Source organism: Mesorhizobium sp. M8A.F.Ca.ET.181.01.1.1 (assembly GCF_004792025.1).
Taxonomy (GTDB): domain Bacteria; phylum Pseudomonadota; class Alphaproteobacteria; order Rhizobiales; family Rhizobiaceae; genus Mesorhizobium.
In genome coordinates this window covers 564,656-622,326 of the sequence record NZ_SRTV01000001.1, presented here as the reverse complement: position 1 = coordinate 622,326, position 57,671 = coordinate 564,656, and the positions used below count along the sequence as shown (strand labels likewise).

Genomic DNA, 57,671 nt, shown 5'->3' with positions numbered 1-57,671 from the left:
AGGTTGAGCCCCAGCACGAACGACATCAGCGCGATCGTCGGCGGCAGCGCCGGATGGATGAAGGAGCGCAGCAGCCGGCTGGCATCCTTGATCGCCGTGCCCCAGTCGGGGCTTTCCGGTGCCAGGCCGAGGCCGAAATAGCCCAGCGTGCCGAGCAGGATGGTGGTGTAGCCGATGCGCAGGCAGGCATCGACGATCAGCGGTCCGCGTGCATTGGGCAGGATCTCCCACAGCATGATGTACCAGGGCGATTCACCGCGCGTCTGCGCCGCGGCCACATAGTCGCGCGTCTTGATATCCATCACCAGGCCGCGCACGATGCGGAACACGCCCGGGCTGGAGGCAAACACCACCGCCACGAAGATGTTGAGCTGGTTGGGATCGATGTGGACGATGTGCAGCGGGTCCTTGTCGAACACGAGGCCAAGATAGATCCAGCCGCCGACGATGAGGGTGATGCCGAGCAGGATGTACAGCCGGTCCGGCCGGTTCTTGTAGCGTGTCCAGAACAACACGCTGAAGAAGATGATCGGAAACAGGAAGAACACGCCGGCCATGGCATAGGGGATCGGCGTGTCCATGATGCCCGGCGTCACCAGCAGGTAGAACAGCAGGATCACCGGGAAGGCCAGCACGAGGTTGGCCAGGAACGACAATACCGTGTCGATCTTGCCGCCGTAATAGCCGGCAGGCAGGCCAAGCGTGATACCGACCATCAGCGCGAAGCCGGTCGCCGCCGGCGCAATGATCAGCACGATCTGGCTGCCATAGACCATACGCGAAAACACGTCGCGTGCCAGCTTGTCGCCGCCGAAGAGATAGACAAGCCCCGATTGCGGTTCGATGGCGCCGGGCAGCGTGTCCTTCATGATCGGGATCTGGCCAAGCGGATCGAAGGGCGAGATGGTCGAGGCGAAGATCGCCGTGAACAGCCAGAACAGGCAGATGCCGACGCCGACGATGCCGACGCCGCTGTCGAACAGCTGGCCATAGAGCGCCAGCTTCTTCCTGTAGAGGAAGCTCGCTCCCATGACGATGAAAAGCGCGACCCAGACCGGCCAGAAGCGCCACAGCACTTCGAGGATGATGGTGGAGGCGCCGATATATTGAGCTTGCATGCGCCTTCTCCCTACTGAACCCGGATGCGCGGATTGAGGAATGCGTAGCCGACGTCGGAAATGAGCTGCGTGATCAAGACGATGAACACCGAGACCAGCGAACAGCCCAGCAGAAGATCGATGTCGTTGTTGCCGGCGGCCTCGACCAGCGTATAGCCGAAGCCCTGGTAGCGGAACATCACCTCGACGATGACGACGCCGGTGAGCAGCCAGGGAAATTGCAGCATGATGACGGTGAATGGTGCGATCAGCGCGTTGCGCAGCGCATGTTTCACCACCACGCCGCCGAAGGAAATACCCTTCAACCGGGCGGTGCGGATATATTGCTGCGTCATCACCTCGACCATTGAGGCACGAGTCATGCGGGCGATGTAGCCGATGCCGTAGATCGCCAGCGTCATCACCGGCAGGGTGAAATTGTAGAAGGTGATGCCCTGGCTGGCCGACGCGGCCGAGCCGTTCAACCAGCCGAGCCATGAGGCGAAGATGACGGTGAAGATGACCCCCGACACATATTCCGGCGTCGCCGTCGAGGCGATCGAGGCCACCGAAAGCACGCGGTCGGTTCGCGACCCCTCGCGCATGCCGGCCAGGATGCCGATCAAGAGCGATACCGGCACCATCACCGCCAACACACAGAACATCAGGATCCCGGTCGCGCCAAGTGCCGGGAACAGCTTGGAGGCGACGGTCGTCTTGAACTTGGTCGAGCAACCGAAATCCCCTTCGAGGACGCCGGAGAAAGTTGGTACGGCCGGATCGTTGCAGAAAGTGAAACGCTGCGTCGGCTTGCCGGTCGCCGGGTCGGTCACCGGCTGCTTGGGCAGCAGGCCCAGCCACTGTCCGTAGCGGACGAAGAAATTCTGCCGGTAGCCATGGTTGATCAGCCAGTCCTCCAGCTGTTCGGCCGAAGTGTGCATTTCCGTCTGGCTGATCGCCAGCTTCTTCAGATTGGGTTCGAGGTTGATCAGGAAGAAGACGATCATCGTCAGGCACAGCATCGTCAATGCCATGGTGCCGAGACGCCTGAGAACGAAAGAAAGCATGGCGGCCCCCTGCCGATGGGGTTGGGTTTTGAGCCGGCTTCAAAGCCTCGCCTGCCGTCACCGGCGGACTGGCCGTCAAACAGGCCCTCGAATGCGATCAACCCTGTTTTTATTGCATGGCCTTCCCGGGTGAGTCCGTATTTTTTGCGGACGAACCTGCAATGGCGACGCAGAGAGGGAGGGAAAGGGGCAATGCCCCTTTCCCCAGCCCGATCGATCAGGCCTGATCGAGCCAGACCTTGCCGTAGTCGCGCTCGAAGGTCGGATGCATCTTGTAGTTTTGCACCGCCTTGACCGAGTGGCTGTAGAGCTTGCGCCAGTAGGGCTGGATGATGATGCCGGAAGCCTGCAGGATCTCCTCGATGTCCTTCATCATTTCCTTGCGCTTGGCAGCGTCGGCGACGGCGAGTGCCGCATTGAGCTTGGCATCCCAGTCGGGGTTCGACCAGCCAGCCTCGTTCCAGGCCTCGCCGGTGCGATAGGCGATGGCCAGAACCTGGACGCCGAGCGGACGCATGTTCCAGTTGGTCATTGACAGCGGATACTTCGTCCAGTCGTTCCAGAACGTCGAGCCCGGCAGCACCGTGCGCTTCACCTTGATCCCGGCCTCCCGCAGCTGGGCGGCGATCGCGTCGCCGGTGTTCTTGTGCCAGTCTTCGTCGACGGTGATCAGCTCGTGTTCGAAGTCGGCTTGGCCGGCTTCCGCCATCAGCGCCTTCGCCTTGGCCGGATCACGGGCAACCTTAGGCAGTTCGTAATATTCCGGATGGATCGAGCAGACATGGTGGTTTTCGGCGACCGAGCCGGCATTGCCATAGCCGAGCTGCAGGACGACATTGTTGTCGACCGCGAGCTGCAACGCATTGCGCACCTTCTGGTCGCCATAGGGCTTGTTGTTGACGTTGGTGCGGCAGACGATGGTCGAAGCCGTGACGATCTCCGACTTGACCAGGTCCATCTTGTCGAGGATCGACACATAGTCGGCCGACGTTTCGAAATTGGTGTGCACTTCTCCAGCCTCGAAAGCGCTGACCATGGCCGCCGGATCGGTGCCGTAGTCGATGAATTCGATGCCGTCGAGGAACACTTCGCCGTCCCACCACTTGTTGTCTTCGCGGCGCTTGTAGACGACTTTCTGGCCGACGTCGTAGGAGACGAGCTCAAATGGACCGGTGCCGATCGGGCAGTTCTTGAAGTCGCCGCCCTTCTCGTCGAAAGTCTTGTGGACGATCAGGCCGGGATAGTCGCACATGTTGGGGATGAGCGCGATGTCAGGCTTGCCGAGCTTGAGCACGACCGTGTGGTCGTCCGGCATGGTCACGGCGCTTTCGTCGAGCTTGTCATCCTTGACCAGCGAGCCGAGACGGCCGGGCATCGAATTGCCTTCGGCCTTCTTGTCGGCCCAGCGCTTCAGGTTGAAGACGACGTCAGAGGCCGTGAAGGGGTCGCCGTTGGACCAGGTCACACCCTTGCGCACATGCAGCGTATACTGGGTGGCGTCGTCGTTGACGTCCCAGCTTTCCAGCAGATAAGGGCGGAACGTATATTCGCTCGTATACTTGACCAGCGGCTCGAGCGCCTGGCGCTCGGCATTGGCAATTTCCGACCAGTCGGCCTTGCGAGGATCCTTGGGATCCTTGATCCACTGCGCGACCTTCAGCGTGCCGCCTTTCTTGCCTTTTACCTCTTCTGCCCTTGCCGGCGTCGGATCGGCGAGACCGAGAAGGCCATAAGCCATCGCCGTCGAGGCGCCGAAGACGCTTGCCATGGCCAGGAATTCGCGGCGATCAACCTTACCTGCCTTGGCTTCTTCGGCCATGGCCAGGATATGATCCGGAACGCTGTCGCCGTTGCTCTTATAAATTGTCATGACTAACTCCCATTGTTGGCTTTCCGCCGATTAACATTCCGCATCCGGGCCATGATGTCAAAGACGGCATGGATTGGGAACATGTGAGCGAATGTGCAACTTTGAACGGGGGGCAGTTCGCGTGATAGCGACAGTCTTGGCGCAAAATTGCTAGTGCGCCCAGATTTCGCCAAAATCTCTTCGGGCGATTAAATTGAGACATTTGCACCGGTTACGACAGCGCCAGTCCAGGCCAAGGCAGGGGCCAGGCCGTCAATATTCCTTCTCGTAGAAGATGCCGCCCTTGGCTTCGCCGGCGTCCGTCGCCTCGCCGCGCAATTTGACGCCGCGCCCGACATTGAGGTCGATGGTCGCCTTCCCGGAACCTGGCTTGTCGCCCTTCTGGATGGTCACATAGGTGCGGTCGTTGAGATATTTGCCGGCCGAGACCGCCGTGCCGCCCTTGTCGTCGGTGGTGACATCGAGATCGTCGACGCCGATGGCGCTGCGCAGATTCTCCAGCAGCGACGTCGAGCCGCCGACCCCGGCCAGTTGCCCGGCCGCTTCTGCCAGCTGCGCGATCTGCAACGGCGAGAGGTTCGACATCGACCGCCCGAAGATCAGTTGCGCCAGCACTTCATCCTCCGGCAGCGCCGGCACCGAACTGAAGGTGAATTTCGGATTGGTCGCCTCGCCCGACACCACGATGGTGACGGTCGCGCCGGTCGTGGTCGTCGTCGCCGTCAGATTAAGGTAAGGCACCAGCGAGCCGGAGAACCCGACCGTGCCTTCGGTGAAGGTCAGCCGCTTGCCAAGGATCGACAGCCGGCCGCGCTGCAAGGTGAAGGTGCCGACGGCTTGCGGCGACGAGGCCGGGCCGGTCAGCCTGAGCGAGCCGCCGAGTTCGGCGTCGACACCCCTGCCCTGGATGAAGATCTGGTTCGGCGCATTGACCGTGACGTCGAGCGCAAGGCCGCTGCCGCCGCTCTTGCCGCTGGTCGTCGCCGGGCGCAGCGCCTTGTCCTGTGCCTTGACCGGACCCGGCGCATTCTTGTGCTTGACGTCAAGCGCCGAGAGCGAGCCCGGCAATTTGTCCGGAACCGTGATGACGGTCTTGGCCAGGTTGACGGTGCCGGCAATCGCCGGCGCCGAAGTCAGCGGCCCTTTGATCGTCAGGTCGCCGCCAAGGTTGGCGGTCACCACGCGTCCATCCGTGTAGCGGCCATCGGTGAGCTTGATCGACAGGTCGGCTGGGAAGCCTTGCGCCGGGTTGATGCCGACGGTACCGCTGGCCGACAGGCTGCCGCGCGTCGACAGGGTTCCGGTCAACCGATTGATCGTGGCGACGCCGTTGCCTATCGAGACATCGGCCGCGATATCGTTGACTGCAAGGCCCGAGCGTGCGTCGACCAGCCGCGCGCCGGAGGTTTTGACGCTGCCGCCGATCACCGGAGATGTCGCTGGACCGCGCACCTGGACATTCACGTTGGCGTTGCCGGTCAGCGACAAGCCCTGCGCGGCAAGTTTCTCACTGAGAAGGCCGAACGGCACGGCGCCATTGAAGTCGAGCACCAGCGCCGGAGTGCCCACCGTCGTCACCGTGCCGCCGCCCTTGAGGCCAAGCCCGGCGCCGTCGCTGACATTGGCGTCGAAGGTCAGCTTGTTGCCGGCAAAGGTAGCCGACGAGGCAACACTCACCGCACCGACGCCGGCGCTACGGGTCTGCGACGTCTGCACCCCGGCCGCGTCGATGTTGAAGGCAATGGCGGGGCTCGCCGGTGCGCCCGTCACCTTTACCGTGCCGGAGATGGAACCCGCTGCATCGAGCCCGGGGGAGAAACTGTTGGCGAGCGACATCGGCACGCGCGCCAGCACTGCATTGATGTCGAGCGCCTGCCCGACCTTGCCGGTTACCGTCGCGGTGCCGCCGCCAAGATTGAGCACCAGCCTGTCCAGCGTCGTCGTGCCATTGGCGATGCTGACGGTCGAGGCCTGGGCGATGGCTGCCTTGATGCCCTGGACGGTCGCCTGCCCTGACGCAAGCTCGATGGTGGTGGTGCCACCGGCTACCTTCACGCGTCCGGCTGCCCTGGCTGGAATGCCCTTCACCGTGGCGCCGCCGGAGAAGCCGGTCCAGTCGCCGTCGCGTTTCAAATCGACATCGATGCCGCGGATCACGGTGCCGCCCGATGTGACGGTATCGGCGCGGATCTTGCCCGAGATGACCGGAGCCGCGAGATAGTTGGCGATCAGCGCATCTATGGAAACGGCCTTCGCCTGGAGGTCGCCGCGCGTGATCGAGGCGGTAGCCGCCTTGATGGCGACCTGGGGCGCCGCCCCGGTCTTCGAGAAGGCGATCGTGCCGCGCACGTCGCCTTCCGCCTTTTCCAGCGCCAGCGCGGCGAGCGGCCCGATGTCGGGCAGGTCGAGCGAGATGGTGCCTTCGGGCACGAACTTGTCGTCCAGTGCCAGATCGCCTGAAATCCTGTTCTTGCCCAGCGACAGGAGCAGGCCATTGATGGCGCTCTTGCCGTTCGCCGTTGCCAGCACGGCGCTCCCCTGCAGCGCCTGGCCGGCGACATTGCCGGTAAGCTGGACATTGGCCGCCGGATTGGCGGCGTCCGCCTTGCCGGTGGCGGTGAGCTTCAATCCGGTTATCTCGCGAGATGCAACCGAGAGCTTGTCGCTGTTGATGGTAAGCGACAGGTCGGGCGCCATGGCCGGCCCTTGCGCGCTCAGCGCGAAAGCGATGGCGCCCGTGGCGTCCTTCGACAATCGCGAGATGTCGCTCAGCGCACCCCTGATGTCGGCGGCCACCTTGTTGTCGGCAAGGCTTGCCTGCCCCTCGGCGCTCAGCGGGCCCGAAGTGAGCTTCAATCCACCTATGTTGAGATTGCCGCTGGGCTCGCGCTTCAGCGTGGCGCTTATCTGGGCGCGGTCGCCAAGCAAGCCGCGTGCCGCCGCCGGCAAGGCCGACGATGGCGCATCCGCCTTCAGGTTGAGGTCGATGGCACCGTCACGCAGCGATACCTGGCCGGCGACCTGGCTGCTGAGCGCATCGCTTTTCAGCGTGCCGCTGTCGATGGCGACGGCGTCGGCGCTCAGCCGGGCGTTGAGCGCGGCCGTGACCTTGCCCGCGATGAGCGGCGCGATCGTTGGATTGTCGAGCCCAACCTTGTCCACCGACACCGTTCCGGAAACCGGCCCGGCGCGATTCCTGAGATCGAACGCATCCGAGTGCAGAGTGAGCGTAAGTCCGTCAACCTTCGCCGGGCTGGTGACGATCGAGGGCAGGATCGCGGAAAGGTCCAGCCGGGCATGCGTGCTTTCGCCCCCAATTTTGGCCGACACTGACCGGACCTCGATCTTGACCGGGCTCTCGTTGCTTCCAACCGTCAGCGGCAGGCTGGGGCCGGACGAGGTCAGATCGATCGCGAAATCGCTGGCCCCGTTCGGGTTGATGGTTCCGGCGGCCTGGCCGGAGACCTTGTCGCCGGAGAGGGTAGCATGGTCGAGGACGACGCCACCGGCAATCGTGTAGCTGCCGGCCGCATCGACGGCGAGTGGTCCGAGCCCTGCCTCTCGGGTCTGACTGGTCTCGGCGCCGGCCAGCTTCGCGTTGAACCGGATGTCGGGAGCGGCCGGCGCTCCGCTCACTTCAGCGATACCGTCAAGCGTGCCCGCGGCATCCAGGCCAGGCGAAAACGCATTGGCAAGGGCGGCAGGCAAAGCGGAGACCTGCGCCGCCAGATCGAGCGTCTCGCCGGCGCTGCCCGACAGCGCCACCCGGCCGCCGCCAACGTCGAGCGCCAGCCTGTCGATATTGGCCGTGCCGTTGGCGATGGACAGTGCCGACGGCTCGGCAATCGCCGCCTTGATGCCGCGAACGGTGGCTTGGCCCGAAGCAATCTCCACGCTGGTGGTGCCCTCGGCAATCTTAACCCGGCCGGCAGCGGTCGCAGGAATGCCCGCGATCGTGGCGCCGCCAGTGAAATTGGTCCAGTCGCCGTCGCGCTTGAGGTCGACGCCGATGGCGCCGATTTCGGTGCTTCCCGAAGTGACCGCATCAGCCTTGATGGTGCCCGACATCGCCGGCGCCTTGAGATAATTGGCGACCAGCGCATTGATGGCGATCGCCTTGGCAGTCACCTCGCCACGCGCGACCGATGTGCTCTTGGCATCTATGGCAATGGAGGGTGCGTCGCCGTCCTTGGCAAAGAGGAAGGTGCCGTTGATGTCGCCGGTCACCGCCTGGCCGGCGAGCGCGGCCAACTGGTCGATTGCCGGTGCGGCGAGCGTCAGCGTGCCCAGGGGCATGAACTTGTCGTCGAGCGCCAGGTCGCCCGAGACCTTGTTATCGCCCAGCGAGACCAGGAAGCCGTTGATCGAGCGCTTGCCCTCGCTGGTCACCAGGGCCGCCTTGATGTCGAGCGGCTGGTCGTTGACGGCGCCGGTCAGCGAGACGTTGGCGGAAGGGTTCGTTATGTCGGCCTTGCCGCTCGCGGTCAGCTTGATGGCCTTCACCGTGCGGCCCGAAGCGGTCAGGCTGTCGCTGTCGGCGCTAACGGTGAAATCCGGAGCGGTGATCGCGCCGGTTGCCGACAACGCGAAATCGACCCCGCCGGCAACCGGCACACCGACCGTCGGCGACAACACCGAAACGTCGCCCAATTTGCCCTTGATGTCGGCCTGGATGTCCGTGCCTTGCATGCTGGCCGTACCGCTGGCGCTGAGCGATCCGGAAGTGAGTTCGATCGAGTTCGCAGCGAAAGATCCCTGCGGATCGCGCGATGCAGCGGCCGAGAATTTCACCCTCCCGCCGAGCACCGAGGCGATCTGCTGCGGGAACGCGGTCGCCACCGCGTCGGCATTCAATTTGAGCTGCATCGACATGTCGGCCAGCGCCACCGTCGCCGTCAGCGACGCATTGAGCGCATCGGAGCGCAGCGTACCCTGATCGATGGCAATAATGGCGTCCTTGCTGATTGAGCCGGCCAGATCGACGTCGACCTTGCCGGTGATCAGCGGCGCCAGTGTCGCGACGTCGGTTTTCAGGCCGCCCGCCTCCAGCTTGACGGCAACCGGGCCGGCGCGATTCTGGATATCGAAACCATCGGAATGGATTTGCGCCGCCAGATCATCCAGCCGCGTGCCGCCGACGACGATCGAAACGAAGGAGGCGCCGATGTCGACGATCGGCGCCTTGCCGTCGCCGAAGGCGCGTGCGGTGGCGTTCTTGATCGCGAGCGTGATCGGCTGCGCCTTGCTGCCGACGCTGATCACCACGGGCGGGCCCTTGGCGGCGAGTTCGACCGAGAGATCGCTGGCACCGGCAGGATCGGCAATGCCGGCGGCGGTGCCATGTACCGCATCGCTCTCGATGCTGGCCCGGTCGATGCTGATGCCGCCCGCCGATGTGGCTGTGCCCGCGACATCGAAGCTGGTCTTGCCGGCAAACAGCGGCTTCAGGTTTTCCGGCAGGAAGCGCGCAAAATCGCCGTCGCCCTTGGCCTCGACATGATTGCCCTTGTCGGTGAGCTGGTGGCGGCCGGTAAGTTGGGTGACGATCCGATGGTCGACGAGGAAAGTGCCGACACCGCTCCAGTTGGCAAGCGGTCCGCTGCCCGAAACGACGATATCGACCGGCGGCGCATCCGGCAGCTTGAGCAGGTTGGCAATGATGCCGCCGGCCGGCTCCGACGCCTTGAGGTCGAGGTCCAGCTTGTTGTCGGCGGGTGCGAAATGGATATTGGCATCGACATTGCCCTGTTTGCCGTCGTGACGGGTGACGTTGAGCACCGTCTGGACCGCCAGTGGCGCGGCATCGGCCTTGAGCATTCCCTTGGCTGCGAGCTCGGCGATACCGCTGCCGGCCAGTTGCTCGCCGAGCGCGATTTCCGGCAGGTCGATCTGCTTGATGTCGATGGAGACAGGCAGAGTCGTCGTGCCGCCCTGCGCCGGCGGCTGCGAACCGGCCACCGGCAGGCGCGCCAGTTCGATGCGCCCGGCGGCGATCCGGTCGGCGCTGAAGCTTTTCGACAGCAGCGCCGTCGGCGACCAGTCGACGGCCACCTTGCGCGCCACCAGCCAGGCGCCCTCGCGATCCTCAAGCACGACATGGTCGACGCTGAGATTACCCGACCAGATGCCGTCGATGCCGCTGACGGTGACCTTGCGATCCTCGCTCGAGGCGAGCCGCGAGATGATGCCGGCGAGATTGTCGCGCCCACGCTCGGTCTTGGTCAGCACGACGAGCGCGCCGATCGCGCCCGCGACCATGATCAGCAGCGTGTAGAGGACAATGCGAAGGATGCGCCAGACCGTTTTCATCGTCAGAAGGCCTGGCCAATGCCGGCATAGATGCCGAAATGCGGGTCGCCGGGATCACGGTTGAGCGGCACGGCCGCGTCGATGCGCAACGGCCCGAACGGCGTGACATAGCGCAGGCCGACACCGGCGCCGACCTTGACGTCGGAGAAGTTGGGAACCGACTTGGTCGATACCGTGCCGGCATCGACGAAGGGCACGATGCCGATCGTGTCGGTGACGGCGATGCGCATCTCCACAGAGGTCTCGAAGAAGGACAGGCCGCCGATCGGCTGGCCGGTGAAATCCTTGGGGCCGATGCCCTGATAGGCATAGCCGCGCACCGAGCCGCCGCCACCCGAATAGAAGCGCCGGTCGGCCGGGACGTTCTGCAGCCCGGTACCGACGATCGAGCCGATGGCGACACGCTCAGCCAGCACGAATTTCGACGCGGTATCCAGCGACTGATAGGCCGATCCCTCGCCCTTCAGCTTGAGGAAGGCCGCACCACTCAATATGTCGTAGCTCGGCTCGGCATAGGCGAGCACCCTGAAGCCCCTGGTCGGGTTCAACCTGCTGTCCCTGTTGTCATAGACATATTGCAGCGGAATGCTGGCGATCAGGTAGGTGTGCTTGCCGAAGGCGTCATGGATGCGCGAATAATCGAGCGCTACCTCGGCCGACACGGTCTGCTTCTTGTCGAGTTCGTAGGACAGGCCGGTGCTGCCCTTGACCGAGAAATGGTCGTACGCATCCGGATGCTCGAGCACGGTCTTGACGCTGGCGAAGAACTTCGACGCCGGTCCGATCACGCCGGGTTTCTCGAACATGATGCCGGCATTGTAGTTCAGTTCGGACAGATTGTTGCTGCCGATGCCGCTGATGGCGCCGTCGATGCGCAGCTTTTCCGCGCGGCCAAACAGGTTGCGGTGCCCCCAGTAGCCCTCGAGGCCAAGCCCCTCGGTGTTCGAGAAGGTGCCGCCAAGGCCGAAAAAGCGCGGCTTGCGCTCGCTGACCTGGACGCCGATCGGCATGTTGCCGTCGGCGTCGAGCTTGTCGGCTTCCTTGAACGTCACGCTGTTGAAGACCTCGAGCGCCAGCAGCCTGTCGCGCGCGTCGCTGATCTCCTGTGGCGAGTATTGCCTGCCGCGCTTCAGCCCGGTCATGTATTCGGTGAAGTCCCTGTCGACCTTCTCGGTGCCTTCCACGGTGGTCGCGCCATAGCCGGCGACCGGCCCGGCTGCGACCGTCAGCGTCACATCGAGCGTCGATGTGGCATGGTCGGCGACGATATGCCGGTCGGTCACCTTGGCCAGCGGCCTGCCCTGCTCCTTCAGCGTCCGCACGATCAGCGCCTCGGCCTTGAGCACCGCGCCCGATCCGGCGTCGCCGCCGGATATCAGCCCATAATCGGCGCTCATCAGCCCCGCCGCGTCGCCCTCCAGCCGGATGTCGCCAAGGGTGAATTTGGGGCCTGTGGCGATATTGATCGCCACAGGGATAGGCTGCGGCCCCTTGAACTCGGCGTCCGGAGGCAGTTCGTCGAGCGGCTTGCCGTCGATGGTGATGGTGACGACGCCTTCATAGCGGGCATCGGCATAAAGTGCGGCGACCAGCTGTTCGCGGTCGCCGCGCGCCTTGGCCATCAGCCCGAGCGAACCCGAAACGGGCCGGTCCTCGTCGCCTTTCAGCGCCGAGGCGTTTTCGAGCTTCTTGACGAGGTCCTTGTCGGCGTCGGGCGCGGAGATGGTCACCGCGTAGCGCAGCGGATCGACAATGTCCGCGTCCTCGTCGCTGGACGATCCCCACAGCTTGATGCCGAAAAGCTCGAACGCGGCCACGGATCTTGATTCGGCGATCAGCGCGGTCCCGCACATCATGGCCAAAAGCAGGGCGCGCGGAAGCACGCGCCCTGGCGCGGTCCCTCCTGACATCTGCTCTTCATGCGCCGGCATTAAGACAACCTAGGTTACAAAACTAAAATTGGAATGAAGTTCTGAAGCGCTCGTAAAGGGGCCACAATCCAATTGTCTGAAATAGGGTGGGCTTGGAATTCACACCTTCTGCGTTTCCGCAAGAAAGCGTGATCCCCTTCCCGTGGAGGTTACTGTCCGCATACCGGTCCTTGGCCGGAAAATAAACCGTTGGCAGGCGGAGACCTGCCGCGTCCGCGCGTTGACAAGCCTGACTGAAGCTTGAACATGCCCGGACGTCTGCAATTGTCTGGAGGGTGTTATGGCAATGCGCGCGGCTCGTGGTCTGTCGATTCTCGTCCTTCTTTTCTTTGCCTGGGGTAGCGTCGCGCAAGCGGCGGAAGCGCGAAGAATCGCAACGACGGACAATTCCGATTATTTCGGCTTCGATCTCAGGTCCGACCAGAACGTCACGCTCGACCAGTGCAAGACGACATGCCTCGGCGATCCGACCTGCCGCGCCTTCACCTACAACACCAAGGCCAAATGGTGCTTTCTCAAATCCGACTATAACCAGTTGAAATCCTTCAACGGCGCGGTCGCCGGCAAGGTCGTCAACATCGACGGCGATCCAGATATCGGCGCGCCGCCGGAACTCGCCTTCTTCCCCAACTGGATGGCCGACCAAGCCCAGCAATACCGCAACAAGCTGCTTGGCCCTGCCTTTGACAAGCCGACGGAGGGCATGGCGGCGCTGATCAACTCGGCCGAACAAGCCGTACAGACCGGCGACCATCGCTCCGCCATGCAGAAATACGAGGCCGCTGTCTCGGTCATGCCGGATGACGGCCAGCTCTGGCTCAAGCTGGCGCGCGAAACGCTGGCCGTGCAGCCCGCCGCGAGCACCTCCGAAGCCTCAACTTTGCCGGCAAACGCCACGTCGGCCGCCTTCAACGCCTACAAGTTGCTGCGCACCACCAAGACGCGCGCCGAAGTGCTGGCGCTGCTCGGCAATGGTCTCGACAAGCGCGATCTCTACCGGCCGGCGCTGCAGGCCTATGAAGCCAGCCTTGCGCTGGAAAGCTCGCCCGCGGTCCAGGCCGACTATGCCGATCTGAAGGCCCGCAAGGGATTCCGCGTCATCGATCACTCTGTCGATGCCGACACCAGCGCGCCGCGCATCTGCGCGCAATTCTCCGAGGATCTGGTCAAGACCGGCGTCGACTACGCGCAGTTCGTCACCGTCGACAACGCCGCGCCCAAGGGCATCGAGGCCAAGGACAAGCAGATCTGCGTCGAAGGGCTCGAACACGGCCAGCACTATGACGTCACCTTCCGCGCCGGCCTGCCGGCCGCGATCGGCGAAGTGACCGCTGCCCCCGTGGTGCTGTCGATCTATGTGCAAGACCGCGCGCCATCCGCCCGTTTCACCGGCGACAGCTTCGTGCTGCCGGCCGGCGCGCGCCGCGGTATCCCGGTCGTCACCGTCAACATGAACGCCGCCGAGATGAAGCTCTACCGCATCGGCGACCGCTCGCTGGCGCAGCTGCTGTCGGGCTATCAATTCCTGCACCAACTCGACGGCTATGACATTTCCAACATTTCCGAGCAGATGGGCGCGCCGGTCTGGCAGGGCCAGCTCGACATCGTCAACGATCTCAACAAGGAGGTCACCACCTCCTTCCCGGTCGACGAAGCGCTGCCGCAGCGCAAGCCCGGCGTCTATGTGCTGACCGCCAAGGCCGTCAACGACAAGAGCGACGACTACGGCTCGCTGGCCACGCAGTGGTTCGTCGTCTCCGACATCGGCCTGTCGACCTATACCGGCCAGGACGGGCTCAACGTCTTTGCCCGTTCGCTGGGTAGCGCCAAGCCGATTGCCGGGGCCGAACTGACACTGGTTGCTCGTAACAACGAGGTTCTCGGAACCGCGACGTCGGATGCGAACGGCCATGCCGTCTTCAACCCCGGCCTGACGCGCGGTGACGGCGGCATGGTGCCGGCCGTGCTGATGGCCAAGCAGGGCGACAATGATTTCGTCTTCCTCGATATGTCAAAGGCCGGCTTCGACCTGTCCGACCGCGGCGTCACCGGACGCGCCGCACCGGGCGCGCTCGACGTTTATGCCTGGACCGAACGCGGCATCTATCGCGCCGGTGAGGACGTCCATGTCGCCGCGCTTGCCCGTGACGGCGCGGCCAAGGCGGTCGAGAACCTGCCGCTGACCTTCATCTTCTCGCGTCCCGATGGCGTCGAGGACCGCCGCATCGTCAGCGACGGCGCATCGGCCGGCGGTCACGCCGTCGACCTGCCGCTTGAACCCAACGCCATGCGCGGCACATGGTCGGTGTCGATCCACACCGACCCCAAGCAGCCGGCGGTTGCCAGCCAGATGTTCCTGGTCGAGGACTTCGTGCCGGATCGCATCGAGTTCGACATGAAGGCCGACAAGCAGGAGATTGCGCGGGGCGAAACCGCCAACATCAACATTGACGGCCGCTTCCTCTATGGCGCGCCGGCGGCGGGCCTGGCGCTGGAAGGCGAACTGACCCTGTCGACGTCCCGGGACTGGGACCGCTTCCCCGACTTTTCCTTCGGCCTCGCCGACGAGCAGTCGGCGGAGCCCACGGTCACGCCGCTCACCGATCTGCCGGTGGTCGGCGACGACGGCAAAGCGACCTTCCCGATCTCCGTCGACCAATTGCCCTCGACCACCAAGCTGGTCGACGGCAAGGTGACGGTGCGCATGCGCGAAACCGGTGGCCGCGCCATCGAGCGTTCGCTCAACATCGGCATCCGCCCGCAAGGCCATATGATCGGCATCCGCCCGGATTTCGCCGATGGTGAAGTGCCGCAGGGGGGCACGGCCAAGTTCAGCCTGATCGCCGTCGATCCCGATGGCAAGCGCGAGGCGCTGAAAGGCGCGCAGTGGTCGCTGGTCAAGGTCGAACGCAATTACCAGTGGTACCGCTCCAACAACTCCTGGAACTACGAGCCGGTGAGCTTCACCAAATCGATCGCCAACGGCCAGATCGATCTCAACGCCGATGGCGATGCCGCCGTCTCCGTACCTGTCGACTGGGGCCAGTACAGGCTCGAGGTCGAGACATCGGATCCCGAGGGGCCGGCGACCAGCTATGAATTCGACGCCGGCTGGTATGTCGCCTCGACCACCACCGAAACGCCTGACGGCCTGGAGATTGCCCTGGACAAGGACAATTATGCCGCGGGCGAAGTGGCAAAGCTGAAAATCTCGCCGCATTTTGCCGGCGAATTACTGATCAACATCGGCTCCGACAAGCTGCTGAAAACCATCACGGCGACCGTGCCGGCCGGCGGCAGCACCGTCGACATCCCGGTTGGCGACGACTGGGGCGCCGGCGCCTATGTCACGGCAACCCTTTTCCGGCCGGGCGACGCGCAGGAAACGCGCATGCCCGCCCGCGCCATCGGCGTGAAATGGCTGACCGTCGATCCGGGCGCCAAGAAGCTTGCCGTCACGCTCACGCCGCCGGACAAGACAATGCCGCGCCAGCAGCTGTCGATCCCGGTTTCCGTGGCCGGCGTGCAGCCGGGCACCAACGCCTATGTCACCGTTGCCGCCGTCGATGTCGGCATCCTCAACCTGACCAACTACAAGGCGCCGGATCCGGAGAACTGGTTCTTTGGCCAGCGCATGCTGGGCATGGAGATCCGCGACATCTACGGCCGCCTGATCGATGGCTCGCTGGGCACCACCGGCAAGCTCAGGACCGGCGGTGACGGCGCCAACATGCAGACGCAAGGCAGCCCGCCCACTGAAAAACTGGTCGCCTTCTTCTCCGGCATCGTCCAGCTCGACGCCGACGGCAAGGCGCGGATCGACTTCGACATCCCGCAGTTCAACGGCACCGTGCGCGTCATGGCTGTCGCCTGGACCAAGGAGGCGATCGGCCATGCCCAGTCGGACGTGATCGTGCGTGATCCCGTTGTGATCACCGCCGGCCTGCCGCGCTTCCTGGCGCCTGGCGACAACGCCGTCATGCGTCTCGACGTTGCCGACACCGACGGACCGGCCGGCGACTATGCGCTGTCGATCGATACGACGGGGGACCTGTCGACAGGTGACAAGCCCCTGCCCCAGAAGCTGACGCTCGCCCAGGGTAAGCGCCAGACCTTGACCGTGCCGCTGATCGCAAAGACGGCGGGCAATGCCTCGCTGACCATCAAGCTGGCGCATGCGGACGGCACCAAGGTCGAGCAGACGCTCTATGTCCCGGTGCGTCCGGCCCAATTGCCGGTCACCACGCGCCTCGTGGTCGACCTCAAGGGCAATGGCGGCGCGCTTCGCGTCGACAAGGAGCTGCTGGCTGCCAGCCTGCTCGAAGGCGCATCGGTCAGCGTCGGCGTTTCGCAGGCTGCGGCCTTCGACGTGCCGTCGCTCTTGATGACGCTCGATCGTTACCCCTATGGTTGCGCCGAGCAGACCACCAGCCGCGCCATGCCGCTTCTCTACGTCAACGAGATGGCATCAGGCGTCGGCATGGAAAGCGACCCTGAACTGCACGGGCGCATCCAGGATGCGATCTACAAGGTCCTGAGCTACCAGTCCTCGAGCGGCAGCTTCGGCCTGTGGGGTCCGGGCTCCGGCGATCTGTGGCTCGACGCCTATGTCAGCGAATTCCTGACCAGGGCGCGGGAGCAGAAATACGACGTGCCGGCTCTGGCGATGAACCAGGCCCTGAAAAACCTGCAGAACTCGCTCGGCTACGACCAGAGCGTACAGGACCGCGGTAGCGAGATCGCCTACGCCCTCTACGTGCTGGCCCGCAACAAGAAGGCCTCGATCGGCGATCTGCGCTACTACGCCGACACCCAGCTCGAAGCCTTCTCGAGCCCGATGGCCGTCGCCCAGTTGGCGGCGAGCCTTGCGCTCTATGGCGACACGCAGCGTTCGGAGGCGACGTTCAAGACCGCGCTGCAACTGGCCAAGTCGAGCACCGACTACGACTGGTACCGTTCCGACTACGGCTCGGCATTGCGTGACGGCGCGGCGATGCTGTCGCTGGCGGCGGAATCGAAGCCGGTATCGACGATCGTGCCCGAGCTGATCAAGCTGGTGACAAGGAAACGCGCCGAAGCCCGCTGGACCAGCACCCAGGACGATTCCTGGATGCTGCTGGCGGCGCGTGCGCTGAAGGAGGGCAATGACTCCATCGCACTGACCGTCAACGGCGCGCCGCATTCCGGCGGCTATTCCAACCAGGTCAACGGCTCCGACCTGGTCGACAGCCCGCTCGAAATCGCCAACACCGGCAAGACCCCGCTGCAGGCCGTCGTCACCACCGTGGCGTCGCCGATCCGGCCCTTGCCGGCCGGCGGCGACGGCTTCACCATCAGCCGCACCTACTACAAGCTCGACGGCACCGAAGCCAATGTGACTGAGGCCACCCAGAACGAACGCTATGTCGTCGTGCTCAAGGTCACCGAGCAGAACAGCTGGCCGTCGCGCCTGCTGGTTACCGACCTGTTGCCGGCCGGCTTCGAGATCGACAATCCGGGGCTGGTTTCCAGCGCCCAGTTGACGAACTTCTCCTGGCTGGCACAGACCGACGCCGCGCATCTGGAATTCCGCGACGACCGCTTCGTCGCGGCATTCAACCCGGCCGACGGCGACCACGACCACAATCTGACGCTTGCCTATGTCGTGCGCGCCGTCACGCCGGGCACCTATGCCCATCCGGCGGCAGCGGTGGAGGACATGTACCGGCCGCAATATTCGGCCCGCACCGCCACCGGCATGATGGAGATCAAGGCGCCGTAAGGTGCCTTGGCGGATATGAACGTGAGGCTTGCGCTGCCCCTCATTGCCCTGCCGGGCATTTCTCCCCGTATAGTGACGGGGAGAAAGGGGCTAGCGCCGACCGCCGCGACAGCTCCCTTCTCCCCGTCACTATTCGGGGAGGTGAGCCGTGGTCCGCGCAGCGGACGAAAAGCCAATTGCTTGGCTTTTCGAACGGCGAACGCCCGAAGGGCCGTCGTGCCGGCAGGCGGATGAGGGGCAGCGCCATGCTCTCCAAGAAATTCATTTGGCGGGCCGCCATTGCGGGAGCATCGCTAGCCGTCGTTGCGGCAATCGCCACCGCCGCCCTCTGGGAACTCGACCGCGCCTTCCCCCCACCATTGCCCGCAACTCTGACCGTCTCCGCCGAAGTCCAGGACCGCGACGGCCAGCTGTTGCGCGCCTTCGCGACGCCTGACGGCTACTGGCGGCTGGAGACCCGGCTGGACCAGGTCGACAAGCAGTTCGTCGACATGTTGGTCACCTATGAGGACAAGCGCTTCTGGGACCATGAGGGCGTCGATGTGCTGGCTCTCGCCCGCGCCGCCGGCCAATTCGCCACCAGCGGCCATATCGTTTCCGGCGGCTCGACCCTGTCGATGCAGCTTGCCCGGCTGATCGAGCCGCGCGAAAGCCGCAGCCTCGGCTCCAAGATCAAGCAGATGCTGCGCGCCATCCAGATCGAGCGGCGGCTGTCGAAGCGCGACATCCTCGAGCGCTATCTCACGCTGGCGCCCTATGGCGGCAACCTGGAAGGCGTGCGCGCCGCTTCGCTCGCCTATTTCGGCAAGGAACCGAAGCGGCTCACCGTTTCCGAGGCCGCCCTTCTCGTCGCCCTCCCCCAATTGCCGGAAAAGCGCCGGCCCGACCGCAACCTCCAGATCGCCCACGCCGCGCGCGATCGTGTGCTGAGCCGCATGGTCTCGTCAGGCCTGATCGGCGAACGCGAGGCGGCACGCGCCGCACTTGACGATGTCTCGGGCCTGCGCCGCACCTTGCCGGCGCTTGCCGCGCATGCCTCCTATGCGATGCTTCCCAAGGCCGTTCCGGGTCAGCCGCTCAAGCTGACGATCCGCAAAAGCGTCCAGCAAGGACTGGAACAGGTGGCGCGCGATGCCGCCACCAAGCTCGGGCCGCGTCTGTCCGTCGCCATGGTGCTGGCCGATGCCCGCACCGGCGACATTCTGGGCGAAGTCGGCTCGGCCAATTTCTTCGATTCCAGCCGTTCCGGCTGGATCGACATGACCAAGGTCGTGCGCTCGCCCGGCTCGACGCTGAAGCCGTTCATCTACGGCCTCGCCTTCGAGCAGGGACTGGTGGCGCAGGAAACGCTGATCGAGGACAGCCCGGTCGATTTCAGCGGCTACAGGCCGAAGAATTTCGACATGGGCTATCAGGGCGATGTCTCGATCCGCCAGGCTTTGCAACTATCGCTCAACGTGCCGGCGATCCGCGTGCTCGACGCGGTCGGCCCGGCACGGCTGACGGCGCGCTTCCGCCAGGCGGGCGTCAACCCGATCCTGCCGGTCAATGAAGCGCCCGGCCTGGCCATCGGCCTCGGCGGCGTCGGCGTCACGCTGCGCGACCTGGTCCAGCTCTACACAGGGCTCGCCAATGGCGGCAAGACGCATTCGCTGCATGACGGCACCGAGCCGGCCAACGCCGCGAGTTCGACCACCACCATCCTCAACGACCAGGCCAACTGGCAGATCGTCGACATTTTGTCGGGTGTGAAGCCACCCGAAGGCGCCCTGCAGCGCGGCATTGCCTACAAGACCGGCACCTCTTACGGCTACCGTGACGCCTGGTCGGTCGGCTTCGACGGCCGCTATGTGCTGGGTGTCTGGGTCGGCCGGCCCGATGCCGGCGCGGTGCCTGGTCTTTCCGGCTATGTCTCAGCCGCCCCGATCCTGTTCGAAGGCTTTGTCCGCTCGGGGCTGGCGACCGTACCGCTGCCGGGCAAACCGCCCGGCGCCTTCACCCCCAAGCGCGAGGACCTGCCGGTGACGCTTGCCCGCTTCGGCGCCGGCGCGGATGGCCTGGTGCAGGCGACCCCGACCGAACCCGCGCCGACCATCATCTTCCCGCCGGATGGCGCCCGCGTCGATCTCGCCACCAACTCGGCCGATGCGTCGCCACTGGTGCTGAAGCTCCAAGGCGGCCGGGCGCCGTTCCGCTGGCTGGCCAACGGCAAGCCGCTCATCGGCCTCGATCGCCGCCGCACCGCGACATGGCAGCCCGACGGCGCGGGTTATTCGACGCTGACCGTCATCGACGCGGCGGGACGGGCGGCCAGTGTGAAAGTGTTCGTTGAATAGGCTGCGTCAAGGGACTCAGGAGACTGGCCTTTCGAGGTCCGGGAATAAGGGATAAATTGCCTGATGTCCGGTGCGAGGCGCCCCCCTCCGGCCTGCCGGCCATCTCCCCCTCAAGGGGGGAGATCGGATGGCCAGGCCGCTTTCGGCAATGACCAACGGCGGCGCGCGACGCAAAAGCTGCCAATCTCCCCCCTCGAGGGGGAGATGCCCGGCAGGGCAGAGGGGGGCGTGCCACGCCATACCTTACGCAGTATAGCCGCCATTTTAGCGGCTTTCTTCGCAGTCACCCTTCCCGCCTCGGCCGATCCCCTGCCCACAGGCTTCGTCCGATTGGCCGCCATCGATGCCTCGATCCGCCAGGACATCCGCTATTCCGGCGCCGACAATTTTCTGCATCGCAAGGTAAGCGGCTATGATGCGCCGGTCTGCATCCTCGCCCGGCAGGCGGCCTTAGCCGTTGCCGGGGTCCAGAAGGCAATGGTCGCCAGGGGCATGACGCTGATCGTGTTCGACTGCTATCGCCCTGCCCGCTCCGTGGCCGACATGGGCGATTGGACGACCGCGGGCGGGCCGCCTGACCCGCAATGGTATCCGAAGGTCAAGCGCGGCGACCTCATCGCCGAGGGCTATGTCGCCCGCCAGTCGGCACATTCGCGCGGCTCGACCGTCGATATCGCCATCGCACCGGCCGACAGTATGTCCGTGCCGAAACCGGCCTGCGGCGCGGTCGATGCCAACACCCTCGATTTCGGCACCGGCTTCGACTGCTTCGACCGGACGAGTGAGACCGCGCATCGCCCGCTCGGCGCCGAAGCGGCGGCAAACCGCAAGCTCCTTGTCGATGCCATGCGTGCGGGAGGTTTCAGGAACTACGCGCGAGAATGGTGGCATTTTACGCTCGACCAAGAGCCATTTCAAAAGCAGCGCTTCGATTTCCCGGTGACCGCCGAGTAACCCGCCCAGAGCAGACTTGCCCGGCAACCGCGCGTCCCTAGATAGGCCACAGGGCGGAGCGACTCCGGCGCGGAGCAACCGCGAGGAAAATATTTCTCATAGCCGCGGCAGAACGCCGGAGATTTTCTCCAGGGAGGCAAAAAAGGCAACATTCAATGCATCTAATTTCTATAATTTCGGTAGATTTGGCGCGGGTTCAACGGAGGCAGAAATGACCAAACCTCATTTCAGGAAACTGCTCGGCGCACTGGTCGCCACATCTGTCCAGTTCGGCACGCTCGGTTTCGCGTTTGCCGACACCACCATTCTCAACGTGTCCTACGATCCGACGCGCGAGCTCTACAAGGCTTATGACGAGGCCTTCGCCGCGCATTGGAAGACAGAGACCGGCGAGACGGTGACGATCCAGCAGTCACATGGCGGATCGGGCGCCCAGGCCCGCGCCGTGATCGACGGCCTCGACGCCGATGTGGTGACGCTGGCTCTCGAAGGCGACATCAATGCCATCGTCTCCAAATCGAAAAAGATCAATCCCGATTGGCGCAAGAAATTCGAAAACAATTCAGCGCCTTACACCTCGACCATCATCTTCCTTGTCCGCAAGGGCAATCCCAAGGGCATCCACGACTGGAACGACCTCGTCAAGGACGGCGTCCAGGTGATCACGCCCAACCCCAAGACGTCGGGCGGCGCGCGTTGGAACTATCTCGCGGCCTGGGCCTATGCCAACGCCAATGATGGCGGCGACGAAGCCAAGACCAAGGAATTCGTCGGCAAGCTCTATGCCAATGCTCCCGTGCTCGACACCGGTGCGCGCGGCTCGACAGTAACCTTCGCGCAAAAAGGCCTTGGCGACGTGCTGATCGCCTGGGAAAACGATGCCTATCTGGCGCTCGACGAGTTTGGCGCCGACAATTTCGACATCGTCTATCCGCCGACCTCGATCCTGGCCGAGCCGCCGGTGGCCGTGGTCGATGCCAATGTCGACGCCAAGGGCACGCGCAAGGTGGCCGAGGCCTATCTGAGCTACCTCTATTCCAAGGAAGGCCAGACCATCATCGCCAAGAACCATTACCGGCCGTCCAAGCCCGAACTGGTTCCGCCCGAGGATCTCGCCAAGCTGCCGCCTATCAAGCTGATCACCATCGACGACCCGCTTTTCGGTGGTTGGAAGAAGGCACAGCCTTATCATTTCGGCGACGGTGGTATATTCGACCAGATCTACAAACCGGCCCAGTGAGCTAAAACCTAGATCAGGACGATATGACCACAGCACCCGCGCAGGCGGGGTGGCGGTTCAGACAGCCGAGCGTCATTCCGGGTTTCGGATTGACGCTCGGCTTCTCGCTTGCCTACCTCACCCTCATCATCCTCATACCGCTATCCGGGCTGATCTGGCGTTCGGCCGCTCTCGGCTGGATCGATTTCTGGGCCATCGCCACCGATCGCCGCACCCTCAACGCACTTGAAATCAGCTTCGGCACCGCCTTCATCGCGGCTGTCGTCAATGTCGTTTTCGGCACGCTCGTCGCCTGGGTGCTGGTGCGTTACCGCTTTCCCGGCCGCCGCATCGTCGATGCCATGGTCGACCTGCCATTCGCGCTGCCGACGGCGGTGGCCGGCATCGCGCTGACCACGCTCTACGCGCCGAACGGCTGGATCGGCAAATTGCTGATGCCGCTCGGCATCAAGGTCGCCTACACGCCGCTCGGCATCGTCATCGCGCTGGTCTTCATCGGCTTGCCCTTTGTCGTGCGCACCGTGCAGCCGATCATGGAGGAAATCGACAAGGAGGTGGAGGAAGCAGCCGCCACGCTTGGCGCCAGCCGCTTCCAGATCGTCACCCGCGTGCTCTTTCCGGGCCTGGCGCCGGCCATCATCACCGGCTTCTCGCTCGCCTTCGCGCGCGGCGTCGGCGAATACGGCTCGGTCATCTTCATCGCCGGCAACCTGCCCTACAAATCCGAGATCGCACCGCTTCTGATCGTCATCCGGCTGGAGGAATACAATTACCCAGCGGCGACCGCGATCGCGGCAATCATGCTGGCGCTGTCGTTCGTCATGCTGCTGGTCGTCAATCTGGTGCAGACATGGAGCCGCAAGCGCTATGGCTGATCCCGAGATCAAATCCTACGAACCGTATCACGAGAGCCGCTCGGCGGCGGTGACCGAAAGCCGCCCGGCGCAGGCCGTGCTGATGGCCATCGCTTTCGCTTTCCTCGGCATCTTCCTGCTTTTGCCGCTGATCATCGTCTTCCACGAGGCGCTGGCGAAAGGCGTCGGTGCCTATACGCAAGCACTGGGCGAACCGGACGCACGCTCGGCCATCCACCTGACACTGCTCGTCGCGGCGATCTCGGTGCCTCTCAATGTCGTCTTCGGCATCTCCGCCGCCTGGGCGATCGCCAAGTTCGAATTCAAGGGCAAGGCGTTTCTCACCACGCTGATCGACCTGCCCTTCTCGGTCTCGCCCGTCATTTCGGGTCTGGTCTACGTGCTTCTGTTCGGCGCCCAGGGGTTGCTCGGCGGGTGGCTGAAGGCACATGGCATCCAGATCTTGTTTGCCGTCCCGGGCATTGTGCTGGCCACCGTCTTCGTCACCTTCCCCTTCGTCGCCCGCGAATTGATCCCGCTGATGCAGGAACAGGGCAATGGCGACGAGGAGGCCGCCCTTTCGCTCGGCGCCAATGGCTGGCAGACCTTCTGGTTTGTGACCTTGCCCAACGTCAAATGGGGCCTGCTCTACGGCGTGCTTTTGTGCAATGCGCGCGCCATGGGCGAGTTCGGCGCGGTTTCGGTGGTGTCGGGCCACATACGCGGCCTGACCAACACCATGCCGCTGCATGTCGAAATCCTCTACAACGAGTACAACGCCGTCGGCGCTTTCGCCGTCGCCTCGCTGCTTGCCGGGCTGGCGCTCGTCACGCTGGTCTTGAAAACACTGCTCGAGATGCGATACGGCGCCGAACTCGCCGCGACGCGCGGACATTAGAAGGTTCATTGTATGGAAGTTCGCGTTGCCAACGTGCGCAAGGAATTCGAGCGGTTTCCGGCGCTTCACGACGTGTCGCTCGACATCAAGTCGGGCGAATTGATTGCGTTGCTGGGACCATCCGGCTCCGGCAAGACGACCTTGCTCAGACTGATCGCCGGGCTGGAGCGGCCGACACGCGGGAAAATCTTCTTTGGTGACGAGGACGCTTCGCAGAAATCGATCCAGGAACGCAATGTCGGCTTCGTCTTCCAGCACTACGCGCTGTTCCGTCACATGACGGTGGCTGACAATATCGGCTTCGGCCTCAAGGTGCGGCACGGACCGTCGCGGCCGCCAGCAGCGGAGATCCGCCGCCGTGCGTCCGAGCTTCTCGATCTCGTCCAGCTTTCAGGGCTGGAGAAGCGCTATCCCGCGCAGCTTTCGGGCGGCCAGCGCCAGCGCGTGGCGCTCGCCCGCGCCATGGCCATCGAACCCAAGGTGCTGCTGCTCGACGAGCCGTTCGGCGCGCTCGACGCGCAGGTGCGCCGGGAACTGCGCCGCTGGCTGCGGGAAATCCATGACGCCACCGGCCACACCACCGTCTTCGTCACCCACGATCAGGAAGAGGCGCTGGAACTGGCCGACCGTGTCGTGGTGATGAGCCAGGGCCGTATCGAGCAGGTCGGCACCGCCGACGACATCTACGACACGCCGAATTCGCCCTTCGTCTACGGCTTCATCGGCGAATCGAGCTCCCTTCCGGTCAAGGTCGAGAATGGCGAGATCTGGCTGGCCGACCGTCCAATCGGATTGTCGGCGCCGCACGCGTCCGAGGGCGATGCGATGCTTTACTTCCGTCCGCATGATGTCGAACTGCTGGACGGCTGCAGCGGCTGCATCGCCGGCACCGTGGCGGCCAGCCGCCGCGTCGCCGGCACAAGGCGCGTCGAACTTGAAATCGGCGGCGAACGCCAGCGGGTCGAGATTGAGCTGCCGGTCGACCATCCGGCAGCGCAGAAGAGCCGCGTGGCGTTCCGCCCGGGGCGCTGGAAGCTGTTCCCGGCTGCATAGCGATCGGACCACGGTGAATCCGCCCCAGGGATGTCCCGGTCGGTGGCGGTCTTTCACCTGGCCTTCAACGACAACACCAGGGTCATCGGGTTTTTCGGGGAGGCCGCAAAGCCGTAGTGCTCGTAAAAGGCTTTCGCTTCATCCGATATGGCATGAACAAAAATTCCGCGAATACCGAGGATCGTCGCGGCTTGACCGGCGCGCAGGACGGCATCTTGCAGAAGCGCCGCGCCCAGCCCCTTCCGTTGCCAGCTTCCATCCACCGCGAGACGCCCGAGCACGACCATCGGAATGGGATCTGGCATGTTGCGGCGAACAATGCCGGGCGCTTCCGCCAGATCAAGCCCGCCCGAAGACAAGCAGTAGTAGCCGACAACGCGTGTGCCTTCCGCCACCACATAAGTACGCGATGCGCCACTGACTTGGTTGGCCCGTGCCCTGCGGCGAAGCCATTGGTCGAGACTTTCTGTTCCGCTTTGGAAAAGGCCGAGATCGTGGTTTTCTGCCAGGGGCGTGGGCGCCGATAGCATCAGTCCCGCCATGGCTTGGGCACGTTCATGAGGCGCCCAAAACCTTCCCCGCTCGGCGGTTTATCGAGGATGTCGAGATAATGGCGGTAACTCTCCGGATCCACCTTGATCAGGGTCTGGTCGAGTAGCGTGTCCTCGGCCGCACGATAGGCGGCGTCGATCATGAAGTCGGAGCGGGTTTTCCCACGTATTTTCGCGGCGCGGTCGATCAGTATGCGCATATCCTCTCGGATGCGCAGATTGACAGGCTTGGCGTGGGTTTCGGGCGCGGCTTTCGTCATGGAAGACTCCTTTCCGCCACCATAACATTGCGCATACACAATGTGTATCTATTTGTGGCTTTTATCAGAAACAGGCTGAAGAGGACCGACCTCAAAAGGTGAAAGAAAAAACTACGATATGTCTGTTTGGGAAACAGTTTTCTAGCAACACTGGTCTAGTCCTGAATCCATGCCTCGCCGCTCCTTCGCGCCCCGGCTATGGTCTGGCAATAGAGCATTACATCCGGAGCCTTTTCATGAAGCGATTTTTCCTCGGCGTTGCCGCCGCCGGTCTCCTCCTCGCATCCTCCCAAGCCTGGTCGGCCGACAAGCTGCTGAACGCCTCCTATGACGTCGGCCGCGAACTGTTCGTGCAGGTCAACAAGGCCTTCATATCAGAGCATCCGGGCGTCACCGTCGACCAGTCGCATGCCGGCACTTCGGCGCAGGCGCGCGCCATCGCCGAGGGCCTCGGCGCCGATGTCGTCACCTTCAACCAGGTCACCGACGTCGACTTCCTGGTCAAGAAGGGCCTTGTCTCCGCCGACTGGCAGAAGGACTTTCCCGACAATGCCTCGCCCTTCTATTCGCTGCCGTCGTTTCTCGTCCGTGCCGGCAACCCCAAGCACATCAAGGACTGGAACGATCTCGTGCGCGACGACGTGCAGGTGATCTTCCCCAACCCGAAAACGTCGGGCAATGCGCGCTACACCTATCTCGCGGCCACCGCCTACGCCAAGGAAGCCTTCAAGGGCGACGACGCCAAGGTGAAGGAGTTCATCACCAAGCTGTTCAACAACGTGCCGATCTTCGACACAGGCGGGCGCGCCGCCACCACCACCTTCGTGCAGCGCGAGATCGGCGACGTGCTGATCACCTTCGAATCCGAGACGCGCGGCATCCGCAAGGAATATGGCGACGACAAATTCGAGCAGGTCACGCCTTCGGTCAGCCTTCTGGCGGAGTTCCCGGTAGCGATCGTCGACAAGGTCGCCGACGAGCACGGCACGCGCGATCTGGCCAAGAGCTATCTCGACTTTCTCTATACGCCCGAGGGCCAGGGCATCGCCGCCGACAACGGCTTGCGCGCACGCGACGCGGCTGTCGCGGCCAAATACAAGGCCGATTTTCCGGATGTGCGCCTGCTGACGGTGGAAGACGTCTTCGGCGGTTGGGACAAGGTCCAAAAGGAGCATTTCGCCGCCGGCGGCCTGCTCGACCAGGCCTATGGCAGCCGCTAAAATCTCCGCGGACCGATAGAACGATCAGAAAAGCCGGCCGTGGGCCGGCTTTTCTCGTTTATGCAGCCGATAGCGCAAAGCGGCGCCCTTCGTGCAAAACGTTACAAAGAATCAACGCGTTTGTGCCTAACATGCGTTCCAATGGCTTTGTTTTCGCGAAACGGCGGCGTGCGGAAGCAATGCCGTCATCATTTGCACACAAACAGCCGCCAGATGCGGGGTGGTTGGGGCTTCAACGGGTTATCAGGGCATGCTGACGAAAAAAGGCAAATACGGCCTCAAGGCCCTCGTGCATCTTTCCAATCTTCCGGTTGGCCAACTGGCCTTCGTCAACGACATCGCCGTCGCCAACAACATCCCGAAGAAATTCCTCGATGCCATACTGGGCGAATTGCGCAACGCCGGCTTCGTCCAGAGCCGCAAGGGCAAGGAAGGCGGCTATCGCCTCGCCCGCCCGGCTTCCGAGATCAAGATCGGCCATGTCGTGCGCGTGCTCGACGGGCCGCTGGCGCCGATACCTTGCGCCAGCCGCACGCAGTATCAGCGCTGCGAGGATTGCGACGAGGCGACCTGCCAGGTCCGGCACATGATGCTGGAAGTGCGCCAGGCGATCGCCGAGGTGCTGGACAACCGTAGCCTCGCCGCCATGCGCGATGCCGATAATGACGATTTCCCGGTCGAGTTGACTTCACAAATCTAGAGCCGGGTGGATGAGGCTGTCGAGGTTTACGAAATCCCGAAAAGCCGCCCGCAAGCAGCCATCGGCAGCCAGCTTTCGCACCGAAATCATCGCCGACGTCTTTGTTCCCGAATATGCCGAGGACGTGCGCTTCTTCAGCCGCAAGCTGGCCAATCCCGGCAGGCTCCGCCGCTTCTCCACCAGGGATCTTCGCGAAAGCCTGATTACCCTCTTCTACCTCGCGGTCGCGGCAGCGCTGCCGGTGCGCTGGTGGTCGCCGATCTGCGATTGGGCGTCGAGGTTTCGCTTGAAGCGCCATATGCGCAAGGACTTCCGCGCCTATGCCGCCGCAACGCGCGCGGTGCTCGGCGACGGCATCGATGCGCGCAAGCTGTTCGAGGCAATGCTCACGGCGCGCCATCGCCGCCGCATGCAACTTGCCGCGCATCTGGTCGCCGGCCGTTGGACGCCGACGATCCGGCTGGAGGGCCTCGAAGGCTTGCAGGCAGCCTTGCAACGCGGCCACGGCGCGATCCTCTGGTGCGATCAGTTCACCGCCCAGACGATGATCGGCAAGCGCGCCATACACGAGGCCGGCATCGAAGCGCATCAGGTCAGCGTCAACACGCATGGCGTGTCCGAGACGGTGTTCGGCCAGCGCTTCCTCAACCCGCCAATGATTCATGTCGAGAACCGGTTCCTGAAAAGCCGAATCGTCTTCGACCGTGACGACGCCTATCAGGTCACCATCCGCATTCAGAAGATGCTGAAGCAGAACGGCGTCGTGCTGATGACCAACACCATCCACGCCGGCTCGACCTTCACCGAAACCGCACTGGGCGAAAGCGGCTGGACCCACCTTGCCTCGGCACCGGCGAATTTCGCCGCCCGAGGCAAGACGGCCCTGTTTGCCATGTCGACTTTCGAGGACGTGCCCTTCCGGCAATACCGGGCCGTCTTGAGCCCCGAACTGGTGCCGCCGGCACCGGCGCTCACGGCAGTGAACACAACCAGGGACGGAGCCAAGAACATGGCCCTGCAGGCACACTACATCCTGCTGAAACGCGACCGCTTGCTGGAGGCGCTGAAGCAGTGCCCCGAGCAGATGATGTCCTGGTCGCGCCATGAGCGGTTGACCGAAGCTCAGGACGGCATCGGCATCAGCGCAGAAGAAGGCTCATGAGCGGCGCATCGAGCGCAATGCCTGGGTGACGAGTTCGTCGACCGGCTGCGTCGCGTCGAGCGTCAATGCCCGCTCGTCTTGGCCCGGCGGCTCCAGGATGGCGAACTGGCTGTCGACCAGGCTTGCCGGCATGAAATGGCCCTTGCGGTTGCCGACGCGCCGCCGTGCGGTGGCCGGATCGATCTCCAGATAGAGGAAGACGATATCGGGGCAAAAGCCGCGCAGCCGCTCGCGATAGCCGCGCTTCAGCGCCGAGCAGGCGGCGACCACACCTTGGCCGTTGCCGATCGACGCCGCGATCTGCTCGCCGATCGCGTCGAGCCAGCCCTCGCGCAGTTGATCGGTGAGCGGCTCGCCCCGCGCCATGCGGGCGACGTTTTCGGGCGGATGCAGCCTGTCGCCCTCGATGAAGACGGCACCCAGCGCGGCGGCCAGCGCGAGACCGAAGGCTGACTTGCCGCAGCCGGCGACGCCCATCACCACGATAGCCGGAGGTGCCAAACCGGAAGCGCCCGTCGGCGCCTGCGCTGCCTTTTCGTCCACCGTCAGCGGCTCGCCGGCGCGCGGCCGTAGAGAAGGAGCATGGCGACGATGACGACGCCATAGATGATCTGCCGTCCCGCCTCGGGCATCTGCATGACCGACAGGATGGATTGCAGCAGCGTGATCAGGATCACGCCCGCGACCGTGCCGAGATAGGAGCCGCGCCCACCCAGGATCGAGGTGCCACCGAGCACGACGGCCGCGATCGACGGCAGCAGATAGGCATCCCCCATAGATTGCGCCGCCTTGGAGGCGTAACCCGCCAGCAGCACGCCGCCAAAGGCGGAGAGCCCGCCGGAGACGGCAAAAGCGATCATCACCACGCGTCTTGTGTCGATGCCGGAGAGATAGGCGGCGCGCTCGCGGTTGCCGATGCCATAGACCGCGCGGCCAAAACCGCTGCGGGTCAGCACGAACACCATCGCGGCCCCGATCAGCGCCCAGATGATGACCGCGTTGGGGACGCCCGGAATGGTGAAGCCGGTGGCCAGGTAGCGCATGGCGCCGGTGGCCGAATCCTGCGGCGAGAATCCCCCGGTGTAGACCACCATCAGCCCTTGCGCGACGGCGTTGGTGGCCAGCGTGATGATCATCGAGGGGATGCGCAGATAGGCGACGCCAATGCCGTTGACGACGCCGATCAGCACGCCACAGAAGATGCCGAACGGGATCGCCAGCGCCACGCCGGCCGGACCATAGGCCGCCGCCGCGCAGGCCATCATCGCGCCCGCCGCCACCGACCACGGCACCGACAGGTCGATCTGGCCGAGCAGGATGACCAGCATCATGCCGGTGGCAATGACGCCAAGGAACGAAGCCACCTTGAGCTGCTGCAAGAGATATTCAGGCGACAGGAAGCTGCGCGAATAGAGGCTGCCCACCAACAGCAGCACCACGATGCAGGCAAAGGCCGTCAGCACCGCCGGATCGGCGCGGCGGATGAATTTCGGCATGCGGCCGGCAATGCCGCCCAAGGTCGTCTCGCTCACAGGAACCACTCCAGCCGGTTGCGGACCCGAAACAGGGCGAAGGCGCCGAGGCTGACGGCGACCAGCAGGATAACGCCCTGGAACAGCGGCTGCCAGAGCGGATCGAAGTCGAAGACGAACAGAAGATCGCCGATCGTGCGGAAGGCCAGCGCGCCGAAGATGGCGCCGATGGCACTGCCCTTGCCACCGAACAAGGAGACGCCACCCAGCACCACGGCCGCGATCGAAAACAGCGTGTAGGCGTTGCCGCTGGCATAGGCTGCCTCCCCCGTATAGGTGAAGAAGGTGAGGAACAGCCCGCCGATCGCGGCCAGCAGGCCGGCCAGTGTGTAGGCGGCAAACTTGCCGCGACGGATCGGCACGCCAGACATGTAGGCAGCCGTTTCCGAAGAGCCGGCCGCGTAGGCGGCACGGCCGAGTACCGAACGGCTGAACGGCACCCAGATCAACAGCACGACCGCCAGCAGCACGACCAGGCTTGCCGGCACCAGATCGAACAAACGTCCTGTCATGGCATCGGCCAGGTCCTCGTTGACCGAGCCGCCCGGGAACGGCCGCAGCAGGAGGCCCACTCCGTAATAGACCGCGCCGGTGGCGATGGTGGCGACGATCGGCTGCAGCCGCCCATAGATGACGATGGCGCCGTTGATGGCGCCGCACAGAAGGCCCGCCGCCAGCACGGCGATGACGCCGAGCGTGGTCTGCATCGGCGTGCCCACCACCAGCCAGGAGGCCAGGCAGTTGGTGAGCAGGAAGATCATGCCGACGGACAGGTCGATGCCGGAGGTTATCACGACCAGCGTCTGCGCCATGGCGACGAAGGCAAGCAGCACGCCCTTGTTCGCGGCCGTCTGCACGACATTGGCGGTGAAGCCCGCCGGATGGTTGGAGGTGTAGATGACGAACATGACGATGAAGATGCCGAGCGCCAGCAGCGTTCCGCGCTGCTCGGCCAGCCAGTAGCGCCAATCTTTCACGCTTCCGCTCCCAGGCCCACCGGGCTCTCCTCGCCATGGATGTTGAGCGCGCTCGATATCAGCGCCCGTTCGGTGATCTCGGCGCCGACCAACTCGCGCTTGACCGCCCCGTCATAGAGCACAAGCACGCGGTCGCAGCAGCCGATCAACTCGTCATAGTCGGTCGAATAGAACAGGATCGCCGCGCCCGCGTCCGCCAGCTTGCGCATCAGCTGATAGATTTCCTGCTTGGTGCCGACATCGATGCCGCGCGTCGGATCGTTGAGCAGGATGATGCGCGGCTGGCGCATCAGCCATTTGGCGATGACCACCTTCTGCTGGTTGCCGCCCGACAGCGCGCCGACCGGGATGTCGAGACCGGCCGTCTTGATCGCCAGCAGGCCGACCATGTCGTCGATCAGCCGCTGCTCGGTGGAGCGGTCGATGATACCCCCTTTCGACAGCCGGTCGAGCGCGGCGAAGGACAGGTTCTCGCGCACCGTCATCGGCAGCATCAGGCCTTCGGTCTTGCGGTCTTCAGGGATGAGCGCCATGCCGATGCCATCCTCGCGGGCCGCCGCCGGGCTGGTGATCGTCACCGGCTTGCCGTCGATCAGCACCTCGCCGGAGAGGCCACGCAGCACACCGAAGAAAGCAAGCAGCAGTTCGCGCTGGCCCTGGCCGTCGAGCCCCCCGAGGCCGACGACCTCTCCTGCCCTGACGGTCAGCGAGATGTTGTCCAACCGGTCGGCCCAGGACAATTTGCGCGCCTCGAGCCTGGGGGCGGCGTTGGCCGCTGCCGCTGGCGGCTTGGGCGGAAAAATATGGCTGTACTCGCGGCCGATCATCAGTTCGACCACCTCGTTGTCGCTCTTCGAGCCGGCCTTGTAGCTGGCGACGTTGCGTCCATTGCGGAACACCGTGCAATGATCGGCGAGTTCGGCGATTTCGTTCATGCGGTGCGAGATGTAGAGCAGCGCCAGCCCTTCCGAGCGCAGCCGCTTCAGCACAGCGAAAATCTTCGAGACGTCCGCAGCCGTCAGCGCCGATGTCGCCTCGTCGAGGATGAGGATACGTGGCTTGCGCGCCAGGGCCTTGGCGATCTCCACCATCTGCCGCCGCGACAGCGGCAGGTCCTTGACCAGCGCCAGCGGATGGATATCGGCGGCGCCCGCCCGCGCCAGCGCGTCCTCGGCGATGCGGCGCTGTGCCTTGCGGTCGATCATGCCGAAGCGTTTGGGTGGATCCGAAATGACGATGTTGTCGGCAACGCTGAGTTCGGGGATCAGCGACAATTCCTGGAAGATGCAGACGATGCCGGCCTTGTTCGCCGCACCGGGCGAAGCGAAGGTCACTTCGCGCCCATCCAGCATCATGCGGCCTTCATCAGGCGCCACGACACCCGCCATGACCTTGATCAGCGTCGACTTGCCAGCCCCGTTTTCACCGAGGATGGCATGGATGCTGCCGGTCTCGACCGTCAGCTCGGCCTTTTCCAGCGCCCGCACGCCGCCATAGCGCTTGGAAATGCCTTCCATGCGAAAGAGTGGAGCCGCACCGTCCATCAACCCTCCCAGGGGCAATCATGGGATTTCAGGGCTGGCGCCGCGGGTTGACCCGCGGCGCCGGCGATAGCAGTGAGCCTACTGGTTTTCCTTGGTCTGCCCCATGATTTCCTGGGCGCTGAAATTGATGCCGCAGGTTGGGAAGGAGTTGCCGACGAAGAAATTGTCGGACTGGTCGGGGAAGAAATCCTGGCCAGCCTTGAAGTTCGGATCCTCCACAATAGCCAGCGGCAGCTTCACCGATTGCGGCACGACATTGCCTTCGAGGGCCGCGATTGCCGTCTTGATTGCCACCGCCACCTGGGCGGGGCCGGTGCCGGCCGAAGAGCACTTCAAGCCGTCGCCGGCATGCGCGGCACAGAACTTGCGAAAACCGTTCTCCGTCTCGCCGCCGAACGGAACGAATGGATGCTTGGCATCCATCATCGCCTGCACGATGCCGGTGTCGCCGCCTTGCCCGGTGATGCCGTCGAACGGGCCGTTTGTGGCAATCGCGTCCGCCGTGGCTTTCTGGGCAACGCCGTCGTCCCATTTGCCGACCACCTCGGTGACTTCCCATTTCTTGCCCGAGCCGTCCAGCACCTCGTGGATGCCGGCATGACGGTCCGTGTCGACGGAGGTGCCGGCGACGCCGCGCACTTCGAGTACCTTTCCGCCGTTCGGGACATGCGAGACCAACCACTTGCCCCACAACGCGCCAAGGCCCTTCTGGTCGACATTGACGTTGATGGCATCCTTGGTGTCGAGGATGTTGTCGAAGGCGACCAGCACGACGCCGGCCTCCTTCGCACGCTTGATGACTGGTCCGAATGCGGTCGGGTTCTGCGCGTTGACGACGATCGCGTCAAAGCCGGAATCGATGAAATTGTTGATCGCGGAGATCTGCGCCGGGACGTCCTCGCCGGTCGACACAACTTTGAATTCCTTCAGCTTTTTGGCGACATCCGGCTGTGCCGCATACGCCTTGGCGGTCTGCACCATCTGGATGCGCCAGGTGTTGGCGATGTAGCCGTTGGCCAACGCAATGCGGTATGGTCCGGCCTTCTTGGGAAACTTGAAGAATTGCGTATCGGCTGCCCATGGGGCAAAGCAGTCCGGCTCGGCTGCCGGTCCCTTGACGATTTCCGGGCCTCCGGCCATCGCCGCTGAGCTCAACATGACGAATGCAGTGGCGGCAACGATGCCACCAACGAGTGACTTGATCATCGATATTCCTCCCAGTTGCAGTTCTGACTTGTTTGTTAGCTGCAGTAGAATGACGTGTTCGCCCCAGCACCTCCCGCCCTGGCCGGCCACGCACGTCAGGTGGCCAGCACCGACCTCTCCCTCCTCGTTGCTTCCTTAAGCTGCAACGAAAGTATCATATTATCAATAATAAACAAGGAAAATTCTGTCGCTTATGTATAATAAACAGCGCTTAGACTTGATGCCGGTTCGAATGGTAGCGCTACCAAGAATGCCTGTAAAGGCTGATTTCAGCAGGGTCTAAACTGCTTCAGCGTGCCGTGCTCTCGCGCCGCTTGAGCTCGAAGCCGAGGTCGACGACACGCTCCTGCGGCCGATCACCGGCGATGGCCGCCAGCGCCATGGCGACAGCGCGCCTGCCGATTTCGTAGCGATGGGTGCGGATGCTGGTGATCGACGGAAATGCCACCTGCATCATCTCGAGATCGTTGAAGCCGACGATGCCGATGGTCTTCGGCACATCGATCGAGGCGCGATGGCATTCAAACAGCACACCGAGCGCGATATCGTCATTGTTGCAGAAAACGCCGTCGAGCGTCGGCATCTTGGCAAGGGCGTCGCGGAACAATTCACGGCCAAGCGACACGCTGGAAAGCACCGGCGTGGTGGTGACCAGGCGCGGGTCGAACAGCCCGGCCCTCTCCATCGCCGCGTGGTAACCGGCGAGGCGCCGCTGCGAGCGCGGATCCATGCGTGCACCGATGAAACCGATCCGGCGATACCCCGCCTCGATCAGGTGCTCGGTCGCCGTCCTGCCGCCGTCGAGATGCGAGAAGCCGACCATCATGTCCACGGGATCGGGTCCGGTCTCCATCACCTGAACCACCGGGCAACCGGCATTCTCCAACAGTTTTCGCGAGGTGGGCGTCTGGTCGATGCCGGCAACGATCAGCGCTGCCGGCCGCTGGGAGCCGAACAGCTGGAGCAGCCGCTCTTCCTCCAGTCCGGAATAATGCGTGTTGCCGAGCTGGATGCGGAAGGGGCTGTCCGACAGGCTGTCATAGATGCCGCGCACCACCTCCGCGAAGACGTTGTTGGTCAGCGAAGGCACCAGCACACCGAACACTTCCGCTCGCGCCGAGGCCAACGCGCGTGCGTTCGGGTCCGGCACATAGCCAAGCTCTTCGACGGCGGCCAGGATCTGGCGGCGCAGTTCCTCGGAAACGCGCTCCGGTTCGCGCAACGCGCGCGAAACGGTGATGGCGCCGACGCCTGCCTTGCGTGCCACATCCGATATGGTCGGGCGGCCACCGCCCCGGCGCGAGCGCGGCTTGATCAAGGCCTTGGCCCATGCGCATGGCCATCGAAGCGCGCCCGCAATGCGATATTTCCAGCTGTCGCCATCTCACCGGCCTGTTGCCGCACCCATCGGCCCCTGGCGTCGCGCAGGGACTGGCTGTTGTCAAGCCGAGCCACTGAGTGGCTGTGCCTGGCCTTCCTCAGGCGGCTAAGGCGGCCCTGTGCCTCGCCTTCCACATGAACAGGCCGATCGCCAGTATGTTCAAGAGGTTCCAGGCGATGCCGTTCAGGAACGCGGCGGCGTACGAGCCGGTCAGGTCGTAGATCCAGCCCGACATCCAGCCGCCGATCGCCATGCCGAAAATCGTCGCCATCATGACGATACCGATACGCTGGCCGGCCTCCTTGGCCGGCAGGTACTCGCGCACGATGATCGCATAGCAAGGCACGATGCCGCCTTGTGACAGGCCGAAGACCAGCGACACGACATAGAGCGAGGCGAGCCCGTCGAACGGGATATAGAACAGCAATGACAGGCATTGCAGCACCGAGCCGATGAGCAGGGTTTTGACGCCGCCGATGCGGTCGGCGACGAAGCCCGAGGCAAGCCGGCTGACGACGCCCGCCGCCATCATGATCGACAGCATGTCGGCGCCATGCGCCATGCCGTAGCCAAGATCCATGCAATAGGCGACGATGTGAACCTGGGGCATCGACATCGCCACGCAGCAACCCAAGCCGGCGACGACCAGCAGCGCTTGCATTGCCCCCGGCGACATAGGAATCGGCTGCACCGACCGGCTTCCGGGCGAGCCGGCGGCAGCCGCTTCCGGCGCGCCGCGCCGCAGCAACAACACCAGCGGCACCATGGTGACCAGGCAGAAGACGCCGATTGCCGCATAGGTGAAGCGCCAGCCTTCCGCCTTGATCAGCGTCGGCATGATGGTGGGCCAGATCGCTCCGGCGAGGTAATTGCCGGCCGCCGCCGCCGTGACGGCGACGCCGCGGCGACGATTGAACCAGTGCGAGATATCGGCGATCAACGGTCCGAAGATCACCGATGTGCCGAGACCGATCAGCACCCCTTGGGCAAGGGTGAATTGCAGGATCGAGGTCGACAGCGCCGCGAGCAGGAGGCCGGCGGAGAGCGCGATCGAGGAGAACAGCGCCGGAATCCAGTAACCCATGCGGTCGATGGCGCGGCCGACCAGCACATTGCCGGCGGCAAAGCCGACCATGGTCGCGGTGTAGGGCATGGATGCCGCGGCGCGGTCGACGCCGAACTCGGCCTGTACCGCCGGCAGCACCACGACAACGGCCCACATGCCGACCGCGCCGATTGTCGCCAGCAGCATCGAGATGGCCAGCCGCATCCAGGCGTAGGAACTGTCGATACCGGGACTGGGCCGGCTCAAGTCGGTTCGGGTCAAAGGCGTTTCCTGTCGGCGGTCTCGAAAACCGGTCGCCGTTGTCGCCACTATCCGCGCATTCCCCGTCCATAGCAGCGCCACGACAGGCAAATCCGTGGCTCCAGAGCGGAAAGGCAGGTGGGAACCGACATCCATGTGTGGAGTTTCCGATCAGCAACCCCGCAAAGGAGTCCAGCCATGACCGCCACCAAGCAGAAATGGTCGGCCGAGGTAACCGAGCACAGCGATGCGATGGATCTCGAGGAGCATGTCTTCGAATCCGACGACGCCAAGAAGATTGCCGCCTCGCTCAAGCGGTCGGCCGAACACAGCCACCGCCGCAAGGCCGAACCCTTCCAGTCCGCCATGTCGATGCTGAATTTCTACATCAACAGGGCCGGCAAGAACCTGCCCGCGGCGCGCAAGAAGGTCCTCGAGGACGCCAAGGACGAACTGCGCGAAGCATTCGGGCGGCCAAAGGAGGACTAGCCGCCCTCGCCCGCCAATGGCTCCTGACTGGACAGGGCGTCCTATTGCTTGATGTCGGGTTCGACGAGCCTGGCCAGGTTCCGCAGCGATTCCTGCCAGCCGAGATAGCAAGCTTCCGCCGGAATGACATCCGGGATACCGGCCTGGGTGATGTTCACTTCGGTGCCCACGGACACTTTCTTCAACGTCACGGTCACCTCGATCTCGCCGGGCAAGTTGGGATCGTCGAACCTGTCGGTGTAGCGCAGGAGTTCGCCCGCGACGAGCTCGACATACTCACCGCCAAATGAGTGGCTGTCGCCAGTGGTGAAGTTGCGGAACGACATCTTGAACGTGCCGCCGACCTTGCCCTCGAAGTGATGGACCGTGCAGGTGAAACCGTTCGGCGGAAGCCATTTGGCAAGCGCATCGGCCTCGAGGAACGCACGGTAGACCTTCTCCGGGCTGGTGGTCAGAACGCGATGCAGACGAACGGTGCTGGGCATGTCGATACTCCTTCGTGGTCTCTGTTCGATACCCCAAGGACGGTTATCACACGGCCGATCCGACACAGGCTTTTGAGTTTTTTGACGGTGGCGGCCTCAATTGCTTCGAGCCGGCAAGGCGGAAACACCCGCGCAAATGGCTGTGTCGCTGAAGTTCTATCGCGAACGAATGACGTTGTCGGTATTGGCCAGCAGCTTGCGCACGGCATTGCGCGCCGCATCCGGCCGCTGCAGGCGAATATTCTTTTCGATTGCCTCGTGCATCTTCTGGGCGAGCTGCAAATCGTCGAGTTCGCGGGTCGTGTAGGCAAACAGGTGATCGAAGGCGGATTCGATCAGCACGCCGAGCGGGACCAGCAGGTCATTGCCGGAGGCACGCAGGATTGCGAGGTGGAAGCGGGTGTCGGCGCGGGTCCGTTCCTGCAGACTTTTCGCCTCGCCCATCTCCCGGCAAGCCTGGCTGATCTCGGCCATCTGCTCGTCGGTCCGCCGCATGGCGGCAAAGGCGGTCGCTTCCGGCTCGATGATGTGGCGGAATTCCTGCACCGTCCTCAGGAACACCTCGCGGTCGGGCGACGTCGCGTACCAGGCGAGCACATCGCGGTCGAGCAGGTTCCAGCGTTCTTTCGGTTCGACCCAACTGCCGATCTTGGGGCGCGATGCCAGCAGGCTCTTGGCCATCAGCATCTTGATCGCCTCGCGCACCGCCGACCGGCTGACGCTGAAGGTCTCCGACCACTTGGCTTCGTTGGGCAGGATGGTGCCGGGCGGATAGTCGCCGCGCACGATCCTGAGCCCGATCTCGCTGGCCAGCGACGTGTGTACGCTGGAGCCGGGAATGCGCGCCGCGTCGGGCCGGCGAACACCTGCCGGGCGTTCGCCGGCTTCAGCCTTTTTGGGCGATTTTTCCTTGTTCGGCCTCGCGTCCCGCATGAATTCCAGAAAGGCCGGTTTAGGGAAGCTGTCAAGCGCGGTGCGGCCATTGGGCGGCAAAGCCGGCTTCTATGCACAACCCAGCGCGATTCGACCTCGCTCAGGCGGTCTTGACGTATTTGCGCCAGCTATGCTCCGGCCGGAAGCCGAGCATGTTGCGCGCCTTGCGGTTCGACAGCAGCGTCTCGTATTCGCCGAGTTCGCCCTTGACCGGCACGCCGGGATAGAACCGCTTCAGGAGTTCGGCGGTCGGCAGATCGGACGAGGTGTCGTCATTGGCGGCGTTGAATACCTGGTAGCCCAGCCCATCCTTCTCGATGGCGCGCAGCGTGATCTGGCCAAGGTCGCGCGCGTCGATATAGCTCCAGGCGATACGTTTGCGAAAGCCCGGATCGGCGAACCATTTCGGAAACAGCGAATACTCATGCGGCTCGATGACGTTGCCGATGCGCAAGGCATAGATGTCCGTGCCATTGCGCTGCGCGAAGGCGCGCGCCGTCTTCTCGTTGACGATCTTGGACAGCGCATAGCTGTCCATCGGATCGACGTCATACTCCTCGTCGAGCGGGAAATGCGTGGGGTCGCGCGGCTCGTTGGCGAACACCAGGCCGTAGGTCGTCTCGCTGGAAGCGATGATCACCTTGCGGATGCCGAGCTTCACCGCGGCCTCGATGACGTTGTAGGTGCCCATCGCGTTGATGCGGAACACCTCGTTGTCGGGTGTGATCATGATGCGTGGGATGGCGGCGAAATGCACCACGGCGTCGACGGGCTGCGGCCGCAGCGACGGATCGAATTCGTGCAGCCCCATATAGCTCGACAGCGCGTTGAACACCTGGCCGCTGTCGGTGATGTCGGTGATCAGCGTGCGCACCTTGGGATTGTCGAGCGGTTTGGTGTCGATGTTGAGCACCTGGCAGCCCTGCTCCACCAGATATTGCACGACGTGGCGTCCAGCCTTGCCGCTGCCGCCGGTGAACATGATCCGCTTGGTCATTTCTGGTCTCCACGAAAGTCCTGGGATTTACGTCTATTGTCAGACAATATTGCTTTCTGCAACCGTCTATGGCTAAAACAGCGGCAACATTATCGATAATCACAGGACAGGACAGACAGCATGAACACCACCGCCACCAGCGAGACAATCGGCTTTGTCGGCCTTGGCCTGATGGGTCACGGCATCGCCAAGAACATCGTCGACAAGGGCTATTCCCTGACCTTTCTCGGCCGCAAGAACCGCAAGCCGGCGGAGGATCTTCTCGGCCGGGGCGCTCGTGAGGCATCGACCTCCCGAGACGTGGCGGCCGCATCCGATATCGTCTTCATCTGCGTCACCGGCTCGCGCGAGGTGGAGACCATCATTCGCGGTCCCGGCGGCCTCAAGGAGGGTTTGAAGAAGGGGTCGGTCGTCGTCGACTGCTCGACCTCGGATCCGGTCTCGACGGTGGCGCTCGCGGCCGAACTCAAGGCGCTCGGCGTCGACTATGTCGACGCGCCGCTAAGCCGCACGCCGAAGGAAGCGTGGGAAGGCACGCTCGACGCCATGGTCGGCGCGCCCGACGCCGTCTTCGCCAGGGTCAAGCCGGTGATCGACACCTGGGCTGGCCGCATCGTCCATGTCGGCGACACCGGCGACGGCCATCGCATGAAGCTGCTCAACAATTTCATCTCGCTCGGTTACGCCGCCATCTATTCCGAGGCATTGGCGCTGGCCGAGAAGGTCGGCATCTCGCCGCCGCGTTTCGACAGCGTCATCCGCAACGGCCGCATGGATTGCGGCTTCTACCAGACCTTCATGCGCTGGACGCTGGAAGGCGACCGCGACGCCCACAAATTCACCATCGCCAATGCCTTCAAGGACCTGACCTATCTGGAATCGATGGCGGGCGCGGCCGGCATTGCCAACCCGCTCGGCAACGCCACCAAGAATTCCTTCGCCGGGGCGCACGCCACCGGTCCGGCCGAGCAGTTCGTGCCGATGCTGGCGACCCATATCGCCAAGGTGAATGGTATCGACCTGATGCCGATGAAGGATGGCAAGAAGCAGACGATCTGAGGCCCCGGACGGCTGGCCTTACCGCCGGCCTCTTCCGATCCCCTCATCGGTGTCGGCGAGCAGCTTGTGCACGGCGTTGCGGGCGGCTGCCGGCCGCTGCAGGCGGATGCTCTTCTCGATCGCCTCGTGCAGATTCTGCGCCCGCCGCTGATCGCCAACCTGGCGCGTGGTGAAAGCGAAGAGATGGTCGAGCGCCGATTCGATCAGCACGCCGAGCGGCACCAGCAGGTCGTTGCCCGACGCCCGCAGGATGGCGAGGTGGAAGCGCGTATCGGCACGGATGCGCTCGGCCAGGTTGGCCGCCTCCCCCATCTCGCGGCACGCCAGGCTGATCTCGGCCATCTCCTCGTCGCTGCGCCGCATGGCGGCAAAGGCGGAGGCCTCCGGTTCGATGATGTGACGGAACTCCTGCACGGTGCGCAGGAACGCCTCGCGATCCGGTGCGGTCGCGTACCAGGCCAGCACGTCGCGGTCGAGCAGGTTCCAGCGCTCCTTCGGCTCGACCCAGCTGCCGATCTTGGGACGCGATGCCAGAAGGCTCTTGGCCATCAGCATCTTGATCGCCTCGCGCACCGCCGAACGGCTGACATTGAAGGTTTCGGCCCATTTGGCCTCATTGGGCAGGATGCTGCCGGGCGGATAGTCGCCGCGCACGATCCTGAGCCCGATCTCGCTGGCGAGCGATGCATGAACGCTGGATCCGGGAAAGTGCGCCGCATCCGCCCTGCGGACGACCGTCGTATCGCGGTTGGCTTGCGCCTTCGCCCGACCAGCCTGTTTCTTTGCCTTTTCGTCCGGCATCCACGTTCCAATAGGTCGGCCGTCTGTCGCCCGGATTGATCCGGAGCCGCGCGGCGCGCCGATCCCGTTGCCGAAAAACCAAACCATGGGCGCGACAAAGCCGGAGCCGCTGGCCCCTGAAGCGTCTGCCCCAATCATCCGACGAGGTGGAGGGGCGCCCGCTTGGCGGGCGCCCCTGATCGAAAACCCTACTTCTGGATGCAGGTGTCGACCGTGTCCTTGGTGCATTCGTCGAGACCGGTGAACACCGGATCGTCAACCTTCTTGCCCGTGACCAGGTCGATCATCACCGATGGCGCCTTGTAGCCCATTTCGAAGGGCCGCTGGCCGACCAGCGCGGTGACAAGGCCGTCCCTGGCGATCGCCACCTCGTCGCCGATCGTGTCGGCGGCGCCGATGACGAAGTCGTTCTTGGCCAGCCGGTCCTTCAGCGGTCCGACCAGGTCGCGATAGGGCTGCGGCGCTCCGAACAGCGGCCAGCCGCCCATGATGCCGAACGCGTCGAGCTTGGGATTTGCGGCGAGGATGTCGGTCATCGCCTGAACGCCCTTGGCGCCGTCGTCATTGGTGAACACCGGGCAGCCGGCGACTTCCGTCCAGCCGCCTTCGCCGGCAAGGGCCGCGAGGCCCTCCTTGCCCGTCAGCGCGTCGCGCATGCCTTGCGCGCGGCGCAGGATGTTGTCGGCCGCCGGATTGCCCTCGATGGTGCAGATCGTGCCGCCGTTCGGCTTGGCCTTCTTGATGTACTCGCCGATCTTCTTGCCCATCAGATAGTTGTCGGTGCCGAGATAGGTCTTGCGCAGCGCCGCGTCTTCCTTGGCGAGGTCGGCGTCGACGGTCATGATCGGGATCGACGGATTGGCGCTCTTGATCGTCTGCGCGATCAGCGGCGCGTTGGACGGCGAGATCGCCATCGCCACCGTGTCGGCCTTGCTCAGCATATCCTGCACGATCTGCGCCTCGCCGGCCTCGTCGGAGGTCGATGCCGGGCCGGTGTAGAAGCATTCATATTCCGAGCTGGCGTTTTCCTTGTTCCACTTCTCGCAGCCCTGGTGGATGGCTTCGAAGAACGGATTGTCGAGACCTTTCACCACGATGACGAGCTGCTTCTTGGCCAAAGCCGGCCCGGCGCCCAGCGCCATGGCGGCGACGGCGGCGAGCAATACTGTTTTCCTCATGTCAGTCCTCCCTTGGAAACAGACGGACACGGCGTGCCCGCCACACAAACCAGCCAGGATGCGAGATGACTGAGACGCGTGCGCTCATTCAATCCGGCCAGGCCGATAAGCATTTTCAGATGCGACCAGTTCAGCGATGACGCCGCACGATCGCCAAAACCTTCCGAACGGTGGCGCCGCCGATGGCGTCGTCAAGGCCGGCATGTCTTCCTCCGAAGCTCAACTAATAACGGCTTGCCGCCAACGTCAATTGCTATTTGTCCTACAAAACTGATTTTTCAAAAACAGCACGCCACTATTCGTCTGACAATTGCCCGTCGACAATTGACGCCCGCGACGCCATTCGCGTAAATGACGGCATCGCTGCCCCGGGAGGAGTTGGGGAAGGCGAATGGAAGCCGTCGCCTGTCCGCGGGCGGATGGGCCAGGCATGGGAGGCAAAGACTGGTGGCGGTTCTCGAACTCACCAACATCTCGAAGCATTTCGGCGCCATCCAGGCGGTCAACGACGTGTCGCTGTCGATCGAGCCCGGACAGGTCGTCGGCCTGATGGGCGACAATGGCGCCGGCAAATCGACGCTGGTCAAGATGATAGCCGGCAATTTCCGGCCGAGCCATGGCACGATGCGGATGGATGACAAGGAGCTGATCCTGCACAAGCCGGTCGAGGCGCGCCAGCACGGCATCGAGATCGTTCACCAGGACCTGGCGCTCTGCAACAATCTGACTGCGGCGGCCAATGTCTATCTCGGCCGCGAATTGCGCCGCGGCGTCGGCCCGTTCCGCATCCTCGACTACGCCGCCATGTACAAGCGCGCCGGCCAGATCTTCGCCGAACTGAAATCCGAGACCCGCCCGCGCGACCTCGTCAAGCAGATGTCGGGCGGCCAGCGCCAGGCGGTGGCGATCGCCCGCACCATGCTGTCTCAGGCCAAGATCGTGCTGATGGACGAGCCGACGGCGGCGATCTCGGTGCGGCAGGTCGCCGAAGTGCTGAACCTCATCCGTCATCTGCGCGACCAGGGCATCGCTGTCGTGCTGATCAGCCACCGCATGCCCGACGTCTTCGACGTCGCCGACCGCGTCATCGTCATGCGGCGCGGCAGGAAGGTCGCCGACAAGGCGATCGCGTCGAGTTCGCCCGAGGAAGTCACCGGGCTGATCACCGGCGCCATCGAGCAGGTGGCATGAGAATGGCGAACCCGGATTTCACCGCGCATCGGCAGCGCAGGAAAGGTCGATAATGGCAGTCACCCTTGACCAGACGATCGCGCAGAAGCAGCACACCTTCCTGTCGCGCCTGTTCTCCAGCCAGACTTTCTGGGTGGTGATCGCCGTCATCCTGGCCTGTATTTTCCTGTCCTTCGCCACCGACGCATTCGCCACCTCCAAGAACCTCTACAACATCACCCGCAACATCACCTTCGTCGCCATCGTGGCGCTCGGCATGACCTTCGTCATCATCACCGGCGGCATCGACCTGTCTGTCGGTTCGGTGCTGTGCCTGTGCTCGATGGTGCTGGCGGTCACCATGCATGCCGGTTATTCGATAGAGATCGGCATTCTGGCCACTATCGCCACCGCGCTCGTCATCGGCGCCTTCAATGGCATTTTTATCGCCTACCTGGGCTTTCCGCCCTTCGTGGTGACGCTCGGCATGCTGTCGATCGCCCGTAGCCTTGCCATGGTCGCCTCAAACAACACCGTCGTCTTCCAGTTCGGGCCGGACCACAACAAGCTGCTGGCGCTCGGCGGCGGCGCCTGGGTGTTCGGCATCGCCAATCCGGTGCTCTACATGATCATCCTGGCGCTGATCACCGGCTTCATCCTGCGCTGGACGAAGTTCGGCCGCCATATCTTCGCCATTGGCGGCAACGAGCACGCGGCGACGCTGACCGGCGTACCGGTCAAGCAGATCAAGGTCGCCGTCTACATGATCTCGGCGCTGTCAGCCGGCATTGCCGGCATCATCGAGACCGGGTGGCTCGGCGCCGTCACCACCAATCTCGGCAACGGCATGGAACTGCAAGTGATCGCCGCCACCGTCATCGGCGGCGCCAATCTGGCCGGCGGCGTCGGCACCGCCTTCGGCGCCATTGTCGGTGCTGCCCTCATCGAGGTGATCCGAAACAGCCTTGGCCTGCTTGGCATCAACGCCTTCTGGCAAGGCACCTTCATCGGCGGCGCCATCCTGCTGGCGGTTCTGTTCGACCGCATCCGCAATTTCAGGCGCAGCGACTGAGAGCACGTCGTCGAAGCGCTATTCGTTCTGGTTCCTATCGCTCAGTCTGAAAATCGGCTGAAGCCGACCGCCATTGGTTTCGGCCAACGACCGATGCCTTGACGGATACCGAAAACCGGCCGCACAATCCCCCTGCAGGCGAAGGGAGGCCAGTCGCCTGCGGGAGGATATACCCATGACGGAAGCGATCAGGCTCTACTGGGGCCGGTTCGGACATGTTTCTGTCCTGAATGTCGCGAGCGACTTCGTCACCCATGCCCATGTCGAGGCGCATCTGATCATCTGGCTCGAAGGCACCGCCGGCGAGATGACCATCGGCCGTGAGACGGTCCGCCTCGGCCCGGGTACCGCCGCCGGCATCAACTCGCTCCAGCCGCATAGCCACGTCCTGTCCCAGGACGGACGGCCGGGCCTGTTCCTGGCCTTCTACATCGACCCGGACTGGGCGCGCCGGCGCCGCGACCTGCCGTCCAGCGCGCCGCTGTTCTCACAGGCGGCGATCGCGCTCGAGCCGTGGTTGCACCAGGCCGCCGCCAGCCTGCTCGATCATCTCACCGACAATGAAAGCGTCGACGACGTCGCCAACTACGAGATCGAGCGCTTCATCGACTCGGTGCTCGATGCCGCCGACGCCTCGGCGCCGCAGGAAGCGCGCGGCCGCATCAGCACCATGCAGGATTTCCGCGTCCGCAAGGCGATCCAGCTGATGAAGGCCAATGTCTGCGAGCGCATCTCCTTCGACGATGTAGCCCGCAGCGTCGGCCTGTCGCGGCCGCATTTCTTCGCCTTGTTCAAGGAACAGACCAATCTGACGCCAAACGTCTACTGGAACACGCTGCGAATGGAGGAAGCGGTGCGGCAGCTGCAATGGTCGCAGGAACCGCTGATCTCGGTCGCCTGCAATCTCGGCTTCACCACGCAGGGCAATTTCTCGCGCTTCTTCCGCGACCATGTCGGCGTGCCGCCGACGCTCTACCGCGAGGCCGCGCGGGCCACGGCCTGAGTCGGCGCCATCTGTTTTTCAGACTGGTTGATACGCGCTCAAGACGCATTGATAAGCGCTGCCCGCTCCAGCGCCCTACCCTTGCCGCAACGAACTCCGCAAGGGAACACCATATGCCCAAAGTCACCATCTCCAGCGTCATCGACGCGCCGGTCGAAAAGGTCTGGGCGCGCATACGCGACTTCAACGGGCTGCCGGGCTGGCACCCGCGCATGGTCGACAGCCATATCGAGGACGGCAAGGATGCCAGCACGATCGGCTGCGTGCGCAACTTCCAGCTCGCCAGCGGCGCGCGCCTGCGCGAAAAACTGCTCGACTTTTCCGATGACGATTTCCTCGTCAGCTATTCCATCCTGGAGACGCCGCAGCCGCTCACCAACCACAAGGCGACGCTGCAGCTCAGGCGCGTCACCGACGGCGACCGCACCTATGCCGAATGGACCGCCAGCTTCGACGCCGCCCCCGAGGATGCGGACAAGCTGGCCGAGGGCATGGGCGCCAATGTCTTCCAGGGCGGCTTCAATGCCCTGAAGAGCCATTTCGCCGGCCAGAGCTGAAGGAGCGGACCATGGCGCTGGCGCTGCAGACTTTTACAACTGTGAAGGACGCGAATGCGGCACTGAAGTCCGCCGGCACGCGCTATCTCGGCGGCGGCACACTCGTGGTCCGCGCGGCCAATGAAGGCGACGTCTCGGTCTCAGGCCTTGTCAGGTCGACCGACCCGGCCCTGTCGGCCATCGCCCTGTCCGGGGGCAAGGTCCGCATCGGCGCCTCGGCGACCATGGCGGAGATCGCCCGCCATCCGGAGCTTGGTACCCTTGCCAAGGCCGCGCGCGCCGTCGGTGGTCCGGCGATCCGCAACATGGCGACTGTCGGCGGCAATCTGTTCGCGCCGTCGCCCTATGGTGATTTTGCCGTAGCCCTGCTGGCGCTCGACGCAACGGTCGGCACCGATGACGGCGACACGCCCATCGAAACCTTCCTGGCCGGGCGGGACAACAGCCGCGCCATCGTCACGTCGGTCAGTTTCATGCTTCCGAGGGTCGGCAGTTTCCGCTTCCTCAAAGTGTCGCGGGTCAAGCCCAAGGGGGTCTCGGTGCTGAGCATTGCGATCGTTCTGGAACAGGCTGGAAACGGGACCGTGTCCTCGGCGCGGATCGCGCTCGGCTGCATGGCCGATCGGCCGGTGCGCGCCAGGGCGGCGGAAAACGCACTGCTGGGAAAAACGCTTGATCAAGACGGCATCGCGGCAGCGCTGGCCGCCGCCACCGAAGGCGCCGCGCCGATCACCGATCCCATCGCCAGCGCCTGGTACCGCGCCGAAGTGCTGCCGGTCCATCTCGGCCGGCTGCTGCTCGGCTGATGCCTGTCGCCCAAAAGTGTGAAGCGGTTCTGGGAGAACGACAAGCACAAAAATGAACACGTCGGGGGGCGCGCGCTTGCCCTGCGGGGCAGGCGCGCAAGGAGGAAGAATGGCAAAGGTCCCGGTTCAATTCACGCTCAATGGCTCTGAAAAGGCCGAATTCGTCGACAGCGGCACGACGCTGCTCAATGCGTTGCGCGACAAGATCGGCGACACCTCGCCAAAGGGCGGCTGCCACCAGGGCACGTGCGGCGCCTGCTCCGTCATCGTCGACGGCGAGTTGAGGCTCTCCTGCCTGACGCTGGCCGAAACCTGCAACGGCGCAACGATCACCACCACATCGGGCCTTGCCGAAGGCGGCGTGTTGCACCCGCTGCAGCGCGCCTTCCTCGACACTTTCGCCAGCCAATGCGGCTTCTGCACGCCGGGCATGATCATGGCCGCCAAGGCGCTGCTCGACCACACGCCCAACCCCAGCCGCGACGAGGTCGTCGAAGCGCTGTCAGGGAACATCTGCCGTTGCACCGGTTACGAGCCGATCATCCAGGCGGTGCTCACCGCCGCCCGCGCCAACTCGCAGAACGCGGCCTGAGGGACCAAAAGAATGGAACTGCGCAAGAACTACTTCGCCGATGTCCGCAAGGACGATCTGCACGAGATCGGCCAGGTCCGGCCACGCTCGGATTCGCCCGGCCATGTCACCGGCAAGACCACCTTTTTCGCCGACCGTAATTTCCCCGGCATGCTGCATCTGAAGATGGTGCGCAGCCCGCACCACCATGCCCGCATCCGCTCGATCGACACCTCCGAGGCCGAAAAGCATCCGGGCGTCGTCAAGGTGCTGACGGCCAAGGACGTGCCGCACAACGTCTACACCATCCTGATCCTGATCCAGGTCGGGCCGGAGGATGAGACGGTGCTGGCCGACGGCAAGGTGCGCTGGAAGGGCGAGGCCGTGGTGGCGGTGCTGGCCGAAACCGAACGGGCCGCCCAGGAAGCCGCCGCCAAGGTCAAGGTCGACTACGAAGTGCTGCCGGCGGTCTTCGACATGGAGGAAGCGCTGAAGCCCGGCGCGCCCATCGTCAACGAATATCACGGCCAGAATTATTACCTCTATGACAGCGGCGAGTCCCGCAAGGTGCGCTTCGGCGATGTCGAGGCGGGCTTTGCCGGGGCCGATCACGTGCTGGAGCAAAGCTATCAATCCTCGCCCATCGAGCACGCGCCGACCGAGACCACCGGCTGCGTGGTGGCGCCCGAAGGCAATGATCGCTTCACCTGCTACACCAACACCCAGGCGATGTTCTTCACCCTCGACAACACTTCGATCATCCTGCAGATGCCGGGCTCGAAGCTGCATTTCGTCGGCGGCACCGTCGGCGGCGGCTTTGGCGGCAAGGTCGATGTCATCGTCGAGCCGATCGCCATCCTCGGCGCAAAATTAACCGGACGACCGGTCTGTTTTATCTACAGCCGGGAGGAGGAGATGCAGATCTCCTCGCCGCGCGCGGCCGAAAAAGTCGTCATCAAGGACGGCGTCATGAAGGACGGCCGCATCGTAGCGCGCAAAGTCACAGGCTATACCGATGCCGGCGCCTACTCCCGCCACTCGCCCTATGGCGCGCAGAAGGGGGCCGGGCACTATCCCGGTCCCTACACCATCCCCAATGTCTGGATCGACACCTACTGCGTCTACACCAACCGCACACCGTCGTCGGCCATGCGCGGCTTCGGCGTCACCATCGGCGACTTCGCGCTGGAAGTGCAGATGGACAAGCTGGCCCGGCTGATCGGCATGGACCCGCTCGAATTCCGCTTCATCAACGCTTATCGTGACGGCGACATGAAAGCGCATCGCCAGCCGACCGAGGGCGCGGCACTGATCGAGTGCATGCAGGAAGCAGCGCGCGCCGCCAACTGGCCGGTGGCGGAGAAATACATGGCGATGTCCTCCTACAAGAAGGGAGCCTGAGATGGCGATCCGGCGCGGACGCGGCGTCGCCGCGATCAACTACCCCACGGGCATGAATCTCGGCGGCGATCCGACCCAGGCGCTGGTGCATTCGACCCCGACCGGCAATTTCATGGTGACGCTTTCCAGTGTCGATCTCGGCCAGGGCATGAAGCAGATCATGGCGCAGATCTGCGCCGAGACAATCGGCGTGCCGACCGACCGCGTCGTCGTCGACACCGCCGACACCGACACCGGCCCGCACTGCATGGGCACCTTCGCCTCGCGCGGCACCCACCGCGCTGGCAATGCCGTGATCCAGGCCGCCAAGGAGGCCCGTCAGGTGATGCTGGAAGTGGCCGCTGAAGAGCTGGAGGTGAATGCCTCGGACCTAGAAACCGACGGCCAGGGCAACATATTGGTCAAGGGCGCGCCGCAAAAGTCGATCTCGATCTTCGACGTCGCGCTGTCGGCGCATTTCAAACGCGGCCGCTCCATATCCGGGCGCGGCATGTTTTTGATCCCCCGCTCCTATCCGGAGAAAGAAACCGGCGCGATGAAGCCGTCGACCTGCTACGCGCATGCCTGCACGGTCGCTGAAGTCGAGGTCGACGATGAGACCGGCGAAGTGACCGTGCTCACCGTGAAGAACGTCTTCGAGATCGGCCGCGCGCTGAACCCGAAAATGGTCGAGCAGCAGCTGGTCGGCGGCTCCTGGATGGGCATCAGCCACGCACTCTACGAGACGACCGAGCCCTATTATCCCAACCGCGACCATGGCGGCACCGATTTCAACCAGTATTTGATGCCCGGTCCCGGCGACCTCGCCGAGACCGAAATCATCGTTCTGGAGCGTCCGTCCGCCGACGGACCATATGGCGCCAAGGGGCCGGGCGAAATGTGCGCCAACCCGCAAATACCGGCGGTCGCCAATGCCGTCTTCGACGCCGTCGGCGTGCGCATCGACACGCTGCCGATCACGCCGGAACGCATTTTGCGCGCGCTCAAGGCGCAGGCGAACTGAGTGCCGAAAATGCCCGAGGCGAACACCGAGACTGTCGCGACCTCGCCGGAGGCGGTGGCACAGCACCTCGCCGCCTCGCGCTATCTGGCCGACGAAAGCCTCGCCACCGCCATCTTTCTTGCTATCCGGCTCGGCAAGCCGCTGCTGCTCGAAGGCGCGCCGGGCGTCGGCAAGACGGAGGCGGCCAAGGCGATGGCCGCGCTGCTCGGGCGCGATCTGGTGCGGCTGCAATGCTACGAAGGCATCGACGCCGCGCACGCGCTCTACGAATGGAATTATCAGCGCCAGTTGCTCGCCATCCGTCATGCCGGCGAGCACGAGATCGACATCTATGACGACCGTTTCCTCATCGCCCGTCCCCTGTTGCAAGTGCTGAAGGCGCCGCAGCAGCGCGTGTTGCTGGTCGATGAGATCGACCGCTCGGACCATGAATTCGAAGCGCTGCTGCTGGAATTCCTCTCCGACTTCCAGATCAGCATTCCCGAGCGCGGCACCATCCGTGCCGAGGCACAGCCGATCGTCGTACTGACCTCGAACCGCACCCGCGAACTCGCCGAAGCGCTGCGCCGCCGCTGCGTCTATCACTGGATCGGCTATCCCGACGCCGAACGCGAGGCCGCCATCATCATGCTGCGCGCCGGCGATGTGGCGCAGGCCACTGCTCGCGCCGTGGCGGCGGCTGTACAGACCATCCGAGCACGCCCACTCGCCAAGCCGCCCGGCATCGCCGAGGCGGTCGAATGGGCCAATGCCGCGACCATTCTTGAAAAAGGCGGTAGCCCCTGGCCGGAAGCCTTCCGCCGCGCCATCGGCGTGCTGATCAAGGACGAGGAAGACCTGTCCTACATTGCTCCGGAGCTCGGCCGCATCGTCAAGGAGGCGCTGGCGTGATGCGGGGAGTCAACAAGCCTCTGTCTCTAACGTCGGCGGGACAGCGCCCCCCTCTGTCCTGCCGGACATCTCCCCCACAAGGGGGGAGATTAGCAACCTCGGCGCTTCGCTCAATCCTACTACGTTGGAGATTGGCGAAAGCCGGGATGACATCCGATCTCCCCCCTCGTGGGGGAGATGTCCGGCAGGACAGAGGGGGGCGCGAAGGAACGCAACGGTCGGAATATTTCTGCCATGCCGCGCGACCGTAGCCTACCTCCGGCCTCGGCACCCTTCCTCGGCTTCGCCCGACTGCTGCGCCAGTACGGTTTCGCCATTGCCCCCGAACAAGCCTCCGGCTTCATGCAGGCGATAACCTTGCTTGGCCCCCGCTCGATGGCCGATATCCGCGAGGCGGCCCTTGCCACGTTGGCGCCGCCGCCGGATCGCCGCGACGAATTCGAGGCGCATTTCCAAAGCCATTTCTACGGCAACACGTCAGCCGTTGTCGAAGGCGACGCCGACGACGAGACCCGCATCAAGGATGATGGCGGCGCCGACGACGAACGGATCGAAGCCGAGCAGCAACAAGAAGGCGGCGAACTGTCCTCGGCGCTGGAGCAGTTGAGCACCCGCGACTTCCAACGCGACGATGACAGGCTGACCGCCTTTCACCGCCAACTGTCATCCGCGCTCCCCGCGCGCCGCTCGTTCCGCACGGTGCGCACCCATTCACGCGGCAAGCTCGACCTGCGCCGCTCGCTCAGGGAAATCGTCAGCGCCGATGGCGATGTCCCCTCGCCGCTGCTGCGCCGCCGCCAGACCGTGCCGCGCAAGCTGCTGATCCTCATCGACGTTTCAGGCTCGATGAAGTTGCACACAGCGGACTATCTCAAGCTGGCGCATGCCGCCGTTCAGGGTGCTGACCGGGCAGAAATATTCACCTTCGGCACGCGTCTGACCCGCATCACCACGGCGTTGCGCGTCCGCGACCGGGACCAGGCGCTGGCGCGCGCGGCCGCCCAGGTCGACGACTGGGACGGAGGCACCCGCATGGGGCCGACGCTGCTTGCCTTCCTCTCCGTGCCGCGTTTCTCCTCCTTTGCGCGCGGTGCGGCCGTCGTCATCCTGTCCGACGCGCTGGAGCGCGGCGATCATGCCGAACTGGAAACGGCCATCCGCCGGCTGAGCGCCCGCGCCTTCCGGCTGTCGCTGGCGACCCCTTTGGCCGGCGACCCGCGCTTCCGGCCGGAGACCGCCGCGCTCAGTGCCATCCTGCCAGTGCTTGACGATCTGGTCGACGGCTCGTCACTTGCCGGTCTCACCGATTTCATCCTGTCGCTTGCCCGCCCCGCGCCCGTGGCGGCGGCAATCTGGAAGAGGGTATCGTGATGCAAAAAGCCATCGACGCGCATTTCCACATCTGGCGCCAGCAGGACCAGCCCTGGCTGGTCGGGCCGATGGTGCCGCGCATCTTCGGCCCTTACGAGCCGATCCGCCGCGATTATCCGATCGGGGAGTTTCTCGCCGACCAGCAGGGTTCCGGCGTAGAAAAAGCGGTCTATGTCCAGACCAACTGGGCCAAGGAGGATTTCGAAAAGGAAGTCGCCTTCCTGCAGAAAACGGCAGATGAAACCGGCTGGCCGCACGCCATCGTCGGCTATGCCGACATGACGGTCGACGATGTCAGGTCTCAGATCGACCGCTTGAAAAAATATCCGCTGCTGCGCGGCGTGCGCATGCAGCTGCACTGGCACGAGACGCCGGCCTTCCGCTTCGCCGCCTCGGCCGACCAGGTGATCGACCCGAGAGTGCGCGCCAATGTCGCGCGGCTGAAAGATTACGACCTGTCCTTCGACCTGCAGCTCTTCCCCGCCCAGATGAAGGACGGACTGGCGCTGGTCGGCGAGAATCCGCAAACCAAATTCATCCTCACCCATGCCGGCATGCTGACCGGCATGGACACGGAAACCACCGAGGCCTGGAAGGCCGGCCTGCGCACGCTGTCGGCTGCGCCCAATTTCTATGCCAAGCTCTCCGGTCTCGGCACTTTCGTCCACCGCAACGACCCGGCTCTCATCGCCTATATCGTCGACAACGCGATCGACATTCTCGGAACCGATCACCTGATGTTCGGCTCGAACTTCCCGATCGAAAAGCTGTGGACCAGCCACGCCGAACTGATCAAGGCGCACCGCGATGCGGTGGCGAAGCACGGTCCGGCCGCCGAGACGGATATCTTCTGGAATACGGCGGAGCGGGTGTATCGGCCGGTTTAACGCAGCGGTCTTCCTTCTCCCCTTGTTGTGGGAGAAGGAAAGAGCCGCCGTGCTTCCTTATTGCGTGGGCAGCATGCCTTCGACGTCGCTTGCAGCGTCGCCGAGCGCCTCCCTGGGCGTTGCCGACTGGTCGACGATCCGCGACAGATTGTCTACGATGGTCTGTGTCACCTTCACACCGTTGGTGCCGGGGAAAGCATACCACGGAACCATCAGCGGCATTTGGCTCAGACCAGCCTGGAACAGCGGGTTCTTCTTGTAGAAATCGCCGAGATATTCCGGCGATTTCGCCGCCAGTTCGTTGTTGGGGACATAGCCCGTGCCGGGCACGACGACCGACGCGCCATAAGGGCCAGCGGCGAACTTCGCGAACTTCCAGGCGGCGTCCTGCTTGGCCGCGTCCTTGGTCAGGATGACCACGGCGTTGCCGCCGGTCGGCAGATGGCCGTTGACCGGATCGATCAGCGGGATCTTGGCCGTGCGCAGCGTGAACTTGTCGCCGACATTCTTGATGGTGTTGACCAGGGCGCCGGTGGTCTGGAATTCGAAGCCGACCTTGCCGGCCGCGAACGCTTGCTCGCCAGCCGGCTTGGTGAAGACCGGCATGCCGCCCTCCTTCACCATCCGCTCCAGGATCTCGACGGCCTTCTCGCCTTCCGGCCCATTGAAGGCGACCTTGCTTTCGTCCTCGTTCAGCATCTTGCCGCCGGCGCCGAACAGCAGCGCCGAAAACATCCAGTCGTCGCCCTGCCAGCGGAAGTCGATGCCGTCGACGCCATTGCCGAGCGCCTTGATCTTGCCGCCGAGCGCGATCACCTCGTCCCAGGTCTTGGGCGGGTTGTCCGGATCGCCGCCGGCGGCCTTCACCAGGTCGGCATTGTAATACATGATCGGGTTCGAGGTGGCGAAGGCGAGGCCGACCTGCTTGCCGTTGACTTGCGCCAGCTTCAGGATCGTGTCGGAGAAACCGAGTTCCGCCATGTTGCCTTCCTTCTTGACCAGCGGGCCAAGATCGACGGCAACGTCGCGCTCGTTCAGCATGCGCAGGCGATTGAGGCCGATGAAGGTGATGTCGGGCATCTCGTCGGTGCCGGCCTGGCGAAGGATGGTCTGGATGCCTTCCTCATAGGTGGCGGACGGGCTGGCGAACTGGATCTTGATGTCGGGGTTTTCTGCCATGAACTTCTTCGAGATCGTGTCCATCACGTTCTTGAAGAAGCCGGGCATCGGATAATGAACCGTCAGCGTCGTGTCGGCATAGGCCGGAAGGGCGAAGGTCAGCGAGACCGCCGCCGCAAGAATCCTGGGAAGTTGCTTCATGTGCTCGTGCTCCTGGTTCGACCCGGTCAGCCTTTGAGACCGGTCATGGTGATGCCTTCGACGAAGCGCTTCTGTGCGAACAGGAAGGCGACGACGAGTGGGAGGGTGATGATCAGCGTTGCGGCCATCAGTGCGCCGTAGTCGTCGCCGGCCTCCGCGGCGCGGAAATACATCAGGCCGAGCGGCGGCGTGGCGTAGGCCTGCTTGCTGACGACGATCAGCGGCCAGTAGAGATCGTTCCAGTGCGCGACCACCGAGAAGATCGCGAAGGCGGTGACGGCCGGCCAGGCGTTGGGGACGATGACGCGCGCGACGATGCCGAGTTCTGACATGCCGTCGAGCCGCGCCGCGTGGATGAGATCGTCGGGCATGGCGCGGAAGAACTGCAGGAACATGAAGATCGCGAACACCGAAATGGTGAAAGGCGCCACCAGCGATGTGTAGTTGTTCAACAGCGACATCCGGTCGAAGGCGACATAGAGCGGCAGCGCCGTGGCGTGGATCGGCACCAGCAGGCCGAGCATGACCAGCACCATCATCAATCGCGCCGCGCGGAATTTCAGCTTGGCCATGGCGTAGGCGCAAGGGATGGCGACCAGCACCTGAAAGAAGAAGATCAGGCCGCACACGATGACGCCGTTCCACAGCAGCGTTGCCATCGGCACCTTGGCAAACGCCTTGGCGAAATTCTCGGCGAAGTAGAAATGCTCGGGGATGAGCGACAGCGACGAGGTGAAGATGTCGCTCTGCGTCTTGCCCGCCGTCGAGATCATGAAGATATAGGGGGCAAGGATCATCAGCGCGCCGAGCGAAAGCAGCGCGAAGCGGATGAGGCGGCCGGCCGGGATGCTGGTCATGTGTAGTGCACCCGTCGGTCGAGCACGCGATACTGGAGAAGCATCAGCACGACCAGGATCGCCAGGAAGACGACGGTCATCGCCGAGGCGTAGCCGACACGCAGATAGACGAAACCTTCCTGGTAGATGGTGAACAGCAGCACTTCCGACGCCTTGTTGGGGCCGCCATCGGTCAGCATCTTCACGGTCTCGAAAACCTTCACCGCATTGGTGATGCTGATGGTGACGACGAACAGCGTCGTCGGTCCGAGCATCGGCCAGGTGACCAGGAAGAACCGGTCGAGCGCCGATTTCGCGCCGTCGACGTGTGCGGCGGCATAGAGTTCGCGCGGGATAGCCGTCAGGCCCGCCAGGAACAGCACCATGTTGAAGCCCACCGACTGCCAGATGCCGATGATCGACAGGCTGTAGAGCACGGTGTTTGAGGCACCGAGCCAGTTCGGACCGGGAATGCCGGCGAGCGAAAGCAGCGCGTTGAGCGGCCCGATCGTCGGATGGAAGAGGTATTGCCAGACGGTCGCCATGGCGACGATCAGCGACGCCACCGGCAGGAAATAGACGGTGCGGAAGAAGCCGCGCGCACGCGGTTCGCCTTCGATCAGCAAGGCGACGCCGAGGCCGAGCATGATCGAGACCGGCGCCACGATCGCCGTATAGACCGATGTGTTCCACAATGATTTGCGGAAGGTTCGATCGGTGATCAGATGCGCGTAGTTCTCGAAGCCGACCAGGCGAAATTTGCCGTAGCCGAGTTCGAAATCGGTGAAGCCGAGGAAGATGACGGCAACCACCGGCAGCAGCACGAACAGCAGCAACAGCACGATCGCCGGAGCTGCCAGCAGCCAGGCGGTGCGGTCATCGCTGCGCCGATGAAGTGCCGCTGCATCCGAAGCGCGGCCCGCCAGCGCGACGCTAGACATGGGCCGGCTCCTGGCGTGCGGGCGCGGCGCTTGCCGTACGCAGCCGCCGTCCCTCCGGCCCGAAGACCATGGCCTGTTCGGGGGACAGAAGGATACCCACCGGCATTCCCGCAATCAGTTCCCTCGCCTCATGCGGCGCAAGCTTGGCGATGACGACGTCGCCGGAAGCGTCGAGCCGGCAATGGGCAATGACTTCCGACCCGAGGAATTCCAGGCGCTCGATGCGTCCGGCAAGCCCGCTCCGGCCGCTGGGCGACAGCTTGACGAATTCAGGCCGGATGCCGAGGCTGACCGGGCCGTTCGCCACTTTCTCCAGCAGGGCAAGCCGGATGCCCGAGAAATCGACGCGGCCATTCTCGGCGAGCGCCGAGATGATGTTGATCCTCGGCTGGCCGACGAAGCGGGCGACCTCGATATGAGCGGGATCGTTGTAGATCGCCTCGGGCGCGGCGAGTTGCAGCAGATTGCCGCCGATCATCACCGCCACGCGGTCGGCCATCGACAGCGCCTCCGCCTGGTCATGCGTCACATAGAGCGTCGGCACGCCGGCGCGCCGGTGCAGTTCGACGATCTCGCCACGGGCATGGACGCGCAGATTGGCGTCGAGGTTGGACAGAGGTTCGTCCATCAGGAAGATGCTGGGATGGCGCACCATGGCGCGCGCCAGCGCGACGCGCTGCCGCTGCCCACC

General features: G+C 64.0%; 46 protein-coding genes (2 of these 46 running past the window's edge). 23 read left to right on the top strand and 23 right to left on the bottom strand.

The genetic code is table 11. The annotated features are described in order from the left end of the window. From EN824_RS03080 to EN824_RS03060, 5 genes are all read right to left on the bottom strand, one after another. On the bottom strand, positions 1-1,118 hold the 5' portion of the coding sequence (locus EN824_RS03080; RefSeq protein WP_127277962.1) for an ABC transporter permease. Its footprint begins 40 nt before the window's first position; only the first 1,118 of its 1,158 coding nucleotides appear in the window; the start codon lies at positions 1,116-1,118; the stop codon falls past the left edge of the window. A gap of 11 nt (positions 1,119-1,129) precedes the next feature. Next, on the bottom strand, positions 1,130-2,164 hold the full coding sequence (locus EN824_RS03075; protein ID WP_127277963.1) for an ABC transporter permease: 1,035 nt from the start codon (positions 2,162-2,164) through the stop codon (positions 1,130-1,132). A gap of 217 nt (positions 2,165-2,381) precedes the next feature. After that, positions 2,382-4,034 carry an ABC transporter substrate-binding protein gene (locus EN824_RS03070; protein WP_127277964.1) on the bottom strand — a complete coding sequence of 551 codons (1,653 nt, stop codon included), beginning with the start codon at positions 4,032-4,034 and terminating at the stop codon, positions 2,382-2,384. Positions 4,035-4,286: 252 nt separating this feature from the next. Continuing rightward, complete coding sequence (locus EN824_RS03065) at positions 4,287-10,343, bottom strand: translocation/assembly module TamB domain-containing protein (protein WP_135931883.1); 6,057 nt, start codon at positions 10,341-10,343, stop codon at positions 4,287-4,289. 2 nt (positions 10,344-10,345) lie between these two features. Beyond that, on the bottom strand, positions 10,346-12,274 hold the full coding sequence (locus EN824_RS03060) for an autotransporter assembly complex family protein (RefSeq protein ID WP_135931882.1): 1,929 nt from the start codon (positions 12,272-12,274) through the stop codon (positions 10,346-10,348). Between the two features lie 280 nt (positions 12,275-12,554). Between EN824_RS03060 and EN824_RS03055 the strand changes: the two genes are divergently transcribed. The 7 genes from EN824_RS03055 to EN824_RS03015 all read left to right on the top strand — a co-directional run bounded on the left by EN824_RS03055 (position 12,555) and on the right by EN824_RS03015 (position 25,370). Further along, a complete protein-coding gene (locus EN824_RS03055) occupies positions 12,555-18,035 on the top strand; it encodes an alpha-2-macroglobulin family protein (protein ID WP_135931881.1) in 5,481 nt (1,826 codons plus the stop codon). A 245-nt stretch (positions 18,036-18,280) separates the two neighbouring features. After that, a complete protein-coding gene (pbpC, locus tag EN824_RS03045) occupies positions 18,281-20,371 on the top strand; it encodes a penicillin-binding protein 1C (RefSeq protein WP_245512111.1) in 2,091 nt (696 codons plus the stop codon). A gap of 204 nt (positions 20,372-20,575) precedes the next feature. Then, positions 20,576-21,325: a M15 family metallopeptidase gene (locus EN824_RS03035; protein ID WP_135931880.1), complete on the top strand. Its 750-nt coding sequence runs from the start codon at positions 20,576-20,578 to the stop codon at positions 21,323-21,325. A 211-nt stretch (positions 21,326-21,536) separates the two neighbouring features. Then, positions 21,537-22,565 (top strand): sulfate ABC transporter substrate-binding protein, encoded by a 1,029-nt coding sequence (locus EN824_RS03030; protein ID WP_127278932.1) that lies wholly within the window; start codon positions 21,537-21,539, stop codon positions 22,563-22,565. Positions 22,566-22,588: 23 nt separating this feature from the next. Next, on the top strand, positions 22,589-23,440 hold the full coding sequence (gene cysT, locus EN824_RS03025) for a sulfate ABC transporter permease subunit CysT (protein WP_135881967.1): 852 nt from the start codon (positions 22,589-22,591) through the stop codon (positions 23,438-23,440). Next, entirely contained in the window at positions 23,433-24,317 is an 885-nt protein-coding gene (cysW, locus tag EN824_RS03020) for a sulfate ABC transporter permease subunit CysW (protein ID WP_127873179.1), read from the top strand. Before cysT ends, cysW begins: the two co-directional genes overlap by 8 nt. A 12-nt stretch (positions 24,318-24,329) precedes the next feature. Next, entirely contained in the window at positions 24,330-25,370 is a 1,041-nt protein-coding gene (locus EN824_RS03015; protein ID WP_127280599.1) for a sulfate/molybdate ABC transporter ATP-binding protein, read from the top strand. Positions 25,371-25,423: 53 nt separating this feature from the next. Here EN824_RS03015 and EN824_RS03010 read toward each other — a convergent pair whose 3' ends face one another. Together EN824_RS03010 and EN824_RS03005 are read right to left on the bottom strand one after the other, a co-directional pair. Continuing rightward, positions 25,424-25,900, bottom strand: a complete 477-nt coding sequence (locus EN824_RS03010) for a GNAT family N-acetyltransferase (RefSeq protein WP_135866431.1) — start codon at positions 25,898-25,900, stop codon at positions 25,424-25,426. Beyond that, positions 25,900-26,181 carry a DUF1778 domain-containing protein gene (locus tag EN824_RS03005; protein ID WP_135916677.1) on the bottom strand — a complete coding sequence of 94 codons (282 nt, stop codon included), beginning with the start codon at positions 26,179-26,181 and terminating at the stop codon, positions 25,900-25,902. The genes EN824_RS03010 and EN824_RS03005 overlap by 1 nt, the downstream gene beginning before the upstream one ends. Before the next feature lie 236 nt (positions 26,182-26,417). On the opposite strand from EN824_RS03005, the gene EN824_RS03000 reads away from it, so the two are divergent. The 3 genes from EN824_RS03000 (at position 26,418) to EN824_RS02990 (ending at position 29,263) form a co-directional block, all read left to right on the top strand. Next, positions 26,418-27,401, top strand: a complete 984-nt coding sequence (locus EN824_RS03000; RefSeq protein ID WP_127280601.1) for a sulfate ABC transporter substrate-binding protein — start codon at positions 26,418-26,420, stop codon at positions 27,399-27,401. Positions 27,402-27,651: 250 nt separating this feature from the next. Continuing rightward, positions 27,652-28,101 (top strand): Rrf2 family transcriptional regulator, encoded by a 450-nt coding sequence (locus tag EN824_RS02995; protein ID WP_023769580.1) that lies wholly within the window; start codon positions 27,652-27,654, stop codon positions 28,099-28,101. Between the two features lie 10 nt (positions 28,102-28,111). Next, on the top strand, positions 28,112-29,263 hold the full coding sequence (locus tag EN824_RS02990) for a hypothetical protein (protein WP_135866277.1): 1,152 nt from the start codon (positions 28,112-28,114) through the stop codon (positions 29,261-29,263). Here EN824_RS02990 and EN824_RS02985 read toward each other — a convergent pair. The 7 genes from EN824_RS02985 to EN824_RS02955 form a co-directional block, all read right to left on the bottom strand. Then, positions 29,258-29,806, bottom strand: a complete 549-nt coding sequence (locus EN824_RS02985; RefSeq protein WP_127280762.1) for a gluconokinase — start codon at positions 29,804-29,806, stop codon at positions 29,258-29,260. The genes EN824_RS02990 and EN824_RS02985 overlap by 6 nt on opposite strands. A gap of 2 nt (positions 29,807-29,808) precedes the next feature. After that, positions 29,809-30,795, bottom strand: a complete 987-nt coding sequence (locus tag EN824_RS02980; RefSeq protein ID WP_127873182.1) for an ABC transporter permease — start codon at positions 30,793-30,795, stop codon at positions 29,809-29,811. Next, positions 30,792-31,772, bottom strand: a complete 981-nt coding sequence (locus EN824_RS02975) for an ABC transporter permease (protein ID WP_135931879.1) — start codon at positions 31,770-31,772, stop codon at positions 30,792-30,794. Before EN824_RS02975 ends, EN824_RS02980 begins: the two co-directional genes overlap by 4 nt. Next, entirely contained in the window at positions 31,769-33,316 is a 1,548-nt protein-coding gene (locus EN824_RS02970; protein ID WP_135931878.1) for a sugar ABC transporter ATP-binding protein, read from the bottom strand. Before EN824_RS02970 ends, EN824_RS02975 begins: the two co-directional genes overlap by 4 nt. Positions 33,317-33,394: 78 nt before the next feature. Beyond that, entirely contained in the window at positions 33,395-34,522 is a 1,128-nt protein-coding gene (locus EN824_RS02965) for a sugar ABC transporter substrate-binding protein (protein ID WP_135866273.1), read from the bottom strand. Positions 34,523-34,811: 289 nt separating this feature from the next. Next, positions 34,812-35,840 (bottom strand): LacI family DNA-binding transcriptional regulator, encoded by a 1,029-nt coding sequence (locus EN824_RS02960; RefSeq protein ID WP_135919309.1) that lies wholly within the window; start codon positions 35,838-35,840, stop codon positions 34,812-34,814. Between the two features lie 160 nt (positions 35,841-36,000). Continuing rightward, positions 36,001-37,230, bottom strand: coding sequence for an MFS transporter (locus EN824_RS02955; RefSeq protein ID WP_127279255.1), 1,230 nt, complete (start codon positions 37,228-37,230; stop codon positions 36,001-36,003). 177 nt (positions 37,231-37,407) lie between these two features. Between EN824_RS02955 and EN824_RS02950 the strand changes: the two genes are divergently transcribed. Continuing rightward, complete coding sequence (locus EN824_RS02950; RefSeq protein WP_135919310.1) at positions 37,408-37,698, top strand: DUF3175 domain-containing protein; 291 nt, start codon at positions 37,408-37,410, stop codon at positions 37,696-37,698. A gap of 41 nt (positions 37,699-37,739) precedes the next feature. Here EN824_RS02950 and EN824_RS02945 read toward each other — a convergent pair whose 3' ends face one another. The 3 genes from EN824_RS02945 to EN824_RS02935 all read right to left on the bottom strand — a co-directional run bounded on the left by EN824_RS02945 (position 37,740) and on the right by EN824_RS02935 (position 40,113). Continuing rightward, entirely contained in the window at positions 37,740-38,183 is a 444-nt protein-coding gene (locus EN824_RS02945) for an SRPBCC family protein (RefSeq protein WP_135919311.1), read from the bottom strand. A gap of 156 nt (positions 38,184-38,339) precedes the next feature. Then, on the bottom strand, positions 38,340-39,116 hold the full coding sequence (locus tag EN824_RS02940; RefSeq protein WP_135919312.1) for a FadR/GntR family transcriptional regulator: 777 nt from the start codon (positions 39,114-39,116) through the stop codon (positions 38,340-38,342). A gap of 100 nt (positions 39,117-39,216) precedes the next feature. Continuing rightward, on the bottom strand, positions 39,217-40,113 hold the full coding sequence (locus tag EN824_RS02935) for an NAD(P)-dependent oxidoreductase (protein ID WP_127279251.1): 897 nt from the start codon (positions 40,111-40,113) through the stop codon (positions 39,217-39,219). Between the two features lie 120 nt (positions 40,114-40,233). Here EN824_RS02935 and EN824_RS02930 point away from each other — a divergent pair, with 120 nt between their 5' ends. Next, complete coding sequence (locus EN824_RS02930) at positions 40,234-41,172, top strand: NAD(P)-dependent oxidoreductase (RefSeq protein WP_135931877.1); 939 nt, start codon at positions 40,234-40,236, stop codon at positions 41,170-41,172. Positions 41,173-41,190: 18 nt separating this feature from the next. Here EN824_RS02930 and EN824_RS02925 read toward each other — a convergent pair whose 3' ends face one another. Together EN824_RS02925 and EN824_RS02920 are read right to left on the bottom strand one after the other, a co-directional pair. Beyond that, a complete protein-coding gene (locus EN824_RS02925; RefSeq protein ID WP_135881975.1) occupies positions 41,191-41,973 on the bottom strand; it encodes a FadR/GntR family transcriptional regulator in 783 nt (260 codons plus the stop codon). Between the two features lie 188 nt (positions 41,974-42,161). Beyond that, positions 42,162-43,151, bottom strand: coding sequence for a sugar-binding protein (locus EN824_RS02920; protein WP_127280594.1), 990 nt, complete (start codon positions 43,149-43,151; stop codon positions 42,162-42,164). A gap of 447 nt (positions 43,152-43,598) precedes the next feature. Between EN824_RS02920 and EN824_RS02915 the strand changes: the two genes are divergently transcribed. The 11 genes from EN824_RS02915 (at position 43,599) to EN824_RS02860 (ending at position 53,883) form a co-directional block, all read left to right on the top strand. After that, entirely contained in the window at positions 43,599-44,342 is a 744-nt protein-coding gene (locus EN824_RS02915) for an ATP-binding cassette domain-containing protein (RefSeq protein ID WP_127280595.1), read from the top strand. Between the two features lie 52 nt (positions 44,343-44,394). Next, positions 44,395-45,393: an ABC transporter permease gene (locus EN824_RS02910; RefSeq protein ID WP_127873191.1), complete on the top strand. Its 999-nt coding sequence runs from the start codon at positions 44,395-44,397 to the stop codon at positions 45,391-45,393. 175 nt (positions 45,394-45,568) lie between these two features. Continuing rightward, positions 45,569-46,396, top strand: a complete 828-nt coding sequence (locus EN824_RS02905; RefSeq protein ID WP_127278864.1) for an AraC family transcriptional regulator — start codon at positions 45,569-45,571, stop codon at positions 46,394-46,396. A 113-nt stretch (positions 46,397-46,509) separates the two neighbouring features. Then, on the top strand, positions 46,510-46,953 hold the full coding sequence (locus EN824_RS02900) for an SRPBCC family protein (protein ID WP_135931876.1): 444 nt from the start codon (positions 46,510-46,512) through the stop codon (positions 46,951-46,953). An 11-nt stretch (positions 46,954-46,964) separates the two neighbouring features. Further along, entirely contained in the window at positions 46,965-47,759 is a 795-nt protein-coding gene (locus EN824_RS02895) for an FAD binding domain-containing protein (RefSeq protein ID WP_135931875.1), read from the top strand. A 109-nt stretch (positions 47,760-47,868) separates the two neighbouring features. Further along, entirely contained in the window at positions 47,869-48,351 is a 483-nt protein-coding gene (locus tag EN824_RS02890) for a (2Fe-2S)-binding protein (RefSeq protein ID WP_135881979.1), read from the top strand. A 12-nt stretch (positions 48,352-48,363) separates the two neighbouring features. Next, complete coding sequence (locus EN824_RS36510) at positions 48,364-49,731, top strand: xanthine dehydrogenase family protein molybdopterin-binding subunit (protein WP_135931874.1); 1,368 nt, start codon at positions 48,364-48,366, stop codon at positions 49,729-49,731. Position 49,732: 1 nt separating this feature from the next. Beyond that, positions 49,733-50,734: a molybdopterin cofactor-binding domain-containing protein gene (locus EN824_RS36505; RefSeq protein WP_135919316.1), complete on the top strand. Its 1,002-nt coding sequence runs from the start codon at positions 49,733-49,735 to the stop codon at positions 50,732-50,734. A gap of 9 nt (positions 50,735-50,743) precedes the next feature. Further along, a complete protein-coding gene (locus EN824_RS02875) occupies positions 50,744-51,625 on the top strand; it encodes a MoxR family ATPase (RefSeq protein WP_135931873.1) in 882 nt (293 codons plus the stop codon). Between the two features lie 234 nt (positions 51,626-51,859). Beyond that, positions 51,860-52,996: a VWA domain-containing protein gene (locus tag EN824_RS02865; protein WP_127278871.1), complete on the top strand. Its 1,137-nt coding sequence runs from the start codon at positions 51,860-51,862 to the stop codon at positions 52,994-52,996. Then, positions 52,996-53,883, top strand: a complete 888-nt coding sequence (locus tag EN824_RS02860) for an amidohydrolase (RefSeq protein ID WP_189522120.1) — start codon at positions 52,996-52,998, stop codon at positions 53,881-53,883. The genes EN824_RS02865 and EN824_RS02860 overlap by 1 nt, the downstream gene beginning before the upstream one ends. A gap of 57 nt (positions 53,884-53,940) precedes the next feature. Here the strand turns inward: EN824_RS02860 and EN824_RS02855 are convergent, their stop codons facing one another. The 4 genes in view from EN824_RS02855 to EN824_RS02840 are tightly spaced (at most 26 nt apart) and all read right to left on the bottom strand, a layout consistent with a single transcriptional unit that may run on beyond the window. Further along, positions 53,941-55,203, bottom strand: a complete 1,263-nt coding sequence (locus EN824_RS02855) for an ABC transporter substrate-binding protein (protein ID WP_127280744.1) — start codon at positions 55,201-55,203, stop codon at positions 53,941-53,943. 26 nt (positions 55,204-55,229) lie between these two features. Next, a complete protein-coding gene (locus tag EN824_RS02850) occupies positions 55,230-56,060 on the bottom strand; it encodes a carbohydrate ABC transporter permease (protein ID WP_135931871.1) in 831 nt (276 codons plus the stop codon). After that, on the bottom strand, positions 56,057-56,980 hold the full coding sequence (locus tag EN824_RS02845) for a sugar ABC transporter permease (RefSeq protein WP_127280742.1): 924 nt from the start codon (positions 56,978-56,980) through the stop codon (positions 56,057-56,059). The genes EN824_RS02850 and EN824_RS02845 overlap by 4 nt, the downstream gene beginning before the upstream one ends. Further along, positions 56,973-57,671 carry the 3' portion of an ABC transporter ATP-binding protein gene (locus tag EN824_RS02840; RefSeq protein WP_135931870.1) on the bottom strand. 459 nt of this gene lie beyond the right edge of the window, so only the last 699 of its 1,158 coding nucleotides appear in the window; its start codon lies beyond the right edge, outside the window; it ends in the stop codon at positions 56,973-56,975. The genes EN824_RS02845 and EN824_RS02840 overlap by 8 nt, the downstream gene beginning before the upstream one ends.

Coding starts and splice junctions, on each gene's coding strand:
- EN824_RS02995 (WP_023769580.1), top strand. CDS start 27,652: ATGCTGACGAAAAAAGGCAAATACGGCCTCAAGGCCCTCGTGCATCTT.
- EN824_RS03060 (WP_135931882.1), bottom strand. CDS start 12,274: ATGCCGGCGCATGAAGAGCAGATGTCAGGAGGGACCGCGCCAGGGCGC.
- EN824_RS03000 (WP_127280601.1), top strand. CDS start 26,418: ATGAAGCGATTTTTCCTCGGCGTTGCCGCCGCCGGTCTCCTCCTCGCA.
- EN824_RS02855 (WP_127280744.1), bottom strand. CDS start 55,203: ATGAAGCAACTTCCCAGGATTCTTGCGGCGGCGGTCTCGCTGACCTTC.
- EN824_RS02895 (WP_135931875.1), top strand. CDS start 46,965: ATGGCGCTGGCGCTGCAGACTTTTACAACTGTGAAGGACGCGAATGCG.
- EN824_RS02850 (WP_135931871.1), bottom strand. CDS start 56,060: ATGACCAGCATCCCGGCCGGCCGCCTCATCCGCTTCGCGCTGCTTTCG.
- EN824_RS02925 (WP_135881975.1), bottom strand. CDS start 41,973: ATGCCGGACGAAAAGGCAAAGAAACAGGCTGGTCGGGCGAAGGCGCAA.
- EN824_RS03055 (WP_135931881.1), top strand. CDS start 12,555: ATGGCAATGCGCGCGGCTCGTGGTCTGTCGATTCTCGTCCTTCTTTTC.
- pbpC (WP_245512111.1), top strand. CDS start 18,281: ATGCTCTCCAAGAAATTCATTTGGCGGGCCGCCATTGCGGGAGCATCG.
- EN824_RS36510 (WP_135931874.1), top strand. CDS start 48,364: ATGGAACTGCGCAAGAACTACTTCGCCGATGTCCGCAAGGACGATCTG.
- EN824_RS02965 (WP_135866273.1), bottom strand. CDS start 34,522: ATGATCAAGTCACTCGTTGGTGGCATCGTTGCCGCCACTGCATTCGTC.
- EN824_RS03015 (WP_127280599.1), top strand. CDS start 24,330: ATGGAAGTTCGCGTTGCCAACGTGCGCAAGGAATTCGAGCGGTTTCCG.
- EN824_RS02865 (WP_127278871.1), top strand. CDS start 51,860: ATGCCGCGCGACCGTAGCCTACCTCCGGCCTCGGCACCCTTCCTCGGC.
- EN824_RS02920 (WP_127280594.1), bottom strand. CDS start 43,151: ATGAGGAAAACAGTATTGCTCGCCGCCGTCGCCGCCATGGCGCTGGGC.
- EN824_RS02935 (WP_127279251.1), bottom strand. CDS start 40,113: ATGACCAAGCGGATCATGTTCACCGGCGGCAGCGGCAAGGCTGGACGC.
- EN824_RS02905 (WP_127278864.1), top strand. CDS start 45,569: ATGACGGAAGCGATCAGGCTCTACTGGGGCCGGTTCGGACATGTTTCT.
- EN824_RS03030 (WP_127278932.1), top strand. CDS start 21,537: ATGACCAAACCTCATTTCAGGAAACTGCTCGGCGCACTGGTCGCCACA.
- cysW (WP_127873179.1), top strand. CDS start 23,433: ATGGCTGATCCCGAGATCAAATCCTACGAACCGTATCACGAGAGCCGC.
- EN824_RS03070 (WP_127277964.1), bottom strand. CDS start 4,034: ATGACAATTTATAAGAGCAACGGCGACAGCGTTCCGGATCATATCCTG.
- EN824_RS03075 (WP_127277963.1), bottom strand. CDS start 2,164: ATGCTTTCTTTCGTTCTCAGGCGTCTCGGCACCATGGCATTGACGATG.
- EN824_RS36505 (WP_135919316.1), top strand. CDS start 49,733: ATGGCGATCCGGCGCGGACGCGGCGTCGCCGCGATCAACTACCCCACG.
- EN824_RS03010 (WP_135866431.1), bottom strand. CDS start 25,900: ATGCTATCGGCGCCCACGCCCCTGGCAGAAAACCACGATCTCGGCCTT.
- EN824_RS03005 (WP_135916677.1), bottom strand. CDS start 26,181: ATGACGAAAGCCGCGCCCGAAACCCACGCCAAGCCTGTCAATCTGCGC.
- EN824_RS02860 (WP_189522120.1), top strand. CDS start 52,996: ATGCAAAAAGCCATCGACGCGCATTTCCACATCTGGCGCCAGCAGGAC.
- EN824_RS02845 (WP_127280742.1), bottom strand. CDS start 56,980: ATGTCTAGCGTCGCGCTGGCGGGCCGCGCTTCGGATGCAGCGGCACTT.
- EN824_RS02970 (WP_135931878.1), bottom strand. CDS start 33,316: ATGGACGGTGCGGCTCCACTCTTTCGCATGGAAGGCATTTCCAAGCGC.
- EN824_RS02940 (WP_135919312.1), bottom strand. CDS start 39,116: ATGCGGGACGCGAGGCCGAACAAGGAAAAATCGCCCAAAAAGGCTGAA.
- EN824_RS02900 (WP_135931876.1), top strand. CDS start 46,510: ATGCCCAAAGTCACCATCTCCAGCGTCATCGACGCGCCGGTCGAAAAG.
- EN824_RS02945 (WP_135919311.1), bottom strand. CDS start 38,183: ATGCCCAGCACCGTTCGTCTGCATCGCGTTCTGACCACCAGCCCGGAG.
- EN824_RS02950 (WP_135919310.1), top strand. CDS start 37,408: ATGACCGCCACCAAGCAGAAATGGTCGGCCGAGGTAACCGAGCACAGC.
- EN824_RS03065 (WP_135931883.1), bottom strand. CDS start 10,343: ATGAAAACGGTCTGGCGCATCCTTCGCATTGTCCTCTACACGCTGCTG.
- EN824_RS02990 (WP_135866277.1), top strand. CDS start 28,112: ATGAGGCTGTCGAGGTTTACGAAATCCCGAAAAGCCGCCCGCAAGCAG.
- EN824_RS02930 (WP_135931877.1), top strand. CDS start 40,234: ATGAACACCACCGCCACCAGCGAGACAATCGGCTTTGTCGGCCTTGGC.
- EN824_RS02875 (WP_135931873.1), top strand. CDS start 50,744: ATGCCCGAGGCGAACACCGAGACTGTCGCGACCTCGCCGGAGGCGGTG.
- EN824_RS02890 (WP_135881979.1), top strand. CDS start 47,869: ATGGCAAAGGTCCCGGTTCAATTCACGCTCAATGGCTCTGAAAAGGCC.
- cysT (WP_135881967.1), top strand. CDS start 22,589: ATGACCACAGCACCCGCGCAGGCGGGGTGGCGGTTCAGACAGCCGAGC.
- EN824_RS02910 (WP_127873191.1), top strand. CDS start 44,395: ATGGCAGTCACCCTTGACCAGACGATCGCGCAGAAGCAGCACACCTTC.
- EN824_RS03035 (WP_135931880.1), top strand. CDS start 20,576: ATGCCCGGCAGGGCAGAGGGGGGCGTGCCACGCCATACCTTACGCAGT.